Source organism: Vibrio sp. R10-SG3-ISO3 (genome assembly GCF_059834225.1).
In genome coordinates this window covers 1-41385 of the sequence record NZ_JCBDHE010000003.1, presented here as the reverse complement: position 1 = coordinate 41385, position 41385 = coordinate 1, and the positions used below count along the sequence as shown (strand labels likewise).

At 49.7% G+C, this 41385-nt stretch carries 33 protein-coding genes, 2 tRNA genes, 2 rRNA genes and 1 pseudogene; 10 read left to right on the top strand and 28 right to left on the bottom strand.

Annotated elements, in window-relative coordinates; all coding sequences use genetic code 11:
* Both AC6R1A_RS00415 and AC6R1A_RS00410 read right to left on the bottom strand, forming a co-directional pair.
* Positions 1-804 (bottom strand): annotated as a pseudogene (locus AC6R1A_RS00415) (malate synthase A); the annotation flags it as partial.
* A 639-nt stretch (positions 805-1443) separates the two neighbouring features.
* Positions 1444-2349: a hydrogen peroxide-inducible genes activator gene (locus AC6R1A_RS00410; protein WP_500633724.1), complete on the bottom strand. Its 906-nt coding sequence runs from the start codon at positions 2347-2349 to the stop codon at positions 1444-1446.
* Between the two features lie 200 nt (positions 2350-2549).
* On the opposite strand from AC6R1A_RS00410, the gene AC6R1A_RS00405 reads away from it, so the two are divergent.
* Together AC6R1A_RS00405 and dapD are read left to right on the top strand one after the other, a co-directional pair.
* Positions 2550-3161 (top strand): peroxiredoxin C, encoded by a 612-nt coding sequence (locus tag AC6R1A_RS00405; RefSeq protein ID WP_487901725.1) that lies wholly within the window; start codon positions 2550-2552, stop codon positions 3159-3161.
* A 333-nt stretch (positions 3162-3494) separates the two neighbouring features.
* Positions 3495-4526, top strand: coding sequence for a 2,3,4,5-tetrahydropyridine-2,6-dicarboxylate N-succinyltransferase (gene dapD, locus AC6R1A_RS00400; RefSeq protein ID WP_334551414.1), 1032 nt, complete (start codon positions 3495-3497; stop codon positions 4524-4526).
* A gap of 101 nt (positions 4527-4627) precedes the next feature.
* Here dapD and AC6R1A_RS00395 read toward each other — a convergent pair whose 3' ends face one another.
* Complete coding sequence (locus AC6R1A_RS00395) at positions 4628-5812, bottom strand: NnrS family protein (protein WP_500633723.1); 1185 nt, start codon at positions 5810-5812, stop codon at positions 4628-4630.
* A 236-nt stretch (positions 5813-6048) separates the two neighbouring features.
* On the opposite strand from AC6R1A_RS00395, the gene AC6R1A_RS00390 reads away from it, so the two are divergent.
* Positions 6049-6606 carry a gamma-glutamylcyclotransferase family protein gene (locus AC6R1A_RS00390; protein ID WP_500633722.1) on the top strand — a complete coding sequence of 186 codons (558 nt, stop codon included), beginning with the start codon at positions 6049-6051 and terminating at the stop codon, positions 6604-6606.
* A gap of 150 nt (positions 6607-6756) precedes the next feature.
* A complete protein-coding gene (locus AC6R1A_RS00385; protein WP_334551418.1) occupies positions 6757-7758 on the top strand; it encodes a substrate-binding domain-containing protein in 1002 nt (333 codons plus the stop codon).
* 59 nt (positions 7759-7817) lie between these two features.
* On the opposite strand, the gene galM is transcribed toward AC6R1A_RS00385, so the two are convergent.
* The 4 genes from galM to galE form a co-directional block, all read right to left on the bottom strand.
* Positions 7818-8879, bottom strand: coding sequence for a galactose-1-epimerase (gene galM, locus AC6R1A_RS00380; RefSeq protein WP_500633721.1), 1062 nt, complete (start codon positions 8877-8879; stop codon positions 7818-7820).
* A 9-nt stretch (positions 8880-8888) separates the two neighbouring features.
* Positions 8889-10049 carry a galactokinase gene (gene galK, locus AC6R1A_RS00375; RefSeq protein WP_487901729.1) on the bottom strand — a complete coding sequence of 387 codons (1161 nt, stop codon included), beginning with the start codon at positions 10047-10049 and terminating at the stop codon, positions 8889-8891.
* Positions 10050-10122: 73 nt separating this feature from the next.
* A complete protein-coding gene (locus tag AC6R1A_RS00370; protein WP_500633720.1) occupies positions 10123-11175 on the bottom strand; it encodes a UDP-glucose--hexose-1-phosphate uridylyltransferase in 1053 nt (350 codons plus the stop codon).
* A gap of 85 nt (positions 11176-11260) precedes the next feature.
* A complete protein-coding gene (gene galE, locus AC6R1A_RS00365) occupies positions 11261-12280 on the bottom strand; it encodes a UDP-glucose 4-epimerase GalE (protein ID WP_500633719.1) in 1020 nt (339 codons plus the stop codon).
* Positions 12281-12701: 421 nt separating this feature from the next.
* Between galE and AC6R1A_RS00360 the strand changes: the two genes are divergently transcribed.
* A complete protein-coding gene (locus AC6R1A_RS00360; RefSeq protein WP_500633718.1) occupies positions 12702-14036 on the top strand; it encodes an MATE family efflux transporter in 1335 nt (444 codons plus the stop codon).
* A gap of 78 nt (positions 14037-14114) precedes the next feature.
* Here AC6R1A_RS00360 and AC6R1A_RS00355 read toward each other — a convergent pair whose 3' ends face one another.
* From AC6R1A_RS00355 to AC6R1A_RS00340, 4 genes are all read right to left on the bottom strand, one after another.
* The gene (locus AC6R1A_RS00355; RefSeq protein WP_500633029.1) at positions 14115-17249 is read right to left on the bottom strand and encodes a beta-galactosidase; all 3135 of its coding nucleotides are present in this window, start codon (positions 17247-17249) and stop codon (positions 14115-14117) included.
* 135 nt (positions 17250-17384) lie between these two features.
* On the bottom strand, positions 17385-18611 hold the full coding sequence (locus tag AC6R1A_RS00350; protein WP_487901734.1) for an ABC transporter substrate-binding protein: 1227 nt from the start codon (positions 18609-18611) through the stop codon (positions 17385-17387).
* Between the two features lie 133 nt (positions 18612-18744).
* The gene (locus tag AC6R1A_RS00345) at positions 18745-19596 is read right to left on the bottom strand and encodes a carbohydrate ABC transporter permease (RefSeq protein ID WP_334551427.1); all 852 of its coding nucleotides are present in this window, start codon (positions 19594-19596) and stop codon (positions 18745-18747) included.
* The gene (locus tag AC6R1A_RS00340; RefSeq protein ID WP_487901735.1) at positions 19596-20516 is read right to left on the bottom strand and encodes a carbohydrate ABC transporter permease; all 921 of its coding nucleotides are present in this window, start codon (positions 20514-20516) and stop codon (positions 19596-19598) included. Before AC6R1A_RS00340 ends, AC6R1A_RS00345 begins: the two co-directional genes overlap by 1 nt.
* Before the next feature lie 344 nt (positions 20517-20860).
* On the opposite strand from AC6R1A_RS00340, the gene AC6R1A_RS00335 reads away from it, so the two are divergent.
* The 4 genes from AC6R1A_RS00335 (at position 20861) to AC6R1A_RS00320 (ending at position 26255) form a co-directional block, all read left to right on the top strand.
* On the top strand, positions 20861-21943 hold the full coding sequence (locus AC6R1A_RS00335) for an ABC transporter ATP-binding protein (RefSeq protein ID WP_500631708.1): 1083 nt from the start codon (positions 20861-20863) through the stop codon (positions 21941-21943).
* A 232-nt stretch (positions 21944-22175) separates the two neighbouring features.
* Positions 22176-23324 carry a chromate efflux transporter gene (gene chrA, locus AC6R1A_RS00330; protein WP_500633028.1) on the top strand — a complete coding sequence of 383 codons (1149 nt, stop codon included), beginning with the start codon at positions 22176-22178 and terminating at the stop codon, positions 23322-23324.
* Between the two features lie 239 nt (positions 23325-23563).
* Positions 23564-25249: an AMP-binding protein gene (locus AC6R1A_RS00325; protein WP_500633027.1), complete on the top strand. Its 1686-nt coding sequence runs from the start codon at positions 23564-23566 to the stop codon at positions 25247-25249.
* Between the two features lie 100 nt (positions 25250-25349).
* Positions 25350-26255 (top strand): LysR substrate-binding domain-containing protein, encoded by a 906-nt coding sequence (locus AC6R1A_RS00320; protein ID WP_500633026.1) that lies wholly within the window; start codon positions 25350-25352, stop codon positions 26253-26255.
* A 60-nt stretch (positions 26256-26315) separates the two neighbouring features.
* Here the strand turns inward: AC6R1A_RS00320 and AC6R1A_RS00315 are convergent, their stop codons facing one another.
* From AC6R1A_RS00315 to trmJ, 13 genes are all read right to left on the bottom strand, one after another.
* Positions 26316-27350 carry an ABC transporter substrate-binding protein gene (locus AC6R1A_RS00315; RefSeq protein WP_500633025.1) on the bottom strand — a complete coding sequence of 345 codons (1035 nt, stop codon included), beginning with the start codon at positions 27348-27350 and terminating at the stop codon, positions 26316-26318.
* 237 nt (positions 27351-27587) lie between these two features.
* On the bottom strand, positions 27588-29675 hold the full coding sequence (gene fusA, locus AC6R1A_RS00310; protein ID WP_500631704.1) for an elongation factor G: 2088 nt from the start codon (positions 29673-29675) through the stop codon (positions 27588-27590).
* Between the two features lie 225 nt (positions 29676-29900).
* Entirely contained in the window at positions 29901-30326 is a 426-nt protein-coding gene (gene ndk, locus AC6R1A_RS00305; protein WP_334551437.1) for a nucleoside-diphosphate kinase, read from the bottom strand.
* A gap of 86 nt (positions 30327-30412) precedes the next feature.
* Positions 30413-31711 (bottom strand): aminopeptidase PepB, encoded by a 1299-nt coding sequence (pepB, locus tag AC6R1A_RS00300; RefSeq protein ID WP_500633024.1) that lies wholly within the window; start codon positions 31709-31711, stop codon positions 30413-30415.
* 166 nt (positions 31712-31877) lie between these two features.
* On the bottom strand, positions 31878-32072 hold the full coding sequence (gene iscX, locus AC6R1A_RS00295) for a Fe-S cluster assembly protein IscX (protein ID WP_334551440.1): 195 nt from the start codon (positions 32070-32072) through the stop codon (positions 31878-31880).
* A 39-nt stretch (positions 32073-32111) separates the two neighbouring features.
* Positions 32112-32450, bottom strand: a complete 339-nt coding sequence (gene fdx, locus AC6R1A_RS00290; protein WP_500631702.1) for an ISC system 2Fe-2S type ferredoxin — start codon at positions 32448-32450, stop codon at positions 32112-32114.
* 12 nt (positions 32451-32462) lie between these two features.
* On the bottom strand, positions 32463-34316 hold the full coding sequence (gene hscA / locus AC6R1A_RS00285; protein WP_500633023.1) for a Fe-S protein assembly chaperone HscA: 1854 nt from the start codon (positions 34314-34316) through the stop codon (positions 32463-32465).
* 19 nt (positions 34317-34335) lie between these two features.
* Positions 34336-34851 (bottom strand): co-chaperone HscB, encoded by a 516-nt coding sequence (gene hscB / locus AC6R1A_RS00280; RefSeq protein ID WP_334551445.1) that lies wholly within the window; start codon positions 34849-34851, stop codon positions 34336-34338.
* A 57-nt stretch (positions 34852-34908) separates the two neighbouring features.
* Complete coding sequence (gene iscA / locus AC6R1A_RS00275) at positions 34909-35232, bottom strand: iron-sulfur cluster assembly protein IscA (protein WP_334551446.1); 324 nt, start codon at positions 35230-35232, stop codon at positions 34909-34911.
* 59 nt (positions 35233-35291) lie between these two features.
* Positions 35292-35675 carry a Fe-S cluster assembly scaffold IscU gene (gene iscU / locus AC6R1A_RS00270; RefSeq protein ID WP_138970401.1) on the bottom strand — a complete coding sequence of 128 codons (384 nt, stop codon included), beginning with the start codon at positions 35673-35675 and terminating at the stop codon, positions 35292-35294.
* A 48-nt stretch (positions 35676-35723) separates the two neighbouring features.
* On the bottom strand, positions 35724-36938 hold the full coding sequence (locus AC6R1A_RS00265) for an IscS subfamily cysteine desulfurase (protein ID WP_334551449.1): 1215 nt from the start codon (positions 36936-36938) through the stop codon (positions 35724-35726).
* 29 nt (positions 36939-36967) lie between these two features.
* A complete protein-coding gene (gene iscR, locus AC6R1A_RS00260) occupies positions 36968-37474 on the bottom strand; it encodes a Fe-S cluster assembly transcriptional regulator IscR (protein WP_334551450.1) in 507 nt (168 codons plus the stop codon).
* A 115-nt stretch (positions 37475-37589) separates the two neighbouring features.
* Entirely contained in the window at positions 37590-38315 is a 726-nt protein-coding gene (gene trmJ / locus AC6R1A_RS00255; RefSeq protein WP_500633022.1) for a tRNA (cytosine(32)/uridine(32)-2'-O)-methyltransferase TrmJ, read from the bottom strand.
* Between the two features lie 175 nt (positions 38316-38490).
* Between trmJ and suhB the strand changes: the two genes are divergently transcribed.
* Positions 38491-39294 (top strand): inositol-1-monophosphatase, encoded by an 804-nt coding sequence (gene suhB, locus AC6R1A_RS00250; protein ID WP_500626970.1) that lies wholly within the window; start codon positions 38491-38493, stop codon positions 39292-39294.
* A 351-nt stretch (positions 39295-39645) separates the two neighbouring features.
* On the opposite strand, the gene AC6R1A_RS00245 is transcribed toward suhB, so the two are convergent.
* From AC6R1A_RS00245 to AC6R1A_RS00230, 4 genes are all read right to left on the bottom strand, one after another.
* A tRNA-Trp gene (locus AC6R1A_RS00245) sits at positions 39646-39722 on the bottom strand.
* A gap of 139 nt (positions 39723-39861) precedes the next feature.
* Positions 39862-39938, bottom strand: a tRNA-Asp gene (locus tag AC6R1A_RS00240).
* A gap of 41 nt (positions 39939-39979) precedes the next feature.
* Positions 39980-40095, bottom strand: a 5S ribosomal RNA gene (rrf, locus tag AC6R1A_RS00235).
* Between the two features lie 85 nt (positions 40096-40180).
* Positions 40181-41385 (bottom strand): 23S ribosomal RNA (locus AC6R1A_RS00230); the annotation flags it as partial.

Below are 41385 nucleotides of genomic sequence, written 5' to 3'. Positions count from 1 at the left end.
AACGGTAGCCTTAATGGTGCCCGTATCCAGACCAAAGTAATCTTCGGTGAAATGGAACACCTCACTCCACCACTGCGCTTCTTTGTGGGATTGCAACTTGGGAATGTAGAAGTAAGGGCCGCTGCCTTTTTTAAGAAGCGCTTGGTAGTTGTTGTAGAAGTAGAGCGCGAAATCAAACAGAGCTCCGGGGATAATTTGGCCGTTAAACGTCACGTGTTTCTCTTTTAAATGGAGACCACGTACACGACAAATCAACACCGCTGGATCGTCATTCAATTGGTAGTGCTTGCCATTGTCAGGGTTGGTGTAACTGATCTCCCCTCTTACCGCGTCGCGCAAGTTAATTTGTCCGTCCAACACTTTATCCCAAGCAGGTGACATAGAGTCTTCGAAGTCGGCCATGAACACTTTAACGTTGGCATTCAAAGCGTTAATGACCATTTTTCTGTCTGTCGGGCCGGTGATTTCTACTCGGCGATCTTGCAGATCGTCAGGAATCCCTAAGATCTTCCAACTGCCTTCACGGATGTCTTGCGTCTCAGGCAAAAAGTCTGGGAGTTGCCCACCATCGATGGCCGCTTGGCGTACTTCACGTGCCGCCAGCAGCTCATCCACACGCGGCGCAAACTGCTCACACAACAGAGATAATAGGGTTTGGGCTTCAACAGGGAAAATTGCCTGATGATGTGGCGAAAGGGAGCCAGTAACCTCAAGCATGCCTTCTTGGGCGCTCATTTTATTGCGACGAGCTTGACCATTTGGGTCCTGTGATAGGGTGTCTCTGTCTGGTGTGTTTGCAAGCATAGTGATGTCCCTTATTTTTGCTCTCTTGTATGATTCACGTTTCTTAGCGAATGTTCATTTGTAACTATTAAACAACACTTTTGCATTCCGACTTGCTCAGTGTCGCTGCTATTTTTATCCGCTTATTTTTTCTTGTCCGGCTCTACTTTCACTAACCTTCTCTGGGTTTGCAATCTAGACATAAGTCTTACTAGGCCTGCATTTAAGCTATACCAAACCTGGATAGAGTAAAAGACCTAAAGTAAACAAAACGTTAAATTCAAAGTTTTATCCCGATCGAGATAAAGGCCCTATTTCTGTGTCAAACTCGTAACAAGTTACGTAATTTAATTACAGTAAAATTAGGCATGTGAACGCGTTTCAAACGAACGTTTGATTTTTTATAGAAAGGGGTAACGCCTGTCTCAGATGACTTTGAGCGCCCTAGAAGGACAAAGATTAAACAGCCCCTTTTGTTTGGACTGTAAAATTGACAGTGTGAAATTTCACAATTTAATGAAAGCTTCATCAAAGTTTTGTTGTGAAATTTTACACGTCAAAGTTTACGAACAGAATAAAATGCTAACTTTACCCGAAAAAGCAGTGTGCATTTTAGCGAGAAATCGCAACAACAGAACGCAATAGCCTTACGACTATTTGCTAGAGCAGTTGTGAAACCACATCAGCTAGACGATGAAAAGTCGCCACACGTGACGAACTTGGGCGCCAAACCAGCCCGATATGACGATGGGCTTGCTGCCCAGGGGCATCCACCACCACCAAGTTTTGGTTGTCGATAAGACCGTGGTCGATGGCCATTTGTGGAATAAAAGTAGTACCGAGTCCATTCGCCACCATCTGCACTAACGTATGTAGACTGGTGGCAGAGAACGGATTGATCTTCTCTTTGTCGGTTAATTGACAGGCAGAGACAGCATGTTCGGTCAGGCAGTGCTCTCGTTCTAGTAAGAAGACCGATTCGTCCGGCAGATCAGCGTACTTAATCGGAATGCGGATCGCGTCCGCTTGATGGCGGCTGATGATCATACGAAATGGATCGCTGCCCACAATTTTGCTTTCCATCTCACCAATGTCCACTGGCATGGCGAGAATCAGCACATCCAACTCTCCCTGACGCAGCGCGGCAAGCAAATTGGTCGTGGTATCTTCACGTAATAGAAGATGCAAGTTGGGAAAGCGTGTGTTGACCTCTTGCACCAAGTCACAGAGAAGAAAGGGCGCAATCGTCGGTATGCAGCCCACTTTTAACTGCCCATGCATCTCATCTTCTTGGCAAAGACGGCCAAGCTCGGCGAGATCTTGGCCACGAGCAAGCAATTCACGTGCATGCTTGACCACTTGCTCGCCAACATGGGTGAACACTAACGGGCTTTTTTTGTCTTTCTTTTCGTAGAGGGGGCAGCCAATCAGATCTTCTAAATTCTGAATGCCTTTACTTAGGGTTGATTGACTGACGAAGCATTTTTCAGCGGCATCGCTAAAATGACGGGTTTCATGCAGAGTCACAAAATAATGTAACTGCTTGAGGCTAGGCCACTTATTCATAGATTTATTGATAACTTCTAGCTAGGCATTGATCCAGTTAACCCTTTTGGCATTATCGCTTTTTTCGATTAACTTAATCTAATTAATTCATTTATTTCAATACTACAATTTGTACTACACTTTGTCTCGCAAAAACACGGACTAAGCAAAGGAGACCACTCCAATGCTTGGAACAAACCATACTTTTAGGAGCAATAAAAATGGTACTAGTAGGTCGTCAAGCCCCTGATTTTACTGCAGCAGCTGTTCTAGGTAACGGTGAAATCGTTGAAAACTTCAACTTTGCAGAGTTTACAAAAGGTAAGAAAGCGGTTGTTTTCTTCTACCCGCTAGACTTCACATTCGTTTGCCCATCTGAGCTGATCGCTTTTGATAACCGCTACGAAGATTTCAAAGCGAAAGGCGTTGAAGTGATCGGTGTTTCTATCGATTCTCAATTCTCTCACAACGCATGGCGTAACACTGCTATCGAAGATGGCGGTATCGGTCAGGTGAAATACCCACTGATTGCAGACGTGAAACACGAAATCTGTAAAGCGTACGACGTAGAGCACCCAGAAGCAGGTGTGGCTTTCCGTGGTTCGTTCCTAATCGATGAAGACGGTCTTGTTCGTCACCAAGTTGTGAACGATCTTCCTCTAGGTCGTAACATCGACGAAATGCTACGTATGGTAGACGCACTAAACTTCCACCAAACACACGGTGAAGTATGCCCAGCACAATGGGAAGAAGGTAAAGCAGGTATGGATGCATCACCAAAAGGTGTGGCAGCATTCCTATCTGAGCACTCTTCAGACCTAGGCAAAAAGTAATTTTGCCTCCGGCGTCCAAGCTCACTGGACGCTATGGTTGGACGATATAAAGCGACAACGCATAATGCGCAATAAGCGCAACGCCAATCAGTTTAGTAAAGTCTCAAAGCAAGCCCACACTTAGGTGTGGGCTTTTTTCATTCAGGATTAGCTTATATGGCTAAAGAAGCCATATATCTCTAAAGAGACTACATATCGCTAAAGAGACAAAAAATATCGACTTCCGGACTTTATCGATCCTCGGTCTTTAAGTTCTGGGGCGGTCTCTTTATGATGAATTCAATTGATAGCGGCACCCCCGCTAATGCCTAATTTAGACAATGGAGATTCAACATGGCTTACTTCTCACTTGCGTTTGGTAGCGCGACTAAAAACCGTGACGGAAAAATCATCGAAGCGTTTTTTCCAAACCCAGTGCTCAACCCAGCGGATGCGCTGGTTGACGCAGTAGCGACCGTGGCAGGTTACGAGCAAGGTAACCAGGCCATCGAAATCTCTGCGGCGCAAAGTGCAGAGCTTGCCATTGCCTTTGCTGCTCACGGTGATGTGGCGAACGCCTCGTTTGCAGAGAAAGCGGCGCAGTCTGCCCAACCATTGGTCCTTGTGGTACTTGCGACAGATGACAAACCAGCATCCGTGGCGGAAGGTTTCCTCAAGCTACAGCTGATTTCTCACCGCCTAGTTAAGCCGCACGGCACGGTGCTGGATGGCATCTTTGGCCTACTGCACAACATCGCATGGACCAACGAAGGCCCAATCGATCTACCAGAATTGGCTGAGCGTCAAATGGATGCGCGCCTAGCAGGTCGTACTTTGACGGTCGATTGTGTCGACAAGTTCCCGAAAATGGTGGATTACGTTGTGCCTGCGGGCGTTCGTATTGCAGACACCTCACGCGTTCGTCTTGGCGCACACGTCGGTGAAGGCACCACCGTGATGCACGAAGGCTTTATTAACTTCAACGCCGGTACCACAGGTGTGAGCATGGTAGAAGGCCGTATCTCTGCGGGTGTGGTTGTGGGTGACGGTTCGGATATCGGTGGCGGTGCGTCTATCATGGGTACCCTATCAGGCGGCGGTACTGTCGTGGTCTCGATTGGTGAGAACTCGCTACTTGGCGCGAACGCGGGTCTTGGTTTCCCACTGGGTGATCGTTGTACGGTTGAGTCTGGTCTTTACGTGACGGCGGGTTCTAAAGTGCGCATGCTCGATTCACAAGGTAACGAAGTCGAAGTTGTGAAAGCTCGTGACCTCGCAGGCGTTTCGGATCTGCTGTTCCGCCGCAACTCGGTGACCGGTCAAATCGAGTGCCTTGCCAACAAAACTGCGGTAGAGCTTAACTCAGAACTGCACAGCAACAACTAATGATGCACTAGGTCATCAACGACAATGAAGGGTTGGCACCATGCCAACCCTTTTTCTATTCGTCTCTTCTGTTTATTCTCACACTCTTTGTATGAATGCGCTCAACCGGGGTGACCATCGACTCTTGGTTTGAGTAACATCGGCACAAACTTCACCACATAAAGCCCAAAGGCGAATACCCATAACCCGGCGCTGAGGTTAACCCAACCGATCATATGCTCCGGCCATATCACGACCAGCACCGCACGCACTAACGCCGCGCACAACAGCGCAGAAAAAGCCCAGCACATATTGGGCCCTTGATAAATCGAGCGACCGGTATGCCCCATGGTAACGCGTGCAATCATTGCCAGAATGACGCCGCCAAGCGCGCCAATGGCAAACAAATGCAGCAGCGTATGGGTGGCAAAAGGGTCGTCCATTGCGGCGCGCAGTAACAAGCTCAGCGGTATGCACGCGTAGCTAGCATGCAGCGACCACACCAAGGGCTCACTAAACGTGCGCCAAGGTCGCCAGCGGTATAACCGAATCGACTGCGCAGCTCCGGCCAACCCCATCAGCAGCGCACCAACTTGCGCCATAGTTAAAGGGAAGAAGCTCAATATGAACAGGGCTATGAGTGGCCCATTGGCACACCACTCTAGCCACACTAGACGTTCACTTTGCGTAAACTCAAAACGCCGCGCCGTAAAGAAAGGGATCACTCTGCCGCCCATGACCGATAACAGCAAGGTGAACCACCACAGCATCGCCTGCCAGACGCTACTTGACGCAAATGGCGCAACGCCTTTGACTGCGGCATAACTTGCAAAGTTCGCCACCAGCGCCAACACGATAAGCGGCACAAAGAACAAGTTTCGCCACCCTTTCGCTTTGACCACTCGCCTTCCGACCTCATAGGCCAATAGCAGCAAAAATAGCGCTTCAATAGTGGCAGTGAACCACAGAGGCACAGGCGCCCAAAACAGGCCACGCGGCACAAGCCAAAGTAGGCTCAGTAGCATCAAGCAGGGACCTTTTGTACCTTGGATTCCCGTCCAGTTTTGCACCGCGGTGAGCAGAAAACCGGCCACAATCGCCATTGCAAAGCCAAACACCATTTCATGCACATGCCACCACAAAGCTGGCACTTGCAGAGCTTCTGGCTGGCCAGTCTGAAACATCCACACCCAGCCAACGATTGCCACGATGGCGTAGATGCTGCCGAGTAGAAAAAATGGACGAAACCCTAAGCGCCAAATGGGCGTAATGCGCTCTTCCTGCTGTTTATCTGTAATCGTAATCAAGCCTAATTCTCCACACGCGGCCCTATCAGTAAGACTCCACTAACAGCAATAATTAGACCATTTAATCAATCTAATAGAATCAATAAGATAAACGTAATTAGCTCAATCATTGATGTCTAAATGACACATGTGACGATGTCTTAGTTACATCAACTCGAACTGAACATGCGCAACATTGATGCTTTTCATTTGTATGCGAGCAAGGTAGCTTAAAAGAAAAAACAGAGGAGAAAGTCATGGCGCACTACATTTTCGGTTACGGCAGTTTGATGAATTCCGCCTCACGCCAACTCACAGGCAAAACCGCTCCAGCTATTCCCAGTGTCGTGCACGGGTTTAAACGCTATTGGGGAAAAGTGGACGACAGTTACACCCTCTCCCCCTTGGTGGTTGATCGAGGGGAAGGCTTAGTGAATGGCGTTTTGCTCGCCATCTCACCGGGCGAGATAAGCGAATTTGATCGCCGTGAGCGCGGCTATCATCGTGTGGCGATCCCGCACGCCAATATTGAAACGACGCAACCGCTTACTCGCGAAGACAGCGTTTGGGTCTACATAAAAGACGCGCCCGCCCCCCCTTGCTCACTGATGCCCATCATGCAAACCTACGTCGATACCGTGTTGGCTGGTTGTTTGGAGATCTCCGAGAACTTTGCCGAGCAGTTTATCCACTCAACGTTTGGCTGGCATCATCCACTGGAAAATGATCGCCACCAGCCGAAGTATGGCAACCTCGCGGGCGTCACCCAAGCGCACCATCCGCATATCGATGCGTTGGTGGCTATCGTCAGGTGAAATAAGCGCGATATTTTGAAACGTTTACACCTAGCCTAAAAGCAGTAAAAACAAGCGCTAGGGCTCGTATTTGCATCGTTAAAACCGCGCAATGATTGCGTCATTTTCACAATGGGTGTTTAATGAACGCATCAGAAAACGAGGTTCAAGATGGCAACAATCAAAGACGTCGCAAAAGAAGCCGGTGTGTCGGTCGCCACGGTATCACGCGTCATTAATAAATCCCCCAAAGCAAGCAAGTCCTCCATCGCGGCCGTCACGCAAGCAATGAGCAAACTGGGCTATCGTCCAAACGCGGCAGCCAGAGCCTTAGTGAGCCAAAGCACCAATACGGTCGGCGTTTTGGTGGGGGATGTCTCTGATCCGTTTTTCGGTACGTTAGTCAAAGCGGTCGACAACGTTGCTCATGAGCATGGCAAGCATATCTTGGTCGGCAACGGCTACCACAGCTTAGAGGATGAGCGCCGAGCCATTGAGCTTTTGATCAATAACCGCTGCGATGCGTTAGTCATCCACTCAAAAGCCTTATCTGATGAAGAGCTTCAGGGCTATGCCAAAGAAGTGAAAGGCATGGTGATCATCAATCGTCATATCCCTGCGCTCGCTGAACGTTGCATCTCTTTGGATAACCACAAAGGCGCCTACCTCGCAACGGAATACCTGATTCGTAACGGCCACAAACACATCGCCTGCATCGCCTCCTCGCATCAAATTGAAGACTCGGGCCAACGTATTGAAGGGTATTTAGCGGCACTCAAAGACCATAAGATCGATCTGTCCAAGGCGTACATTGAGTACGGTGAGCCCAATAGTGATGGCGGTGAAATCGCAATGACCAACCTGCTCACCAAGTCGTTGGCCATCACTGGCGTCGTCGCTTACAACGATTACATGGCGGCGGGCGCATTGTCGGTACTCGATGAAAATGGCATTGCTGTGCCGCAGCAGGTTTCGATGATGGGGTTCGATGATGGCTTGATTGCTCGCTATGTTCATCCAAGGCTGACGACAGTGCGTTACCCCATTCAGATGATGGCCGAGAAGGCCGCAAGGCTCGCCCTTGCACTCGCCAAAGGTGAACCGGAAGAGAGCGACACCATCATTTTTTCGCCCACCGTGGTACGCAGAAATTCCGTAGAGCGGCTGTCATAAGCAGCACCTTGTCCGCGAGATAAACCTTATGAGACCGCCCTCCATTGAGGGCGGTTGTATTAGTGACACATAAACTGATAAATGGTCTGCTGACGATACTGCTCTTTCGGCTTTAACAAGCAACTTGGTTGCGACCACTCTGGGTGGTTGGGCGAGTCAGGCAAAAACTGGGTTTCCAGCGCAATGCCCGCATAATCTTGATATTCGCCCCCTTCTCGTCTTGGCGCACCGCCTAACCAGTTGCCAGTATAAAGTTGAATCGCCGGCTGCGTGGTGATGACACTGACGCTGACGCGCTCATCTTGGCTTGTTAAGGTTGCGATCGGCGCCTTTACCTCTCGTTCTGGCGCGAGAAAGAAGCTGTGATCGTAGCCTTTGGCTTGCTGCTGCTGCGTGTCAGCCAGTAGGTCTGCCGCAACCGATTTAGGTTGGCGAAAATCGAAACTGGTGCCTTCGACGCTCACCAGATCACCCAAAGGAATCCCGACCTCGGTGGTAGGTAGGTAGTAATCGGCCTCAATAGAGAGGGTATGCGCGCGCGCATCCAGCCCGCTAGTGGTACCATTGAGATTGAAGTAACCGTGGTTGGTGAGATTGATTGGCGTGTTTTTATCACTGGTCGCCAAATAGTCAATGTGCAGCGCATTGTCGTCACTGAGCAGATAACGCACCGAAACAGTGACGTTACCGGGAAAGCCTTGATCGCCATCTTTCGAGTGCAACGCAAACAAAACGTGCTGTTCGCTGCGCTCAACGATCTGCCAGCGTCGCTTATCAAACCCTTCGGCGCCGCCATGCAGACAATTACCCGCTTGATTGGTCGACACTTGATAGGACTCACCCTCTATCTGAAAAAAACCATTGGCGATACGGTTCGCATAACGTCCAACGGTTACCCCCAAGTAACCTTGTTGGCGCTGGAAGTCTTCCATGGCCCCTACACCAAGTAACACTTCACGTTGCTCCCCGCTCGCCAAAGGCAAACGACAACTGAGCCAAGTGGCTCCGATGTCCATCAGCACAACGCGAGTCCCCACTGCGTTGTTCAATTCGACCAACTGCGCTGCCTCACCATCATAGGCTGGCTGCGCCGTCATGGTCTCAAATAGAGCATGAGTCATGGGTTTTCCTTATTCCGCTGTAACCAGGCCAGCGCCTTGCTTGGCTTGGCAAACATAGATCGACGCTTTGAGCCCCGTTTGCGCTTCGTATTGCGCCTCAACGACGGCGCGAACATCTCCCACCAGCGCGGGCGGAACAAGCGCTACAATACAGCCACCAAAACCACCGCCGGTCATCCGTACGCCGCCTTGGTCACCGATGACCTTTTTGACCATCTCGACTAACACATCGATCTCTTTGACGGTGATTTCAAAATCGTCACGCATCGAGGCGTGCGATTTGGCCATCAGCTCACCCATGCGTTTGATGTCATTGTTTCTCAGCGCTTGTGCCGCTTCTAAAGTGCGATCGTTTTCGGTAATGACATGACGTGCACGTTTGGCCACCATGGCATCGAGCTCGGATGCTTTGGCATTGAACTCCTCAATAGTGACATCGCGCAGCGCAGGCACACCGAAAATACGTGCGGCCTCTTCACACTGCTCGCGGCGAGTGTTGTATTCACTATCGACCAGCCCACGTTTTTTATTCGAGTTGATGATCACCACTGACATCTCTGCAGGCATCGATACTGATTGAGTCTCTAGCGTACGGCAATCTAGCAACATCGCATGATTCTCTTGCCCTTCAGCGGAGATCATTTGATCCATGATGCCGCAGTTACACCCCACAAACTCATTCTCCGCTTGCTGACCATTGAGTGCGATTTCGGCTTGAGAAATATCAAGCTTGTACAACTCTTTAAACGTCTGACCAATGACCACTTCCAACGCGGCTGACGAGCTGAGACCCGCACCTTGAGGTACATTACCACTGACCGAAATGTCCGCGCCGTTGAAGGTGTACCCTCGCGCCAACAAACACTTGACCACACCGCGAATGTAGTTGGCCCACATTTTGTCTTGCGCAAAGGTGATGGCTTGGGTGATATCGAACTCATCCACGGCGTTGCCGTAATCAACCGACACCACGCGCACGAGGTTATCGTCGCGCTTTGACGCCGCCACCACCGTTTGATAGTTAATCGCACAAGGGAGAACAAAGCCGTCGTTGTAGTCGGTGTGCTCACCAATCAAGTTGACGCGCCCCGGCGCTTGAATAATGTGCGATGGCGCATAGCCTAGCACCTTCTCGAACGAGCTCTTCACATTTTGGATCAGTTCAGACATAAGGTTCTTCTCTTAAAAAATAGCATTCGGTGGGTCAACGCCACGTGCGGCGTTCACGCGTAACAGACTCGGCTTAGGCCTCTTTGTAATGCACGTCACTGACGTCTCTTAGACGCTGCGCGGCTTGCTCTGCAGTTAAGTCACGCTGGCTTTCTGCCAGCATCTCATAGCCGACCATAAATTTTCTTACCGTGGCGCTGCGCAGCAACGGTGGGTAGAAGAGTGCGTGCAGTTGCCAGTGCTCAATGTCCGTCCCTTGTTCAAAAAATGGCGCGTAATGCCAGCCCATCGAATAAGGGAAAGAGCACTGGAACAAGTTGTCATAGCGACTGGTTAACTTTTTAATCGCCAGCGCGAGATCATCACGCTGAACATCACTGAGTTCACTCATGCGGCGGATGTGCGCTTTGGGTAACAGCATGGTCTCAAACGGCCAAGCGGCCCAGTAAGGCACTACGGCGATCCAATGCTCAGTATCGACCACAATGCGCGATCCGTCTTTCAACTCGGCTTGGACATAATCAACCAACAAATTGCGCCCGTGCTCTTCGAAGTAGGCTTTAAGGTGGCGCTCTTTACGTTCAATTTCATTCGGCAGAAAGCTGTTGGCCCAGATTTGACCATGTGGGTGTGGCTGAGAGCAGCCCATGGTCTCGCCTTTGTTTTCAAACGCCTGAACCCAGAGGTACTCTTGGCCTAACTCTTCAATCTGTTCATTCCAAGTGTCAATCACCCCACGAATTTGAGCCACGGGTAATTCCGGCAAGGTTTTGCTGTGATCGGGAGAGAAGCAGATCACGCGGCTCAAGCCTCGCACACCTTGGGTTTTAAATAGCGGATTTTCAGATTCTGGTGCGTCAGGAGAATCAACCATCAGAGCGGCAAAGTCGTTATTGAACACGTAGGTGCCGCGGTAATCAGGATTCACATCGCCAGAGATACGAGTGTTGGTAGGACAAAGAAAACAGTGCGCATCGTAACTAGGCAATGCATCCTGCGCGGGCTTTTCATCCGCGCCACTCCAAGGGCGTTTTGCTCGATGAGGCGAGACTAATATCCACTGCCCAGTCAATGGGTTATAGCGACGATGTGGGTGATCCACAGGATTAAATTCAATATTCGACATCTTACTTACTCAACCTTAAACACAAAAACTCTTAACTGTTTGCTTAACCTTTGCCTAACTCATGCCCAGCTCGGCTCGCTGCGCGTTATGACGCGCCGTAACCTTGAGGGTTTGTGGACTGCCATTTCCATGTATCGGCCGTCATATCCGCGACGCTGCGGCTCGCTTTCCAACCCAGCTCTCGCTCTGCTTTCTCGGTGCTGGCAAAGCACTGGGCAATATCTCCTGGGCGTCTTGGGCACAGCTCATACGCAATCGGCTGACCGCAGGCTTGGCTAAAGGCATTGACCATCTCAAGCACACTGGAGCCTTGGCCGGTCCCCAAATTAAAAATGTGCAACCCAGCGCGCGCGCCTACCGATTTCAACGCTGCGATGTGCCCATCCGCTAAATCCATCACATGAATGTAGTCACGCACTCCGGTGCCATCGGGTGTTGGGTAGTCACTGCCAAAGACCGACAATTTCTCTCGCCGCCCCACCGCAACTTGAGCGATGAAAGGCATCAAATTATTTGGAATGCCTTGTGGGTCCTCTCCCATTGAGCCTGATGGATGGGCGCCGACCGGATTGAAATAGCGCAGCAAGGTAATGCTCCAATCGTTTTCCGCCGCAAAGAGATCCGATAAGCACTGCTCGACCATGTACTTACTGCGACCGTATGGGTTGGTCGTCGCGCCTGTCGGTGACTCTTCGGTGATCGGAACGCTAGCCGGGTCGCCATACACTGTCGCGGAAGAGCTAAACACTAAGCTTTTCACGCCCGCTTTACGCATGCAGCGCGCCAACACCAAGGAGCCATTCACGTTGTTGTCATAGTATTCGAGTGGCTTGGCTACCGACTCCCCGACCGCTTTCAATCCGGCAAAATGAATCACGGCGGCAATGTCATGCTGAGCAAAAACACCATCGAGAAACGCCTCATCGCGCACATCACCTTGATGAAAAATCGGCTTCACCTTGGTGAGTGCTTCAATACGGTTCAACACTTCTTGATTGGCATTGCAGAGGTTGTCGATAATCACAGGCTCCATGCCTGCTTCGATCATCTGTACACATGTATGGCTACCGATGTAACCCATTCCACCCGTTACTAATACTTTCACTGTTTGCCTCGCTCTGGTTCGCAATCGCTCAGAAATGACTCTGCTTGCTCAAAAGTCTAGCAATCATTTGCGCCTAGTTTCCGTGATCAGTTTCTCATTGTGTAAACGTTTCCACAAATTACTCACCGATAATGGATTTGACTGCTATCCGACCCTTTTCTTTAGCCCATCAGAAAGAGGGCAGCAGGCTAAGGAAGCCAAAGCCATCAATATCTCTATCAAGGTCACAATCCCTGGCTAAACTTTGTGAAACGTTTTCACAGAAGCGAGAAATTATGGACATTTTCTCATCAAGTAAGAATCATAACGAAGAAACTGATTTGCATATCCAGCCCAGCACCGGACAATTTGCGACTTTGCCTTTGCCAGCCCTACCGCACCCTGCAAACTTGCCACCGGGGCACCACAGTTAGGACCACCCATGCCAAATACGATAGATAAACGCATGAAGATCGTCGCACTCACTTGGCCGCTATTTGTCGAGATCTTGCTGCGAACAGCGCTCAATACCAGCGATGTCTTCATGCTCAGTGGTTTCTCTGATAAAGCCGTTTCGGCGGTAGGCGTCATCTCTCAACTGTCGTTCTTTTTGATCATCGTCTCGTCGATGGTCAGCAGCGGCACGGGTATTTTGATTGCGCAATACAATGGTTCAGGCCGTGTACAAGATTCCGCCCATGTTAGCGTCGCCAGTATTTTTCTCTCTGCCCTGGTCGGTATCTGCCTGAGTGGACTGTCTATCTGGGGCGCTTACGCGTTTCTGCCGCTCTATGGATTAGAAGCTCAGGTCGAACAGTACGCCCAAGAGTACCTGCTGATCAGCGGCGCGATGACTTTTAACGTCACCCTCGGTATCGTGCTGACCACTATTTTGCGCAGTAACGGCTTTTCCCGCTCTCCGATGGTGGTCAACTTGGTGTGCGGCGTGCTCAATATCATCGGTAACTACATCGCCCTCTATCAGCCTTTTGGCTTGCCGGTCTATGGGGTGCAAGGGGTGGCGATTGCCACTGTCTTCAGCCAGGTGCTCAGCACCGTGATCCTCTGGGCGGCGGTTAAACGCTCTGGCATCGAGATACCTTTTGCCGAGTACCGAGCCATCCCTCGCGTTATCTACTCACGCATCATCAAAATTGGCGCCATGAATGCCGGAGAAGTGCTCTCTTACAACATGGCGCAAATCTGCATCACCTTTTTTATCGTCCAGATGGGTACTGCCTCATTGGCCGCCTTCACCTACGCACAGAACATCGCTCGCCTCTCCTTTGCTTTTGCGCTTGCCCTCGGGCAAGGCAGTCAGATTCAAGCGGGCTACTACATAGGCCGCGGTTGGATTGACTCGATTTTGTCTCTAGTGCAAAAGTATTTTGTGGTTGGCTTTTGCGTCTCGACGCTGTTGACGGTCATCGTCTACTTGCTGAGCGATCCCATCATCGCCCTCTTTACCACAGAGCCGGAGATCGCCGCCCTAACCGCGACCTTGATTGCCGGTTCGATCGTGCTCGAAGCGGGGCGCGTCTTTAACCTCATCTTTATCTCGGCGCTCAAAGCGGCTGGCGACATCAAGTTCCCGGTTAAAATGGGCATCATCAGTATGTGGGGGTTCGGTGTCGGCATGAGCTATGTATTTGGCGTCTACTGGGGCTATGGCGTGCTCGGTGCCTGGATGGCGATTGCACTCGACGAGTGGTTTCGCGGCATCATCATGGCAAGGCGCTGGCGCTCAAAAGTGTGGACACGCTACACCCTTCAGTGATCGACCATTTGTCATCAGTAACCAAACCGTCGTTAAACAACAGGGATAGCGCTCGCTATCCCTATTCATATTTATCCCCTACACCTCGTCAGCTTGAGCGTGGCTCAACGACAGTGTCACCTGATAGCGATAGCGTTTATCACTCAGAAGATAAGCCTGATGCACGCTAGGCGTCCACGAATCGTCACCGCCCACGCCCATATGCGCACCATCAATTCGCACGTAACAGGTGTCCCCTTTGGTTAACTCGTGCGTATGTTTGGCACTGGCTAAGTTGCGCAAACCGTAGCGACTGACGGCAAAATGAAATTGCCCCTCGATAAGCAACTCACCCACTTTGGCCTGTGTGACATCACAGCGCAAGCCGTTGTCACTTGGGAAAATGTACGGCGTGTGCATCGCATCCAGCGATTGTTGATAGCGTCCGATGTGCGCAGACGCTAATCGGTCCGGATAGTTCTCATGTGGGCCGCGGCCCAGCCAAGAGACCTGTTCTATAGACTCGTGATGCTCGCCATCGTACAACGCCAGCTCTAAGCCGATACGCGGCAGTGGGGGTAGATGCTGAGCAAGCGTCACATCGACATCCAAACTCACACTGCCATCACTGGCCACCGTATAGCGCCACGTCGAGCGGATCAGCGCCTTACCTTGATGGGAATAACGCTGCTGACTCACCACCACAACTCCTTGCTCAGCTTGATACCATTCAAACTGCTCAAGCTCTCGGGTCAATGAATCGAGCCCTATCGACTGCCAACGAGCAAACCAAGAATTGGGGTCGAGCTTGTTGGCTTCACTGGTGCCAATATCATTATCAAGTGGAGCCCGGTAGAAGTTATCGATGATCGGTGCGGTCAGCTTTTCGCTGTCGTTGACTTTCCAACTGCCGATCGCGCCTATTGATTTGTCAAACTCGAGCGCAAAATCATCACTGTAGACCAGCAAGGCTTTTGCGCTGTCAGAGGTATTGATAGCGCCAACAGGCTTGATGTTCGGGCTCGGTAGCGCCGTTTCAACTGAGAGTTCCAGTTGCTCGATGGCGGTCACATGGCCGGCGCTTGCCCAAGCGGTCTCTTGACGAAGGCGCACCTCTAGGTTGAGGTAATACGGGGCGCAGCGACCACTGCTGATGGGCTGCTCGCTCAAGGTTACGCTTTGCGTCGATTTTGCCGCCAAATTGAGATCAAGCTGACCACGGTGCAGCACCTCTCCTTCACAAGTGACACTCCAATCAAGTATCTCGTTGTCACTGGCGCTAAACAGGTACTCACTCTCTACCTCGATCACTAGTGGCTGAGTCGATAGCAGGCGGAACTGGTAAAACTGCTGCGCTTTTTTGACTTCCTGCAGGGTGGGATGCGCGCTTCTATCCGGGAATAGCAGACCATTGATGCAAAACTGACGATCATTAATTTCATCACCAAAATCCCCGCCATAAGCCCAATACGTTTGGCCATCCGGCGCTATCTTAGTTAGACCTTGATCGACCCAATCCCAAATGAATCCCCCTTGCAAGCGCGGGTTATCTCGAAACGCTTGCCAGTAGTGGGTAAAGCTGCCGAGGCTGTTACCCATCGCATGAGCGTATTCACATAAAATCAGGGGACGCGTCTCATCAGGCAGTGCAATCGATTTACGAATCCCGACACGCGGCGTGACCTGTGGCTGATGCTTGACGACTGGCAGATCCCAATCGACCCGTGCGTACATCGGACATAGGATATCGGTCGCGGCGGTCATCGCGCCGCCGCCTTCATATTGGACAGGTCGAGAAGGGTCACGCTGTTTGACCCATTGATACATCGCATGATGGTTATTCCCGATCCCCGACTCGTTGCCAAGCGACCAAATGATGACACACGCATGGTTCTTATCGCGCTCCACCAGCCGAGTGATACGGCGCAGGTAGGCCGGTAGCCATTCACTGTCGTCGGACAAGCGGCACATCGGAAACTGGCCGTGGGTTTCAAGGTTGGCTTCATCCACCACATAGAGACCATACTCATCGCAAAGTTGATACCACAGAGGATGGTTTGGATAATGCGCGGTACGTACCGCATTGAAATTGTTCTGCTTGAGCAGTTGGACGTCGCGGAGCATATCTTCTCTTGTCATCACATGACCAAGCTCTGGATGATGCTCATGACGATTGACGCCGCGGATCAGCAGCGCTTCGCCATTCACTTTCAGCTGACCGTGCTCAATACGTACCTCACGAAAACCGACCGAATACGCCTCACAATCTATCACCGTGTCATGCTCATCAAGCAAGCTGACAACGGCACGATACAAGTAAGGGCGCTCTGCGCTCCATAGTATCGGCGCTTGAACGTCAAGGGCATGCTGCGCTTTATCGCTCCACGGCCCTTTTTCATCGACAAACTGTAATCCCACCGTGCTGACTTGCTCTGCGACCAGCTGCTGTTCGGCATCAAACAGACGCACACGTACGCGATTGTCGACCTCTTTTTGCGATAAAGTGGTCGTCACACCAAGCGTGGCCTGGTGAAACCCTAGCGCCAACTCAGTGCGAATCTCCACATCTTGAATGTGCAGTCGCGGTTTTCGGGTTAAGGTGACATCACGGAAAATACCGCTTAGCCACCACATATCTTGATCTTCCAAGTAGGAACCGTCACACCAACGCATCACCATGACCGTCAACTGGTTGCGCCCCTCCTGAAGATAAGGCGTTAGATCAAAGTCGGCGGGCAAACGGGCATCTTGCGAATAACCGACCCACACACCATTGCACCACAGGTGAAAGGCACTGTTGACGCCATCAAAGGTGATCCACGTTAACTCATTGGGCTGTGGCGACACCTCAAACGTGGTGCGATAAACGCCGGTCGGATTGTGCTTAGGTACGATTGGCGGCGTGTCCGCAAACGGATATTTCACATTGGTGTAAATTGGCCGATCGTCAACCTGCGGCTGTAACTGCCAGTTGGATGGCACCGTGATTGGCGACCAAGCGCTGTCATCAAAACTTTTCTCAATACACGCTTCTGGCACCTCACTCGGCGCCGAGAACAGCATAAACTGCCATTGACCATTCAAGCACATTTGCTGGGCAGACCCTCTCCCTTGCAAGGCATCGTCTTCGTTTTGGTAAGCATGGAAAGGGGCATGTGCGGGCAGAACATGATGGTGGGTGACGTGATGATTTTCCCACTCTCGCGCTGCCAGAATATCGGCAAAAGTTCTCATAACAACACTCTTAATCTCAGTGATAAAAAAGAGCGCACTGACTCGAGAGGCCACGAGTGGAGCAGTGCGCTCAGTCGGCTGACTCTGGCAGGTCTATGTACAGGGGAATAGACTCGCCGTCAGCGTATCAAAACCTTATTTGAAGGTGCGTTTGCTGACCTTATCCAGTTTTTGCAAAATGTCGTCGATGCGATCAGGGTGAACCATGAACTCTTGGAAACCCTTCATCCCTTCTTTCGCCATTGCAGGATCGGTATCTCGGTCATAGAACTGCGCCGTACCTTCCGCGTTCGCCAGCATTTCCACCCCTTTGTCTAGGAACGGATCCGCTTTCGCTTTCGCTTTGTTGTTAGTTGGGATCTGCAACAACATCTCGTTGATCAATTGCTGGTTTTCCGCACGAGCGACAAACTGAAGGAACTTACGTGCGTCTTCTTTGTTTTTCGCTTTTGATGGGATGTGAATCGTATCCATCGGCGCGTCTTCCGCCATCGGAACGGAAGGGTCGATCACCGGGAATTGGAAGAAGCCCATTTTGCCATCCAACTCTTTCGGGAAGTTAGGGGTAATGAAGTTACCCATCAGATACATCGCCGCCTGACCGTTGTAGAGGAACGGCTGCGCCTCTTGCCAAGAGTAAGACGCATGGTTTTCTAGGAAATAACCAGGCTCCACCAACTGTGCCCAGTTCGCGAAGGTTTTCTTCACTCGCTCATCGGTGTAAGGCACTTTGCCGTCCATCAACTGGATATGGAAATCGAGGCCGTTGGTACGTAAGTTAATGTAATCAAACCAACCCGCCGCCGTCCAAAGATATTTAGTACCGATGGTGAACGGTGCCACGCCATTCTCTTTCAATGTCGCCGAGGCTTTAAGTAGATCGTCCCACGTTTTTGGCTCAGCAATACCGTACTGCTCAAAGATGTCTTGGCGGTAGTAGATACCCCATTGGTAATAAGTGTAAGGCACACCGTATTGCTTGCCGTTGACCGTCATCGCGGGCGCCGAAGCGGTGAAGTCTTGCTTCATGTTGTTGTCTGTCCAGATGTCACTCACATCTTCAAACAGGCCACGATCAACGAAGGTTTTCATACGGTTACCCGCATACCAGAACACCACATCCGGCGGCGAAGTGACCAACCAGTTGCGGATGGTCGTTTTGTACGCTTCATGATCGTAGAGGTTATATTTGACTGTGACATCCGGGTACTCTTGCTCAAATCGCTTGATGATTTCAGCCCACGCCTCTTTAGGTGCAGGGTCTGAGGCGTCAGAGTTGATCACCAAAGTGCCTGCCCATGCGGATGTCGAGAGAGTTGCACCGAGTATTGCGGTAGCAGCAAGGTGTTTCACGTATTTCATATTCAGGTCCTTGTTATTGAGCCTAAGGCTCTTGGTCCAATTTATTGTTTTGTTGCTGTGTAGAGTCTGTTACTGCATAGACCTGCTGGTGAGCCAAATGGGGGTTTCGCCCACCAGCAATTTGTTGATCCTATTATCCTTTGGTCGCACCTAGGGTTAAGCCGGCGATGAAATGACGCTGCATGGTAAAAAACAGCACCACAGGTGGAATCGCCGCAACGATCGCGCCTGCCGACATCAGCTGCCAAGACGCCAGCCACTGACCTTGCAGTGAGCTAAGCCCCGCAGTAACCGGACGGACTTCATCACTTTGCACTAAGACCAATGCCCAGAAGAAGTCGTTCCAGATGAAGGTGAAAACCAGCACCGCCAACGCCGCTAATGCTGGGCGAACCAAGGGCAATACTACGTGCCAGAAGATCTTCCATTCGGTGACCCCTTCCACGCGCGCGGCTTCAATCAAGGCATCCGGAATACCGACGATGAAATTGCGCATAAACAAGGTACAAAATCCGGCTTGAAACGCGATATGGAAGAAAATAAGCGCCCAATGGGTGTCGTAGAGACCAAAGCTGATGGTCAAATCGCGCACTGGGATCATCAGGATCTGGAAGGGTACAAAGTTACCCGCGATGAACATCGCGAAGATCCAGATGTTCGCCTTGAAGTTGTACTTCGCCAAAGCAAAGCCCGCCAACGTTGACAGCGCCACCGCCCCGGCAACCGCAGGCAAAGTGATCATCAAACTGTTGATCAGGTATTGGCCCATTGCGGTTGAGGTAAAGACTTGAGTGTAGTTTTCGAGAAACTGGATTTCGCTTGGCCAGCCCCAGTAATTACCAGTGTTGATGTCTTCTATCGAGCGAATCGAGGTCATCATCACCGCAATCAATGGCAGTAACCACATCACGATCGACAGTGGCAACGCGACGCGATAGCTGATATTGACAAAACGGCCAGATTTTTGAATCGGTTGTGGGTACATTATTTTTCACTCCTCAACATACGCCATAAGAAGTACGCGATATACACATCCATGATGAGGAACAACACAACGGAAACTGCCGCGCCATAACCCATTCGGTAGTTAAAAATGGACTCTTCATACATCTGGTAAGCCAATACCGTCGAGCTGCCCCACGGGCCACCGGCTGTCATGGTGGCAACCAAGTCAAATGAGCGCAGCGCACCAATCACGGTGACCACAATCGCAATGAAGGTCGCAGGGCGAAGCTGCGGCAACACCACGTACCACAACATGCGCCACTTTTTCGCACCGTCAAGACGCGCCGCTTCAAGCTGCTCTGGGTCCAAGTTGTTCAACCCCGTGAGGTACAAAATCATGCAGTAAGAAATCTGCGGCCACAGACCGGCGGCAATGATGCCGTAGGTGACGTAATCTTCGTTGGCCAAAATAGAAACCGGCTCGAAACCGAGACCACCCAACACAATATTGAACAAGCCAAACGACGGGTCATAGAACCAAGCAAACACCAAACCGACGACCACTTGCGAAATAACAAAGGGGAAGAAGAACAGCGATTTAACAACACGAATCCCTCTCACCTGTTGGTTAAGAAAGAGCGCGATCGCTAAACCAATCGGCGGGGCGAGCATAAAGAACACTAGCCAAAGGAAGTTGTTTTTCAATGAGGTGTAAAACGCATCGGAATCAAACAACTCACGATAGTTGTCTAGGCCGACCCATGTTTTTTCACCTAGCCCATCCCATTCAAAGAAACTGAGCCAAATACTGTCTAGAATCGGATAGATAACATAAACGGCAAAAATCGCCATCGCAGGCGCTAAGAACAGCCAAGGGGAGAGCTTGGCACTCACCCGAGATTTACGTCTGGCTGAGGGGAGACGATTTTCTGGGTATATCGTTTTCACAGATTGCTCCATTTTGTGTGACTCCTTGTCACATCTCGTCGTTTCTGTTCGTTAAAGTTTCACTTATATAAAGTAGACAAAAAGAAACCAAAAGATGAAGTTTTATCGCATCTACGAATACATATTAGCCATCCACTTTATTTTATATAGGGAGAGAAATTGATTTTGTAAACGTTTCCACAAAATTCACCTATTTTCCTCCAAAAACCATGACAAGGATCAACTATTGCCATTGAGCAACTAACAAAAATCGCGGAAAAGCGTATGTTTTAGACAGAAACAAAAAACAACTCACGTTAAACGAGCGCATTCGCTCATAAAACGAAATTTTTAAGCCATATGGGCAAGGAGTATTTATGGCTGACATCAGCTTAAAGAAAGTCATCAAGCGTTTCGGTGACGTTCAAACCATCCATGGTGTGGATCTTGAGATCGACAATGGAGAGTTTGTGGTTTTTGTTGGACCATCCGGTTGTGGTAAATCGACCCTGCTTCGTCTTGTGGCTGGTTTAGAAGAGATCACCGAAGGCGAAATCAGTATCGACAACCACATCGTCAATGACGTTGATCCTGCCGAGCGAGGCGTGGCGATGGTATTCCAATCTTACGCCCTCTACCCTCATATGACTGTTGAAGAGAATATGGGCTTTGGCCTGAAAATGAACGGTCACCCTAAAGAGTACATCGACAAGCAAGTGAACGGCGCGGCGAAAACGCTACAGCTTGATCACTTGTTGCAGCGTAAACCAAAAGAGCTCTCTGGCGGTCAGCGTCAGCGTGTCGCTATTGGCCGCGCCATTGTACGTAACCCCAAAGTGTTCCTTTTTGATGAGCCCCTCTCCAACCTCGATGCAGAACTGCGCGTCGACATGCGTCTGCAAATCGCCAAGCTGCATCAAGATCTGCAAAACACCATGATCTACGTAACGCACGATCAAGTCGAAGCCATGACGCTCGCCGATAAAATCGTCGTCCTGCGCGATGGTCGTGTTGAGCAGGTGGGCTCGCCGCTAGAGCTCTACCACAAACCGCAAAACGAATTTGTTGCTGGCTTCATCGGCTCACCGAAAATGAACTTCATTCCAACCCAAGTCGAGCAAGCCAATAGCTCTGGCCTGACCTTGGTAAGTCAAGACGGCAAGGTATTCCATCTGCCCGCGGTGCAGCGCGCACTGCACGCTGGCGATAAAGTCACTCTCGGTATTCGTCCTGAACATTTAGAGATCAACAATGACAACCCAGTGCAGATTGAGTTCCAAAGTGAAGTAGTCGAACGGTTGGGCAACAGCACCTACATGTTTGGTCAATCTTGTGGCGTTGATGGGTTCAAAGTACACCTACCTGGCGATCAAGAGGTCACTAAATTCCAAACTATGGCGCTAAGCTGCAAACAGAGCGATTGTCACCTATTCGATGGCCAAGGCATTCGCATAGAGTAAGGCGTTTTAACTCCTCACGTTGAACAGGTCAGCCCTTTGGCTGGCCTTGTTTGTTATCCCCTCTCTTTGTCACTCGTATTCACTCACCCAATTTGTTACTGAGCTTTTCAGTGCCAATCTTTGTCATAAAAGTGACATATTCCATTGAGACCATGACGCCCTTACTGACAAGGCCAACCTTCCTCTCTCTATAATGCCTTGTTTTTCAATCACACTAAGGATGCGTTGAGCAATGCTAGCGATTTTCAAAACCTTCTTTTGGCTAGGCTGGATTAGCTTTGGTGGCCCTGCCGCCCATATCGGTTATTTTCGTCATACCTTTGTAAAAAAACGCCGATGGCTCAGTGATGAGGAATACGCGCAAATCGTCGCGCTCAGTCAGTTTCTACCCGGCCCAGGTTCAAGCCAAGTCGGCTTCGCGTTAGGCTACAAAAAAGGCGGATTGCTTGGTGCCCTTGCCGCCTTTATCGGCTTTACCACCCCCTCTATCGTGATCATGTTGGCGCTCGCATTGGTCAGCAGCCAAGTCACCGATGCCACGTTGTTTCAACATATCGTCCACGGACTGAAGTTACTGGCAGTGGTTGTGGTCGCCGATGCCACCTTAGGGATGTACAAGAACTTCTGCCAAACTCGCCTAAGCGTCAGCCTCTGCGTGGCGACTGCGATCGCACTGCTCGTTATGCCGAGCATTGTCACCCAAGTGATGGTTTTGTTGCTGGCCGCTGCGATTGGCGTAAAGTTCTTAGGCCGCGAAACGTCAACGCCGCCGAGTGCCTTTACTCCAAGCCTATGGCCTCTCGCATTTTTTGCTGTGCTGTTCATGGGTTTACCCTTAGTCGCAGCACGTTCTGATGCATTGCAGCTATTTAATGACTTTTTCCAAGCGGGTAGTTTGGTTTTTGGTGGCGGTCATGTGGTTCTGCCACTGCTGCAAGAGTTGGTCGGTGATAGGCTGTCACAAGATCTCTTCCTCACCGGGTACGCCGCCGCACAAGCCGTCCCGGGTCCGATGTTCACGTTTGCCACTTACATCGGCTACGCCTTACTGCCGAACGCGCCGATTTTTGGGGCTCTACTGGCCACCCTCGCGGTCTTCTTACCCGGGTTTCTGCTGCTCTTAGGCGTACTGAAAAACTGGCAATCGTTGGCGCAAAGGCCCGCCGTGTCAGGCGCGTTGCAAGGCGTGAATGCCGCCGTGGTGGGATTATTGTTGGCGGCCTTGTATCAACCTGTGTTTAGTAGCGCGGTTTTATCTTCGGTGGATCTGGCGCTCGTCGTGCTCGGTATTTACTTGATGAAACAATACAAACTACCGATTGTATGGATGGTGGTGCTCTTTATGCTTTTAGGCGCGGTGGTCGGCCACCTGACCCTCTAGTCGTTCTCACAGGGTTTGCGAGCGTGCAAAGCGCTCGCAAATGTATCGCTACATACAACACAATGCCAGACGGCTCACATCTACACCGTTCGCTTCACCTTGAAATCCTCTGTTTCATCACATCTTACCAGTTTGCCCCCTAGGATTCGCTTCACTCACTTTTCATTTACATGCTAAAGTTAACAAGCTGTTAACAATAAAAATAATGTACCCATTTGCCAATAACACGGAGTTAGAGAATGATTCAGCCTAACGAGTTACGCAAACCGTCCTGTGCTCTCCCCCCACCGAACGAGATGATTTTGAAATGGGCAGAGGAACGCCCTAATCAGGTCTATCTAAAACAGATCATCAACCGCCAGTTTGTCGAATACACTTACGCCGAGGTTGCAGACAAAGCGCTCAGATTAGTCTCAGCACTGCAAGCGCTAGGTCTTAAACCACGTGACAAAGTCGCACTGGTATCGAAAAACTGCGCCGAGTGGTTCATTTGTGACTTGGCGATGATGTTGGGCGATTTTGTCAGCGTGCCCATCTTCCCGACCGCCGGTGCTGACACGATTGAATACTGTGTGACCCATAGTGAAAGTAAAGCTCTGATTGGCGGCAAACTCGATGATGCTGGCGCCACTCAGGAAGTAATTGATGGTCAAGCAGGCTTGATCACTATCGCGCTGCCCTATGACACTGCGCCAAAGTGCCAACATCAGTTCAACGACTTAATGGCGCAGCATGCTCCAACGGATTTTCGTGCCGAGCACTGCGATGATAAGTTAATGTCGCTGGTGTATACATCAGGGACATCGGGTCTACCGAAAGGGGCAATGTTGACTTATGGCGCATTCAGTTGGTCTGCGCAGCAGTTGATCAATCATATCGGCATTGAAGAGAACGATCGCCTATTCTCCTACCTCCCTTTGGCGCACATTACCGAGCGTGTGTACATCTTTGGGTCCTCCATCATGGGTGGCGTCCAAACGGCCTTCCCAGAGTCACTTGATACCTTTATCGAAGATGTCAAAATGCAGCGCCCGACTCTGTTTATCTCTGTTCCCAGACTCTGGACTCTGTTCCAACAGCGTATCCAAGATAAATTGCCACAGAGGAAGCTCAATATTCTGCTCAAGATTCCGTTCGTTAATTCCCTTATCAAGAAAAAGCTCGCCGATGGCCTGGGCTTAGATCAAGCACGCGTGCTCGGCTGTGGCTCTGCGCCGGTGTCACCCGCTTTGCTCGATTGGTATCACAGTGTCGGCCTCAATATTACTGAGGCTTGGGGGATGACTGAGTCCTTTGCCTACAGCACACTCAACTACCCGTTCCGCGCTGATAAGATTGGCAGTGTCGGCAATGCTGGCCCCGGAATCGAACTCAAAATTGCCGACGATGATGAAATCATGGTACGCAGTAAAGGGATGTTCTCTGGCTACTACAAAAATGACATTGCCAGTCAGGAGTCATTCGACAGCGAAGGTTGGCTACATACTGGCGACATCGGCGCTATCGATGCTGAAGGCTACTTGACCATTCAAGGACGCAAGAAAGACACCTTCAAAACCGCCAAAGGTAAATTTGTCGCGCCAGTGCCCATTGAGAAGAAATTGTTCGAATACAGCCGCGTTGAAATGATGTGTTTAATTGGCCTCGGTCTGCCCGCCCCGATTTTGCTCGTCGTCCCGCATGACTTTCCTAACTTTGACCGTGCTCGCTATGAACGCACCACCAAAAAAGTGATTGCGCGGATGAACCAAGAGCTCGAATCGCATGAGCAAATCAAAGGGGTACTGATGATCAAAGAGCCGTGGAGCATCGAAAATGGCATTCTAACGCCCACACTCAAGATCAAACGCCATGTACTGGAACAGAAGTACCACGACGAGGGCCACAACTGGCCGAAAGGTCAACTCGTTGTCTGGGAAGAGTAACGCTAGTCGCGCTATCTTATCGAGAAGTTAAGGAGAACATGGTTCTCCTTTTTTTCGTCATGTATAGTGACGAGCAAAATGTGATTGAAAAGGATCGTCTATGGATGCAAGGCTGCATCATCTTCCGGGGTTACGGTATTTCGAAGTCGCGGCGAGGCACAACAGCTACAGTCGAGCGGCTGAAGCGCTGTTCGTCAGTCAGGCGGCGGTGAGCCAAAAAATACGTCAACTTGAAGATGGCTTAGGATGCAAACTGTTCGTGCGTGATGGTCGGGAAATGCGTCTCACAGAGCAAGGCAAGGTGCTGTATAAGCATGTCTCTCATGGGTTCGAACAGATCATTTCGGGGCTCAATCAGATTCAAGCTGAGCCGGTCGAAGGATTGCTCTGTGTCAGCTCTACGCCTTCATTTGCCTCTCGCTGGTTATTGCCACGTCTATGGAAGTTCTCAAGCCAGCATCCCAACATCCCCATTCGGATCATCACTAGCTGTGACGCGCCAAACTTAAAACAAGGTGAAGCGGATGTGGTCATTTGGCAAGGTGAGACGCTGGGTGAAGAGTGCCCATCGAAACTTCACAAAGAGTTCCTGTTTGAAGAGATCATTTATCCTTTTTGCTCCCCTCACTTAGCCAAGTCCATTAACCTGACTCAACCCGAACAGCTGCTCGCCAGTTGGTTAATTCACTATGAGTCTGGCGGTTACCCTTGGAAAAGTTGGTTTGCTAAAGCCGGTATAAAGATGGAAAAAGAGTCGGTTCGTTGGATGGATGTCAGTACCTTCGATCACGCAATGAACGCCGTCATGGCCGGGCATGGCGCCTGCTTAGTCTCTGACTCACTCGCGGCTGATTACGTCGAACGTGGACTACTCATGAAGCCCTTCGATATCGGCATGACCCCGGGCATTCAATTTAATCTCTTCTATGATAGAGAATCGACAAGGCGCGATCGTATTCAAGCTTTCGCCCACTGGCTGAGTAATGAAATTGCCCCTTGTGAATGACATCGCCCCCAGCGATATCTCGCTAGGGGTGTGTTACGTTTAAGCTTAGAGCCGACCCGATTATTGGGTTCTTAGACGTTGCCAGTACTTCTCATACACCGCTAAGGTCTCAGCACCAACATCGTTAATGAACTCCCCTTTCTTGATGTCTTCCACCGCTGGGAAAATCGTCGGGTTATTCTTAAGTTCGTCAGCTAGCAATGCGCGGCCTGCATTCGTTGCGGACGCATAGCCTAGGCTATTGACGATCTCAGCTTGCTGCTCAGCTTGGTACATAAAGTTAATGAACTTGTGTGCCAATGCTTTGTTTTGGCTGCCTGATGGAATAGTAAAGTTATCCATCCACAATACCGCGCCCTCTTCTGGCATCACAAACTTCAGCTCTGGCATTTCGACTTGGCCTTGGTAGGCATTACCATTCCACTGCATACCAACAGAGGCTTCACCGGAAACGTAAGGCATTTGTGGTGCATCTGAGTTATAGAGTAGGACGTTATCTCTCAAGGCTACTAACGATTCGTAGGCCTGCTTGATCTCGTCTTCGTTCTTCGTGTTGATGCTATGACCGTTCAATTTCAGCGCCATACCAAATACGTCACGAATATCGTCGATCAGCATCACCTGTTGTGCGTATTTCGCATCCCAAAGCTGTGCCCATTTGGTGACAGGCTCGTCAACAAGGGATTCATTGTAGCTGATGCCCGTCACGCCCCAAATGTAAGGCAAAGAGTAACGGTTGTCAGGATCATGAGCTTGGCCCAATAACCCTTCCATCGCGTCGCCCATATTCTGGACTTGCGCATGATCTATCTCAGCCAGTAGTCCTTCACGTCCCATTTTCTCGATAAAGTAGGCCGAAGCGAATACCACATCGTAACCTGAGCCTTTCACCAGTTTTAACTTGGTGTACATTGATTCATTATTTTCAAATGTTGAATAGTTAATCGTTACGCCTTCTTGTTTCTCGAACGCTTTTAATGACGCTTCTGGCAAGTAGCCACCCCAAGCGTAAACGTTCAAAACTTTATTATCTGCGTGAGAAGAAAGGCTGAGTAACAATGCGCTCAGACCCACTACTTTAGAAAACACTTTCATGGTATGCGATCCAACCTGTCCAGCAACGCGCTGGGATTCGGGCGCATAATTATTTAATTGTTAATCAATTGAAAGGGAAATTAATTAATCGTTATGAACAATATTTGTTATCGCTTAGCGAGCGCCGATAACTGCTGGTCTAAAGAGAAAACGTGGTCAAAAATAGGCATAAAAAAACCTCCGATGCTTTCGCATCGAAGGTTTGTAATCATCACACAAGTGATACGCGGTTAAGAATTACTTCTTAGCGTTGCGCTCTTTCACTTCAGCGATAACTTGCTCAGCAACGTTTGCTGGACATGGTGCGTAGTGAGCGAACTCCATAGAGAACTGACCACGACCAGAAGTGATAGTACGTAGGTGACCGATGTAGCCGAACATCTCAGATAGAGGAACGTCAGCTTTAATACGAACACCTGTTGCACCAGCTTGTTGATCTTTGATCATGCCACGACGACGGTTGAGGTCACCGATTACATCACCTACGTTGTCATCTGGTGAGAATACGTCAACGTGCATGATAGGCTCTAGAAGCTGAGCACCTGCTTTAGGCATAGACTGACGGAATGCACCTTTCGCTGCAATTTCGTAAGCGATTGCTGATGAGTCAACTGCGTGGAAGCCACCGTCGAATAGCTCAACTTCTACGTCTAGCGTAGGGAAGCCAGCTAGAACACCCGTTTCCATCATGCTCGCGAAGCCTTTCTCTACTGCAGGCCAGAATTCTTTAGGTACGTTACCACCAACAACTGTTGACTTGAACGTAAAGCCAGAGTTTGGCTCACCTGGTTTGATACGGTAGTCAATCTTACCGAACTGACCAGAACCACCAGACTGCTTCTTGTGCGTGTAGCTATCTTCAACTGCTTGAGTGATAGTCTCACGGTAAGCTACCTGCGGTGCACCGACTTCTAGCTCAACACCGTAAGTACGCTTAAGGATGTCTACCTTGATGTCTAGGTGAAGTTCACCCATACCTTTTAGGATAGTTTCGCCTGAATCTTCGTCAGTCTCTACTTGGAAAGATGGATCTTCTGCAACCATTTTACCGATCGCGATACCCATTTTCTCAGTTGAACCTTTGTCTTTTGGTGATACAGCAATCGAGATTACTGGCTCAGGGAAGATCATTGGCTCTAGAGTACATTCGTGCTTAGGATCACATAGAGTGTGACCTGTTTGAACGTTCTTCATACCAACAACAGCGATGATGTCACCCGCTTGCGCTTCAGTGATCTCGTTACGGTCATCAGCTTGCATTTCACACATACGGCCGATACGCTCAGTTTTACCTGTTGCCGCGTTAAGGATCGTATCACCTTTCTTCATCACACCTGAGTAGATACGGATGAAGGTTAGTGCGCCGAAGCGGTCGTCCATGATCTTAAACGCTAGAGCACGTAGAGGCTCGTCTGCAGATACTGTTGCAACTTCACCAGTTGGCTCACCAGTTTCTGGATCAGTTAGAGGCTGAGGCTCCACTTCTGTTGGCGATGGTAAGTAATCTACCACTGCGTCTAGTACTAGCTGAACACCCTTGTTCTTAAATGCAGAACCACAGAATGTAGGGAAGAATGCTAGGTCACGTGTACCTTTACGGATACAACGCTTGATGTCTTCGATAGAAGGCTCTTCACCTTCCATGTACGCTTCCATTAGGTCGTCGTCTTGCTCAACAGCCGTTTCGATTAGCTCTTCACGGTACTGTTCAACGTCATCAACCATGTCAGCTGGAACGTCTAAGATTTCGTAGTTCTCAGGAAGACCAGAGTCATCCCATACGTACGCTTTACGAGATAGCAGATCAACCACACCAACGAAGTCATCTTCACGGCCGATTGGAAGAACCATCACTAGTGGGTTAGCCGCTAGAACGTTCTTAACTTGGTCAACAACGTTGAAGAAGTCTGCGCCCATACGGTCTAGTTTGTTTACGAAGATCAGACGAGATACTTCTGATTCGTTCGCGTAGCGCCAGTTCGTTTCTGACTGAGGCTCAACACCACCAGAACCACAGAAAACACCGATACCACCATCAAGAACTTTTAGTGAACGGTATACTTCAACTGTAAAGTCAACGTGTCCCGGAGTATCGATAACGTTTAGGCGGTGGCCATTCCACTCACAAGTTACCGCAGCAGACTGGATAGTAATACCGCGCTCAGCTTCCTGCTCCATGAAGTCAGTCGTAGACTCACCGTCATGTACTTCACCAGTTTTGTGGATTTTACCAGTAAGCTTAAGGATACGCTCAGTGGTGGTAGTTTTACCCGCATCAACGTGCGCGAAAATACCAATGTTTCTGTACTTTGATAAATCTGCCATTGTCTTACTCTGTTTATAAGGTATAAATTGCGCGCAGAGTATATCACAATCTGTCAAGACTGATACCCTCGTGTGCACTTGTGTTCAAAAAAACTTTTCCCATCAATCTTAGCAGGAATTTTCAGTCTTTCTTACTAATCTCAACCGGATTGATTCGATATCTCGCGATAAAAAATGCTGCTTGCCAAGGCAAACAGCATTGATCATTTTCTGCCCGAATAACAATTAACGTGGGCAGATTTCTGACTGAGGGAAGAAGAACTCGATCTCGCGCGCTGCCGACTCAGGGCTGTCAGAACCGTGAACCGAGTTGTGACGCATACTCAGCGCATAGTCAGCACGAATCGTGCCGCAAGCGGCTTCTTCAGGGTTTGTTGTTCCCATCAGCTCACGGTAACGGGCAATCGCATTTTCCCCTTCTAGAACTTGAACCATAATCGGGCCTGAAGTCATAAACTCTTTCAATGCAGGAAAAAAAGGCTTCCCTTCGTGTTCAGCGTAAAAACCACTGGCCTGTTCTTGGGTTAAATGGACCATTTTCGCAGCAATGATACGAAGCCCCGCTTTTTCAATGCGATGGTAAATCTCACCAATCAGATTTCTCTCTACCGCATCGGGCTTGATAATGGAAAAGGTTCTTTCTAGAGCCATAAGTCATCCTTCAGTCATTAGTATAGTTATATGAAAATATAGGGTGTTGTGTAATCACAATAGAACATGGCCTTACGGCCATGTCACTATTCGCCAGCCTGCTCTTGCAGTACACGCGCTAAGGTTCGTACGCCGACGCCCGTAGCGCCTGCGGCCCACTTGTCCGTAGGACCCTTGCGGTAAGTGGCCGCACAGTCAAAATGCAACCAACCTTTTTTGTAATCAGCAACGAAGTAGGACAAGAACGCGGCTGCGGTACTCGCACCTGGTGCATAGTCGCCACTGCTGATGTTAGAAAGATCGGCAAAGTTAGACGGCAACATGCCACGGTGGAAGTCCGCTAATGGTAGCGGCCACAATCCCTCTTTCTCTGCTTTCGCAGAGGTCAGCGCTTGATGCGCTAGCTCATCGTCAAAACTAAACAGTGCATGGTAGTCATTACCAAGCGCATGTTTGGCTGCACCAGTGAGGGTCGCGCAATCAATAATCAGCTCGGGCTGCTGCTCGCTCGCATAAATCAAACCATCCGCCAATACCAGACGGCCTTCAGCGTCCGTATTCATGATTTCAACGGTTTTACCATTTTTGTAGGTAATGATGTCACCCAGTTTAAGTGCTCGGCCTGAAATCATATTCTCTGCACAGCAAAGGATAAGCTTCACACGTTTGTTCAAGCCACGCATGATCGCGAGGGCGAGACCGCCAGTGATCGTCCCAGCGCCGCCCATGTCTGACTTCATTGCCGTCATCATGTTCGAAGGTTTTAGACTGTAGCCGCCTGAGTCAAACGTGATGCCTTTACCTACAAGGCAAGCAAAGACGGGTGCATTCTCATCACCGGTCGGGTTGTAATCCAATTGCAGCATTGCGGATGTGCGCTCTGAGCCACGACCGACGGCATAGATACCCTGCCAATCTTCAGCGAGAAGGTCTTTGTCTTTAACAATACGTGCCGTCACTGTCCCTTCTGGTGCAACGGATTTAATGAACTCTGCCGCCATAGTGGCCAGCTGACGTGGTGCCACCTCTTCAGCGGGTTTATTGATTATATCTCGGGTGAACTCTGTCGCTTTGATGCGCGCATCGAGCTCAGCTTGATCCGCATCTGACAGAGCGCCCCAGGAAAGCAGGCTGGTTTTCTTCGGGGCACGGAAGCCTTGATGGAAAGCCCAAATGCTTTCTAGATCCCATCCTTCGCCCTCGAGTGAAGCTTCTCGAATACCTTGCGCTTCTAACTTGCGCGCAGCACGCTGAATCGCGCCTAAATCATGACTGTCGCTAAGGTGGATCGTTGCGCCATTCGCCACGAATGAAAGGATGGCTTTTTCACCCCATTGTGGTGCGGCGGCTTGTTGGCTTAAAAAAACAGACATCGTTGTAGACATGGTTTCTCCTTGTCTTATCTGAGCGCTGCCTACGCTCTTATTCTATGCTTTGACGGATGTTAGCATTTTGTAGGGTTAAAGTGTCAACTTGATAAAAAAACGGACCATAGGGTCCGTTTTTTTTAGTAAGTTTTGTTAACTCTGCAAGGTTTTCTCTCAACCCGCGTTAATCCATCTCATCCATCCAGCATAAGATGACGGCTTCGAGGATTTTTTCATTGGAGCGGTTGGGCTCATCATCGAAGTCATCGAGCTCTAAAATCCACTGATGAAGATCCGTAAAGCGCACGGTTTTAGGATCCGTATCTGGAAATTTGTCACACAGCTCGATGGCAATATCGCGTGAATCTGTCCATTTCATTGCTTACCTTCCTGTTTCAACTCACATGGGGTACAGTGATTAATGATCTTCTGATGCGTGGTTCAATGTGTACTTTGGTATTTCCACAACCAAATCTTCATCCGCGACTCTCGCTTGACAGCCCAGGCGTGATTCTGGCTCCAAACCCCACGCTTTATCTAGCATGTCATCTTCCAGCTCATCGCTCTCTTCGAGCGAATCAAAGCCTTCACGGATCACAACGTGGCACGTCGTGCATGCACACGATTTTTCGCATGCATGTTCAATTCCAATTCCGTTTTTTAATGCCACATCCAGTACCGTTTCGCCCGATTGGGCGTCTAGCACCACCCCTTCAGGGCACAAATCTTCGTGAGGCAATACAATAATCTTAGGCATAACGTGTTTCTCTTATAGTTCGTCCACGGACTGACCAGACAGTGCCGCGCGAATCGATTTGTCCATACGACGAGAGGCGAAGTCTTGGCTCGCTTTGTCTGTTTCTTTGATACCTTGCTCAATCGCATCGGCATCATCACCATTACGTAGCGCTATCAATTGCTCGATAACGTGCAACAGTTGTTGGCGCTCTTGTTCTGAAAGTAGCTCATCGCCATCCGCTTGCATGGCGGCGAGTAGACCTTCAATCACACGGTCAGCCTCTACACGCTGCTCTGCCAATGCGCGAGCCATCATGTCTTCTTTGGCGTGCGTCATGGAGTCACGTAGCATGTTCGCGACTTCATCGTCACTGAGACCGTATGACGGTTTCACTTGAATTTCAGACTGAACGCCCGTGCTCTTTTCCATCGCAGTCACTGAGAGCAAACCATCTGCATCGACTTGGTAGGTCACACGGACGTGCGCTGCACCAGCGGCCATCGGCGGAATGCCTTTTAGGGAGAAACGAGCTAATGAGCGACAATCGTCCACCATTTCACGTTCACCTTGCACAATGTGCACACTCATCGCTGTTTGACCATCTTTGAAAGTCGTAAATTCTTGCGCACGAGCAACAGGAATCGTCGTATTGCGTGGAATGATTTTTTCAACCAATCCTCCCATTGTCTCGATGCCGAGCGACAATGGAATCACATCCAGCAGCAACATTTCAGAGTCCGGTTTGTTGCCTGCCAACACATCCGCTTGGATACCTGCGCCAATCGCCACCACTTCATCTGGATTGATGCTGGTCAGCGGAGTGCGGTTAAAGAACTCACCGACCATTTCACGCACTAGCAACGTTCGTGTGGAACCGCCAACCATCACGACTTCTTGCACTTCATTGGCTTCAACCTGCGCATCTTTCAGTGCACGGCGACAAGTCAGCAGTGTTTTTTTCACTAGCGGTTGAATCAATGTTTCGAATTCTGCGCGCGTCACCGTACCTTGCCAATTGAGCAGCGAGACATCAACGGCCTCTTGATCTGAAAAAGCAATTTTGGTTCGAGTGGCCACATTAAGGGCTACGCGGTAATCATGACTGGAAAGGCGCGTGGTTATCCCGGCTTTGTCGATCAGATAATCAGCGAGCAAGTGATCGAAATCATCGCCGCCCAACGCAGAATCACCGCCTGTCGCCAATACCTCAAAAACGCCTTTAGAGAGGCGGAGAATTGAGATATCAAAAGTGCCGCCACCAAGATCGTAAACCGCGATCACGCCTTCTTGCCCGGAGTCCAAACCATACGCAATCGCGGCGGCGGTTGGCTCATTGAGCAAACGTAGCACATGCAGACCAGCCAGTTTTGCCGCATCTTTTGTGCCCGCGCGCTGCGCATCATCAAAGTAGGCTGGCACAGTAATGACAACGCCAGCCAGTTCGCCACCTAGGCTTTGTTCTGCGCGTTGACCCAGTGAGCGCAAAATATCTGCCGAAACTTCAATTGGGTTCTTGTTCCCCATTGCAGTGCGCAGTACTGGCAATCCATTGTCACTGGCTTGCATCTCATAAGGTAAGTTGGGGTAACGCGTTTGGATGTCGGATAAAGAGCGTCCAATCAAGCGTTTAACGGAAATAATGGTGTTTTCCGGATCCGCCTCAGCTAGAGCAGCGGCGTCATAGCCTACTTCGATGTTGTCACCCGAGTAGTTCACAATCGAAGGCAATAGGCTTCGACCTTGCTCATCTTTTAATGTCTTGGCTTGGCCACTTTGTACCGAAGCCACCAGAGAGTTGGTTGTACCTAAATCAATACCCGCCGCGAGTTTGTGCTCATGGGGAGCAGAACTCTGGCCAGGCTCTGCAATTTGAAGTAATGCCATGATGGATCCTTGTTACTCACTAGCCGAGGAGGTTATCTTCGACTCGCTCAATTTCGTGTTTTAATTTCGCAATGAATTTAAGTTTTCTGACGCTGTCCGCTGCTTCTATCCAGCGTTGTTCATCCAGTTGCTGCTGCATACTCTCCAACTGCTGCTGATGCATGCGGCTGACTTTCGCATCGAAGTCAAACAGCGCCGTCTCCACATCGCCACTCTGGCTCATTTCTTCTAGCTCTTCACGCAGCTCCATTTGCTCCATGAGAAACATCGGATCCTGCATCGTCTGCTGCTCCGAGCGGATGTCCACCCCTTGCTGTTGCAGAATATACTCCGCCCGGCTGATGGGATTTTTTAGCACGTGGTAAGCGTCATTGATCTCAGAAGCTTTCTGTACCGCCATTAAACGATCACGCTCAGAACCACTGGCAAAGTTGTCTGGATGAAAACGCTTCTGGAGTTCACGGAACTGTGAAGAAAGAAGGCTACCATCCAGATTAAACTGACTTGGTAGCCCAAATAATTCAAAGTAATTCATTAAGAATTCTGTCCTTGGTCGTCAATCGGTAGGGACATGCCCTACCCATATCATCAATTAAACGTTAAAGCTCTCACCACAACCACACTCGCCTTTTGCGTTCGGGTTGTTGAACTCGAAACCTTCGTTGAGCCCTTCCTTAACATAATCAAGTTCGGTGCCATCTAGGTAAACGAGGCTTTTCTTGTCAATGATCACTTTGACACCAGAATGCTCAAATACTTCATCTTCTTCATTGAGATCATCGACAAACTCGAGCACATACGCCATACCAGAGCAACCTGTCGTTTTCACACCCAAGCGCAAGCCAATGCCTTTACCTCGGTTTTCTAAGAAGGTTCTTACGCGGCTTGCCGCTGTCTCTGTCATTGTGATGGCCATACTGCACCTTAGTTTTTTATTTGACGATGATAATGGGAGAGCGAGCCTCCCATTGTAACTTATTGTTGGTGTTTTTTCTTATAGTCAGCAACGGCTGCTTTAATGGCGTCTTCCGCCAAAATAGAGCAGTGTACTTTTACCGGTGGAAGCTCGAGCTCCTCAGCAATTTCCGCGTTCTTAATCGCCGCGGCTTCATCGATGCTCTTACCTTTTACCCACTCTGTGACGAGAGAGCTAGACGCAATCGCGCTACCACAACCGTAAGTCTTAAATTTCGCGTCTTCAATAATGCCCTCTGGGGTCACTTTGATTTGCAGTTTCATTACGTCACCACACGCTGGTGCGCCAACCATGCCGCTACCAACCGATGGATCTTCTTTATCAAACGAACCAACGTTACGTGGGTTTTCGTAGTGATCAATTACTTTTTCGCTGTATGCCATGATATTTACCTCGAATCCTCTATCTCATTCCCTGGGGAAACCTATCTATTAGTGGTGCGCCCACTCAACAGTGCTTAGGTCGACCCCTTCCTTGTACATATCCCATAGAGGAGACATGTCACGTAGCTTGTTTACCGCTACGCGAATTTGTTCAATTGCGTAATCAATTTCTTCTTCAGTGGTGAAACGACCAAATGAGAAGCGAATTGAGCTGTGTGCCAGTTCATCATCTAAACCGAGAGCGCGCAGTACATAAGATGGCTCTAGGCTAGCAGAGGTACACGCACTGCCTGAAGACACCGCAAGATCTTTCAGCGACATAAGCAAAGATTCACCTTCTACAAACGCGAAGCTGATGTTTAGGTTTTGTGGTACACGTTGCTCTAAGTCACCATTGATGGTCACGGCTTCTAAGTCTTTCACACCATTGAGTAGACGCTCACGCAATGCCAAAGCATGGTCGTGATCTTTCTGCATCTCTTCCTTTGCGATACGGAAGGCTTCGCCCATACCGACAATCTGATGTGTTGCCAGTGTGCCAGAACGGAATCCGCGTTCATGACCACCACCGTGCATTTGCGCTTCTAGACGAATACGAGGCTTACGACGAACGTACAAGGCGCCAATGCCTTTAGGACCGTACGCTTTGTGCGCTGAAAGAGAAATCAGATCAACTTTCATCTCTTGAACATCGATAGGCACTTTGCCCGCAGACTGCGCTGCATCGACGTGGAAAACAATCTTGCGCTCACGACACAACTCACCAATAGAGGCGATATCTTGAATCACACCGATTTCGTTGTTCACATGCATGATAGATACAAGAACCGTGTCGTCACGCATCGCCGCTTCAAGCTTATTCATATCGATGATGCCGTTTGATTCTGGCTCTAGGTATGTCACCTCAAAGCCTTCACGCTCTAATTGACGGCAAGGATCAAGAACTGCTTTGTGCTCGGTTTTGCAGGTAATGATATGTTTACCTTTCTTCTCATAGAAGTGTGCAGCACCTTTGATAGCGAGGTTGTCAGATTCAGTCGCGCCTGACGTAAAGACGATTTCACGAGGATCTGCATTGAGCAAATCTGCAATGTTCTCACGGGCCGTGTCTACCGCCTCTTCAGCCTGCCAACCGTAACGGTGTGAACGTGATGCAGGGTTGCCAAACGTACCGTCCATTGTCATGTACTGAACCATTTTTTCAGCAACACGTGGATCAACTGGGCAAGTCGCTGAATAATCTAAATAAATCGGCAGTTTCATTCTCTACTCCAATGTAACAGGCAGACCGCTTAAGAGCGGACGTTGACACCGATGGGTGCGGTGCTTGTATTTTTGTTGGTAAACCCATGATTGACAGCAAGATCGATATCTTGACGGTCTGAAATTTCTAATACTTCATTGTCATTCATCAACTCACCGAGTGTGATGTTGTTGAGGAAATCACTAATTCGAGAACTCAGGTCACGCCATAGCGTATGAGTTAGGCAGCGAGTACCACCTTGGCAGTCACCTTTACCATTGCATTTCGTCGCATCGACCGACTCATCGACCGCTGCGATAACAGTACCAATAGCAATAGTATTCGCTTCTGCACCAAGACGGTAACCACCACCAGGGCCACGTACACTCGCCACTAGGCCAGCTTTACGTAGCTTAGAAAACAGTTGCTCTAAGTAAGACAAGGAGATGCCTTGACGCTCAGAAATGTCCGCAAGCGGCACTGGATTTTGTTGTGAGTGCAGAGCCACATCTAACATGGCTGTCACTGCGTATCTTCCTTTAGATGTAAGTCTCATATAACACCATATCCACATCGTTTATGTGGTAGGAAGTTTTTCATACTTGACCAAAATGGTCAAGTATTTAATTGACTAATTTACTCAGGTATTCATCCCTAAGCTTACTGTGGCTTTACCCTTTGGAAAGCTGCTTCTCGATAGCGCTCAACATACCGCGTAAAATATTGAGCTCTTGGGCCTCTGGCCTCGCTCGATTGAACAACCGGCGAACCTTGTTCATCACTTTACCGGGCTGCTGCTGATTTATAAACTGGGTCTCGGTCGCGACTTTTTCAAGGTGCTCAAAGAACATTTCCAACTCTTTATGCTTGGGGTATTCAGCTTCAGATGGGGCATATTGCGCTTGCTCGGCATCGAGATAAGCCACTCGGACTTCGTAGCTGAGGGTTTGCACTGCCATAGCGAGGTTGAGAGAGCTGTACTCCGGGTTAGCAGGTATGCACACGTGATAGTGACACGTTTGCAACTCCTCGTTAGTTAGACCAGTTCGTTCTCGCCCAAAGACAAGGGCTACAGGTGCCTGCTGCCCTTCAGCGACAAATTTTTTGCCGCACTCTCTTGGTGTCAACATCGGCCATTCAAGGGTTCTGGAGCGGGCACTCGAACCCACCACGAGCACACACTCTTTTACTGCCTCTTCTAAGGTGCTGACCACTTCGGCGTTCAACGCAATGTCCGATGCCCCCGACGCCAACGCAATCGCTTGTTCATCAACTTCACATTGAGGATCGACCAACACCATGTTGGATAAGCCCATGACTTTCATCGCACGCGCTGCAGAACCAATATTGCCCGAATGTGAGGTGCCAACTAAGACAACCTTAACGTTATTTAACATCAAACCGTACCAAGATAAAAACCGCTGCGAGATATTAACATATACCTGAGTAAAATGGTCAGACCCTTAAGAGCATAAAAGTTAAGAGTTCAAAAAATAACCACTTCCATTTATCGAGCAATCTGATATACTCCCGCCCGTTTTTCTGTTCTTTAACATCCGTTGGGAAATTAGTATGCATCCAATGCTTAATATCGCTATTCGTGCTGCACGAAAAGCTGGCAACCATATTGCTAAATCTTTAGAAAATGCTGAGAAGATCGAATCAACTCAGAAAGGCACGAACGACTTTGTCACTAACGTCGACAAAGAAGCAGAAGCTATCATTATCGATACCATCAAGGCTTCATACCCAGAGCACTGCATTGTTGCAGAAGAAAATGGGGTTATTGAAGGTAAAGATAAAGACGTACAATGGATCATCGACCCACTGGATGGCACCACAAACTTTGTGAAAGGTTTGCCTCATTTCTGCGTTTCTATCGCTGTTCGTTTTAAAGGTAAAACGGAAGTAGCGTGTGTTTACGATCCTATGCTTAATGAACTGTTTACAGCGCAACGTGGCGCAGGTGCACAGCTCAACAATGCGCGCATCCGTGTGAAACAGCTAAAAGATCTACAAGGCACTGTGCTTGCAACGGGTTTTCCATTCAAGCAGAAACAGCACTCTGAATCTTACCTAAAAATTCTTTCAGCGCTCTTTGTTGACTGTTCAGACTTCCGTCGCACTGGCTCAGCTGCGTTGGACCTATGCTACATGGCTGCCGGCCGCGTAGACGGTTACTTCGAGCTAGGACTGAAACCTTGGGACATCGCTGCAGGTGAACTGATTGCTCGTGAAGCTGGCGCAATCGTGACAGACTTTGCAGGCGGCACAGAGTACATGAAGTCAGGCAACGTTGTGGCATCAAGCGCACGTGGCGTGAAAGGTATGCTTAAGCACATCCGTGAAAATGGTAACGAAGCTATCCTGAAGTAACCGAAACTTCACCCTATTTCTAGCCCACTCCTCGAGTGGGCTTTTTTGTATCTAACGATAGATATCCCCATCAGCATGCTGGTTAAAGGCAATATCGCTTTTAGCAAGCTTGGCTTTCCGAACGCTAGTTATCGATATTTCGTGACGTGTTGGTTAGTCAAAAAGTTCGAAAACGAGAGTTCCTAATAGAGATACCAGGAAGACGGGACTGGTAATCTAGAGATTCGAGCACCCGATACGTGCCGATTTGGAATAGGGATAATCCGCTGCTCTGAGCATTGGGTGACAGCCACAACCACGGGTTTTTATAGATACAAAAAGGCTCTAGTCTTTCGACTAGAGCCTTAGATATGGCAGGGGTGGAGAGATTCGAACTCCCAACACGCGGATTTGGAATCCGCTGCTCTGCCAATTGGAGCTACACCCCTAAAATAGGTTCAAATTGTTCGTGGAAGAGATATTCGAACTCCCAACACGCGCCTTCTCGAGGACTTTGGGGAATCCGCTGCTCTGCCAATTGGAGCTACACCCCTATCTTCGTGTTTATCGAGACGACTCTCATATAAGTGGCGGAGTGGACGGGACTCGAACCCGCGACCCCCGGCGTGACAGGCCGGTATTCTAACCAACTGAACTACCACTCCGCAGTGGTATCACTCGCCTAAGCAAGTGTCCATAATTTGAAGCCTGGCGATGTCCTACTCTCACATGGGGAAACCCCACACTACCATCGGCGCTAATTCGTTTCACTTCTGAGTTCGGCATGGAATCAGGTGGGTCCAAATCGCTATGGTCGCCAAGCAAATTCTTTAATTCGGAAAGCTGTTTACGTTCTTACACATTCAATGTTCTTTCATTGAGTCCATCAAAACCCTTTGGGTGTTGTATGGTTAAGCCTCACGGGCAATTAGTACAGGTTAGCTCAACGCCTCACAGCGCTTACACACCCTGCCTATCAACGTTCTAGTCTCGAACAACCCTTAAGGATACTTAAAGTATCAGGGAAGACTCATCTCAGGGCTCGCTTCCCGCTTAGATGCTTTCAGCGGTTATCGATTCCGAACTTAGCTACCGGGCAATGCGTCTGGCGACACAACCCGAACACCAGAGGTTCGTCCACTCCGGTCCTCTCGTACTAGGAGCAGCCCCCTTCAATCTTCCAACGCCCACGGCAGATAGGGACCGAACTGTCTCACGACGTTCTAAACCCAGCTCGCGTACCACTTTAAATGGCGAACAGCCATACCCTTGGGACCGACTTCAGCCCCAGGATGTGATGAGCCGACATCGAGGTGCCAAACACCGCCGTCGATATGAACTCTTGGGCGGTATCAGCCTGTTATCCCCGGAGTACCTTTTATCCGTTGAGCGATGGCCCTTCCATTCAGAACCACCGGATCACTATGACCTGCTTTCGCACCTGCTCGAATTGTCATTCTCGCAGTCAAGCGGGCTTATGCCATTGCACTAACCTCACGATGTCCAACCGTGATTAGCCCACCTTCGTGCTCCTCCGTTACTCTTTGGGAGGAGACCGCCCCAGTCAAACTACCCACCAGGCACTGTCCTCACCCCGGATAACGGGGCTAAGTTAGAACATCAAACATACAAGGGTGGTATTTCAAGGTCGGCTCCACAGATACTGGCGTACCTGCTTCAAAGCCTCCCACCTATCCTACACATGTAGGCTCAATGTTCAGTGCCAAGCTGTAGTAAAGGTTCACGGGGTCTTTCCGTCTAGCCGCGGGTACACTGCATCTTCACAGCGATTTCAATTTCACTGAGTCTCGGGTGGAGACAGCGTGGCCATCATTACGCCATTCGTGCAGGTCGGAACTTACCCGACAAGGAATTTCGCTACCTTAGGACCGTTATAGTTACGGCCGCCGTTTACCGGGGCTTCGATCAAGAGCTTCGACCGAAGTCTAACCCCATCAATTAACCTTCCGGCACCGGGCAGGCGTCACACCGTATACGTCATCTTACGATTTTGCACAGTGCTGTGTTTTTAATAAACAGTTGCAGCCACCTGGTATCTGCGACTCTCAATAGCTCCATCCGCAAGGGACTTCACCGTCAAGAGCGTACCTT

Excerpts from the sequence above, each read along its gene's own strand:
- AC6R1A_RS00410 (WP_500633724.1), bottom strand. The coding sequence starts at position 2,349 with ATGAATAAGTGGCCTAGCCTCAAGCAGTTACATTATTTTGTGACTCTG.
- AC6R1A_RS00405 (WP_487901725.1), top strand. The coding sequence starts at position 2,550 with ATGGTACTAGTAGGTCGTCAAGCCCCTGATTTTACTGCAGCAGCTGTT.
- dapD (WP_334551414.1), top strand. The coding sequence starts at position 3,495 with ATGGCTTACTTCTCACTTGCGTTTGGTAGCGCGACTAAAAACCGTGAC.
- AC6R1A_RS00390 (WP_500633722.1), top strand. The coding sequence starts at position 6,049 with ATGGCGCACTACATTTTCGGTTACGGCAGTTTGATGAATTCCGCCTCA.
- AC6R1A_RS00385 (WP_334551418.1), top strand. The coding sequence starts at position 6,757 with ATGGCAACAATCAAAGACGTCGCAAAAGAAGCCGGTGTGTCGGTCGCC.
- galM (WP_500633721.1), bottom strand. The coding sequence starts at position 8,879 with ATGACTCATGCTCTATTTGAGACCATGACGGCGCAGCCAGCCTATGAT.
- galK (WP_487901729.1), bottom strand. The coding sequence starts at position 10,049 with ATGTCTGAACTGATCCAAAATGTGAAGAGCTCGTTCGAGAAGGTGCTA.
- AC6R1A_RS00370 (WP_500633720.1), bottom strand. The coding sequence starts at position 11,175 with ATGTCGAATATTGAATTTAATCCTGTGGATCACCCACATCGTCGCTAT.
- AC6R1A_RS00360 (WP_500633718.1), top strand. The coding sequence starts at position 12,702 with ATGCCAAATACGATAGATAAACGCATGAAGATCGTCGCACTCACTTGG.
- AC6R1A_RS00355 (WP_500633029.1), bottom strand. The coding sequence starts at position 17,249 with ATGAGAACTTTTGCCGATATTCTGGCAGCGCGAGAGTGGGAAAATCAT.
- AC6R1A_RS00350 (WP_487901734.1), bottom strand. The coding sequence starts at position 18,611 with ATGAAATACGTGAAACACCTTGCTGCTACCGCAATACTCGGTGCAACT.
- AC6R1A_RS00345 (WP_334551427.1), bottom strand. The coding sequence starts at position 19,596 with ATGTACCCACAACCGATTCAAAAATCTGGCCGTTTTGTCAATATCAGC.
- AC6R1A_RS00340 (WP_487901735.1), bottom strand. The coding sequence starts at position 20,516 with ATGGAGCAATCTGTGAAAACGATATACCCAGAAAATCGTCTCCCCTCA.
- AC6R1A_RS00335 (WP_500631708.1), top strand. The coding sequence starts at position 20,861 with ATGGCTGACATCAGCTTAAAGAAAGTCATCAAGCGTTTCGGTGACGTT.
- chrA (WP_500633028.1), top strand. The coding sequence starts at position 22,176 with ATGCTAGCGATTTTCAAAACCTTCTTTTGGCTAGGCTGGATTAGCTTT.
- AC6R1A_RS00325 (WP_500633027.1), top strand. The coding sequence starts at position 23,564 with ATGATTCAGCCTAACGAGTTACGCAAACCGTCCTGTGCTCTCCCCCCA.
- AC6R1A_RS00320 (WP_500633026.1), top strand. The coding sequence starts at position 25,350 with ATGGATGCAAGGCTGCATCATCTTCCGGGGTTACGGTATTTCGAAGTC.
- AC6R1A_RS00315 (WP_500633025.1), bottom strand. The coding sequence starts at position 27,350 with ATGAAAGTGTTTTCTAAAGTAGTGGGTCTGAGCGCATTGTTACTCAGC.
- fusA (WP_500631704.1), bottom strand. The coding sequence starts at position 29,675 with ATGGCAGATTTATCAAAGTACAGAAACATTGGTATTTTCGCGCACGTT.
- ndk (WP_334551437.1), bottom strand. The coding sequence starts at position 30,326 with ATGGCTCTAGAAAGAACCTTTTCCATTATCAAGCCCGATGCGGTAGAG.
- pepB (WP_500633024.1), bottom strand. The coding sequence starts at position 31,711 with ATGTCTACAACGATGTCTGTTTTTTTAAGCCAACAAGCCGCCGCACCA.
- iscX (WP_334551440.1), bottom strand. The coding sequence starts at position 32,072 with ATGAAATGGACAGATTCACGCGATATTGCCATCGAGCTGTGTGACAAA.
- fdx (WP_500631702.1), bottom strand. The coding sequence starts at position 32,450 with ATGCCTAAGATTATTGTATTGCCTCACGAAGATTTGTGCCCTGAAGGG.
- hscA (WP_500633023.1), bottom strand. The coding sequence starts at position 34,316 with ATGGCATTACTTCAAATTGCAGAGCCTGGCCAGAGTTCTGCTCCCCAT.
- hscB (WP_334551445.1), bottom strand. The coding sequence starts at position 34,851 with ATGAATTACTTTGAATTATTTGGGCTACCAAGTCAGTTTAATCTGGAT.
- iscA (WP_334551446.1), bottom strand. The coding sequence starts at position 35,232 with ATGGCCATCACAATGACAGAGACAGCGGCAAGCCGCGTAAGAACCTTC.
- iscU (WP_138970401.1), bottom strand. The coding sequence starts at position 35,675 with ATGGCATACAGCGAAAAAGTAATTGATCACTACGAAAACCCACGTAAC.
- AC6R1A_RS00265 (WP_334551449.1), bottom strand. The coding sequence starts at position 36,938 with ATGAAACTGCCGATTTATTTAGATTATTCAGCGACTTGCCCAGTTGAT.
- iscR (WP_334551450.1), bottom strand. The coding sequence starts at position 37,474 with ATGAGACTTACATCTAAAGGAAGATACGCAGTGACAGCCATGTTAGAT.
- trmJ (WP_500633022.1), bottom strand. The coding sequence starts at position 38,315 with ATGTTAAATAACGTTAAGGTTGTCTTAGTTGGCACCTCACATTCGGGC.
- suhB (WP_500626970.1), top strand. The coding sequence starts at position 38,491 with ATGCATCCAATGCTTAATATCGCTATTCGTGCTGCACGAAAAGCTGGC.